Origin of the sequence: Bacillus cereus group sp. MYBK220-1, from assembly GCF_051916445.1 — a bacterium.
Lineage (GTDB): Bacteria > Bacillota > Bacilli > Bacillales > Bacillaceae_G > Bacillus_A > Bacillus_A cereus.
The window spans coordinates 1-56,225 of sequence record NZ_JBQAGQ010000013.1 but is presented as its reverse complement, the minus strand read 5'-3'; the positions used below and the strand labels follow the sequence as shown (position 1 = coordinate 56,225).

Here is a 56,225-nt window from a genome sequence, read left to right as displayed (position 1 = left end):
AGGAAAAGAAACGAAATCCGAACTAGATTACGATCAAACAAAGAAAATGATTGTTGATATTTTAAAAACAGATCAAGGTAAGAAAGCTATTCAAGATGTATTAACTGATGAAAAAATGAAACAAGCACTCATACTAGATGAAACAGTAGTAAAGAAAACGATTGAAGATGCCATGGTATCCGATAAAGGGCAACAATTCTGGGAAAAGCTCTTTAAAGATCCTGAGTTCTCATCAAAATTTGCTAAAAGTATGGGGAAAGAACAAACTCAATTAATGAAAACCTTATTAAAAGACCCTGAATACCAAGCAGGCGTTATAGAAATTATGAAAAATCCTGAAGTAGAAAAAATGATGTTACAAACAATGAAGAGTAAAGAATACCGTCAATATCTACAACAAGTACTAACAGAAACTGCTGAAAGTCCACTCTTCCAAGCCAAGATGATTGATATCATTAGTAAAGGTGTGCAAAAAGCTGAAAAAGGCGGATCTGGCAAGAAAGAAGCAGGCGGTGACGGTGGTTCTCAAGGCGAGAAGAAGGAAGAACAGTAAAAAATAATAACTATAATAACGAGTGGACAATTTATATATTGTTCACTCGTTATTACTTTATCTTGCTATTAACAGACAAAATGGACCCCTCTAATTAAGCGAAAGGTTTACTAGCAACAAAAGCCTTATTGTTGTCAGTAACAGGTGAACCCCACTGATTAAAGTTTCACTTTATTTTTGTGTAACAGCTGTTTTATCAATTACTGTTTCAGCTATTTTACTATAAATAATGCCCGTTGTATGTGTATCTTCATATACTGAAGGAGCAAAGTCTTCTTTATTCCAATCGGGTTGTTGCAGTGGAATACGACCAAGAACATTCGTTTGTAATTCGGTAGCTAACTTATCTCCCCCACCTTTTCCAAATACATATTCTTTCTCACCAGTTACCTTACTTTCAAAATATGCCATATTCTCAACAACACCAAGAATACTATGTTCAGTGCGCAATGCCATCGCTCCAGCACGCGCTGCTACAAACGCAGCTGTTGGATGAGGCGTCGTTACAATAATCTCTTTGCAAGATGGCAACATTGAGTGCACATCTAACGCAACATCACCTGTGCCTGGTGGCAAATCTAGTACTAAATAATCTAAATCGCCCCATTCTACTTCTGTGAAGAAGTGGTTTAACATTTTCCCAAGCATAGGTCCTCTCCAAATAACTGGTGCATTATCCTCTACAAAGAAGCCCATTGAGATTACCTTTACACCTAAACGTTCCACCGGAATTATCTTGTCACCTCTTACGATAGGACGTTTTTCTATCCCCATCATGTCTGGCACACTAAAACCGTAAATGTCCGCATCAATAATACCAACTTTTTTTCCTAAACGAGCTAAAGCAACTGCAAGGTTAACGGAAACAGTTGATTTTCCCACGCCACCTTTTCCACTCGCTACTGCTAAGAATGTTGTTTTTGAATTAGGTGACAATAAAGATTCACTTTGCTCTTCTTCTTGTTCCGGTGCAAACTGAGCTAATTCCTCTTCTGTAAATTCTGCAAAACGAAGTCCAACTGTTGCTGCCCCAAGTTCTTTTACTAACTTTACAATTCCAGACTGCAACTGCATTTGTTCCGCTGTACCGGTTTTTACGATTGCAATTTTGACACTCACATGTTCCTTCTCTGGCTTGACTGTTACCTCTTTAATTGCACTTGTTTCTTTTAATGTTTTATGTAAAAACGGATCTACAATCCCTTCTAACGCTTCAACCACTTGCTCTTTCGTTACCATAATTAGCCCAGCCCCCTGTATGAAAAATAACGTAATGTTAATTGAATTTATCTCTGCTTATCCTTGAAATAAATGCGTTTACATTTCCAGTATAACATATTTTCCGAAAACTTCGTTAACGAGAGAAGCTCAAAAAAATCCTCCTTATTCTGGAGGATTTCCTTTTTCCGTGAAATAACGTAATATACCACGGTATATTGCAGCTGCTACCTTTTGCTGATATTTCTCCGAATTTAACATATACCTTTCGTTCACATTCGATAAAAAGCCAGCTTCAATTAAAGCACCTGGTGTTTTAGAATACTTTAATAAATATACATGCGAAATTGTCTTAGCAGAACGATTCGTGTTCTCTAAACTTGTTCTCAATTCAGCCTGTATAAATTTTGCAGCACGTTCATTTTCAATCGAAGAGCGGTAATAGAACGTTTGCGCGCCTTTCGATCCACTACTAGTTAAAGCATTTAAATGAATACTTGCAAAAAAGTCTACATCAGGTTTATTGATGATTTCTACACGTTTTTTTAAATCCTCTGCTTTACGTCTACTATATGACTTTGTATCTTTGTTAGCTAAATCATAATCTCCCTCACGCGTTAAAATAACTAGTGCACCTTGTTCTTGTAAATAGTCTTGTACCTTTTTTGTAATTTCAAGCGTAATATCCTTTTCTATAATATCCTTTCCACCAACAGCCCCTCCATCTGGTCCACCATGCCCAGCATCTAACACAATTACTTTCCCTGATAAGGGTAAATTCCAAGCTCGCCACGATTTTGTAATTTGAAATTCTTGCTTGACTAAAAAAAACAATACAACCGCAGCGAGTGCAAAAGAGATAATTCGAATTCTCTTCATACCTTTCCTCCTCCAGCTAGTCCCTCTAATTACTTATATGGGACAAGAGGAAAGTTTATGCTTGTCTTAATGAAGCTTTAATCGATATCTTCTTTCACCTTTTTCATACCCTTCTTGCCACCACAATCCTATAAACTGCTGACAAGATTCAAAAAGTAACTCCTCATCTTTCAACTTTATTTCTCGCATAGTCATACTCGTTAAAAATTGAAATAGCGTTTCAGTTAATTGTTGTTCTTCTTCTAAAGCTCTATATTTCACATCAAAAAACGATTCACCATAATAACCAAATTTACTGTATCTCGCTCCTAATAAATAAGATTCTATCCCTAATTCAATACAGTAATCTTCATACTGACGATGAAGCTCTTGCATTTGAAAGGCATCACGAATATTTGAACGCAATGTTTTTAATGATAATTCCCGCAACATCTTCCGCTCGTATTTTAACTGCTTTTCTTTTTGTTTTTCTTGTAAGCTGACAATGACATTCATAGTACATATAAACCTCCCTAATACGTATTAGTCTAAACTTCTAAAGAAGAAGCATACGCGTGGCGGGAGCACTAAAATATTCCAAGCTATAAAAATTGCAAAAGAGGAATGAAACATAAAAAACCCCAACCAAAATGGTTGGGGTTTGTAGTTCGCAAAAATTAACGTTTTGAGAACTGAGGTGCACGACGTGCGCCTTTAAGACCGTATTTTTTACGCTCTTTCATACGTGCGTCACGAGTTAATAGACCTGCACGTTTTAATGTTAGACGGTATTCTGGATCAGCTTTTAATAAAGCGCGAGAAATACCGTGACGAATAGCACCAGCTTGACCAGTGTATCCACCACCATTTACGTTTACAAGTACATCGTAGTTACCTAAAGTTTCTGTTGCAACTAGAGGTTGTTTCACTACTTCACGTAATGCAGCAAATGGGATATAGTTTTCAAAATCACGACCGTTAATGATAACGCGTCCTTCGCCTGGAACTAGGCGTACGCGCGCTACTGAACTCTTACGACGTCCAGTGCCATAGTATTGAACCTGTGCCAAAGTAAGCCCTCCTTTAATTAATTATCCGCGAAGTTCGTAAACTTCTGGTTTTTGTGCTTGGTGTGGATGCTCTGCTCCAGCATACACGTTAAGTTTCTTAGAAACTTGACGGCCTAAGCGTCCTTTTGGAAGCATGCCTTTAATTGCAAGCTCTAACATTTGTACAGGGTAGTTTGTACGCATTTCAAGAGCTGTTCTTTGCTTAAGTCCACCTGGGTGGTTAGTGTGACGGTAGTAAATTTTATCGTTTAATTTATTACCTGTTAAATGAATTTTCTCAGCGTTAATAATAATTACATGATCACCCGTGTCAACGTGTGGTGTAAATGTAGGTTTGTTTTTACCACGTAAAATGGATGCTACTTCACTAGCAAGGCGACCTAAAGTTTGACCTTCAGCATCAACCACATACCATTTACGCTCAACTTCGTTAGCTTTTGCCATAAAAGTCGTACGCATGTGTTTCCCTCCTCGTTATCTTTTCCATAGAAAAAATCTATTGTTTATCTTAAACACGATTTCCTTCCGGGGCTAATCGTGGTTTTAGAAACAATACCATATGTTATGATATACTTTTGAGTTTCTAATGTCAAGCAAATGTTACACCAGGATTAGTTGTTATAGTTTACCTCCCATAAGTAAAGCCCATGACCTGGAGCCATCTTTCCAGCAAACTGACGATTTTGTTTCGCTAAAATCTCTGGAATGCTATCAGGATCAAGCTTTCCTTGCCCTACGCTAAGTAACGTACCAACAATAATTCTGACCATATTATATAAAAATCCATTACCTACAAAACGAAAAATTATTTCATCATTTTGTTCAATTAACTCGATTTCATAAATTGTTCGCACTTTATCTTTTTTGTCAGTTTTTGCCGAACAAAAAGAAGTGAAATCATGTGTTCCAATAAAATAAGGAATTGCTTTTCTTATAGAGTTGATTTCGAGCGGGTATGGATATTGATATACGTAATTTCTACGGAATACATCCGCAGTCTTTGATAATAATACACGATAACGATATTCTTTTTTCTCAACACCGTAACGTGCATGAAATTCTTCTGTTTTTTTCTCTACTTGCCTAATAACAATATCATCTGGCAACATTGTGTTTAAAGCATTAATCCATTGCCATTCTTCAAGAGACAAAGGAGTATCAAAGTGTATTACTTGTCCTTTTGCATGAACTGTAGAATCTGTTCTACCAGATGCCTGAACACGAACAAGTTCTCCCTTATGCAATTTCTGCAATGCTTTTTCTATCTCCTGTTGAACAGTACGATGGTTCGGCTGAATTTGATAACCACAAAAATGCATGCCATCATATGCAACCGTACATTTTATTCTATCCATTTCTCTATTCTCCATTACGATCGCACCCATGCCAAAATACAAGCTAAACAAAATAAGCTGACAATCGTTACTGTATCGCTTGTTTTCCAGCGTAGTTGCCTAAATTTAGTACGTCCTTCACCACTTTGATATCCACGAGCTTCCATCGCAATGGCTAAGTCCTCTGCACGCTTAAAAGCACTGATAAACAGAGGAACGAGCAGTGAAATAATAGCTTTCATTCTATCTTTTATCGGTCCCCCGGCAAAATCAATACCACGTGACGCTTGTGCTTTCATTATTTTACTCGTTTCATCCATTAATGTCGGGATAAAACGAAGAGAAATTGACATCATTAATGCGATTTCATGAACAGGAACCTTTATACGCTTCAACGGCTTTAATAACGTCTCCAAACCATCTGTAATTTCAATAGGTGTCGTCGTTAACGTTAATAATGTCGTCATTAAAATAATAACGAAGAATCGTACAGAAATGTATATCCCTTGCTCTAATCCTTTTTCATATATCGAAAACCAACCAAGCTGGAATAGTACATCCCCCTCTTTATTTGTAAAAATATGCAGGAAAAATGTAAAAAGAAAAATCCATAAAATTGGTTTTAAGCCCGAAAGTACATAACGAATCGGCACTTTTGCAAAAAATAAAGCAATGAGTGCATATAAAAATAAAAATCCATATGAAATCGCATTATTTGCTAAGAAAACAACAAATACATATAAAAAGACAATCAGCAGCTTCGTACGTGGATCAAGTTGATGAATAAGTGAATTCCCCGGGATATATCTCCCAATAATCAACTGCTGCATGATTCATGACCACCTTTTCGTAACACCTGCACAACTTCATGAGTAAGATCCTCTAAAGATAAGGTAGCCTTTGGAATTGAAATACCAAACTTCTCTTCAATTGCACGTTTATACTTTAATGACATAGGAAGATCCACACCAATTTTCTCTAGTTCATCAGCATGTGAAAATACTTCCTCTGCACTTCCTTGCAAAAAGACCGTTCCTTTATGCATAACTACAATCTGCTCCGCATACTGAGCAGCATCCTCCATATTATGCGTTACAAGGATGACTGTAAGACCCTTCTCCTTGTGCAGCTTATAAAACATCTCCATAAGTTCGTTCTGCCCTTTTGGATCTAGTCCTGCTGTAGGTTCATCTAATACAAGCACTTCAGGTTCCATTGCCAGTACACCCGCTATAGCAACACGTCTCATTTGTCCACCACTTAATTCGAACGGAGAACGTGCTAACAGTTCTGGTTCTAGCCCTACAAGTTCAATTGCCTTTCTAGCCTTTTGCCTTGCTTCGTCTACAGATACTCCAAAATTAGTAGGGCCGAAACAAATATCTTTCTCCACAGTCTCTTCAAACAACTGATGTTCTGGGAATTGAAAGACAACCCCTACTTTCTTACGTAGTGGCTTTAGCTTTTTTTCTTTCTTTCCTGCCGAAATCAAATGTTCACCAATTTGAACTGTACCATTTGTCGGCTGCAATAAACCATTTAAATGTTGAATCATCGTCGACTTTCCTGAACCAGTATGACCGATAATGGCATAATAGCCCCCACTTGGAAACGACACGTCTACATCATAAAGTGCGCGTCTTTCAAATGGAGTTTTATATTGATAACGATGTTCTACTTTTTGGAATGTAATCTCCAAAGTTCGTTCACCAAGCTTTCCATTGTAAGATGCGTATTTTGCAAGAGAATTTCATTTCTTTTTAATAATTCTGCTATTTTCACCGAAAACGGTACATCTAAGCCAATTTCTTGGAGCATATGAGAGGATTTGAAAATTTTTTCTGGAGTCCCTTCCTCTAATATTTCTCCCTTATTTAAAATAATGACACGATCTGACTGTGCCGCTTCTTCTAAATCGTGCGTAATTGATAACACGGTAATACCTTTTTGAGTAACAAGTTGTCTAACCGTTTCTACTACTTCACGTCTCCCTTGAGGGTCTAACATTGACGTTGCTTCATCTAATATTAAAATAGATGGTTGAAGTGCTAAAACGCCTGCTATTGCCACTCGCTGCTTTTGCCCACCAGATAAGGAATGAGGCTCATCATTAAGAAAATCTTCCATACGGACAAGTTGCAAGGCCTGTTCTAATCTTTCAATCATTTGTTCTCTTGGCATTCCGATATTCTCCAAGCCAAATACAACATCATCTTGCACTGTCGTTCCAACAAATTGATTATCTGGATTTTGAAATACCATTCCAATTTGTTTTCGAACATCCCATACCGTTTCCTCTGATAAAACCATTGTATCATTTACTGTAATAGTCCCTGCTTCTGGCAAAAACAAACCATTCAATAATTTTGCAAGTGTAGACTTTCCTGAACCGTTTTGACCAATAATAGATACCCATTCTCCCTCATATAAGGAAAATGAAACATCTTTTAATGCATAAGTGGCTGCCCCAGGATATTGAAATGATATATTTTCTATCCGAAGTTTCTCTTTTTTCAATAGAAGGCACCCTTTCCTTCGCCAAGTTAGCCTATTTTTATATTTAAAAAAAAGGGCCATGACCAGTTTCTTGAAAAGAACTGTCCTGCCCTTTTAATTATCATTATACTAACTCGATAATTACCATTGGTGCTGCGTCTCCGCGACGTGGACCAATTTTTGCAATACGAGTGTATCCGCCTTGGCGCTCAGCATAGCGTGGAGCTACATCAGCGAATAGTTTTTGAAGTGCATCTTGACCAGTCTCAGCGTTAGCTACTTCATTGCGAATGAAAGCTGCTGCTTGACGACGAGCATGAAGATCTCCGCGTTTACCTAAAGTGATCATTTTTTCCACTACAGAACGAAGTTCTTTTGCACGAGTTTCTGTCGTTTGGATGCGCTCGTTGATAATTAAATCAGTAGCTAAATCACGTAACATAGCTTTACGTTGCGCACTTGTACGGCCTAATTTTCTGTATGCCATTCGTAGTTCCCTCCTTTGTTGATGGGTTTAAATCCTCAGTCGTCTTTACGTAAACCTAAACCTAATTCCTCAAGTTTATGTTTAACTTCTTCTAAGGATTTACGTCCTAAGTTACGAACTTTCATCATATCTTCTTCTGTTTTGTTCGCAAGCTCTTGTACAGTATTAATTCCTGCACGTTTTAGGCAATTATAAGAACGAACAGAAAGGTCTAGTTCTTCGATAGTCATCTCAAGAACTTTCTCTTTTTGATCTTCTTCCTTCTCGACCATAATCTCAGCATTTTGTGCTTCATCAGTTAAACCAACAAAGATATTTAAATGCTCAGTTAAGATTTTGGCACCTAAAGAGATAGCTTCTTTTGGCCCGATGCTTCCATCCGTCCATACATCAAGCGTAAGCTTATCATAATTAGCCACTTGTCCGACACGTGTCTTTTCCACTTGGTAAGTCACACGTGATACTGGAGTATAAATAGAATCAATAGGAATTACTCCTATTGGTTGATCTTCGCTTTTATTTGCATCAGCTGGCGTATACCCACGGCCACGCTTTGCAGTTAAACGCACGCGGAAATGCGCATCTTTTGCTAACGTTGCAATGTGTAAATCTGGATTTAAGATTTCTACATCACTATCGTGAGTAATATCAGCAGCTGTGACAATACCTTCGCCCTGTACATCAATTTCCAACGTCTTCTCTTCTTCAGAGTAGATTTTAAGAGCTAACTTTTTCAAGTTTAAGATGATCGTCGTAACGTCTTCTACTACGCCCTCAACTGTTGAAAATTCATGTAATACGCCATCGATTTGGATAGCAGTAACAGCGGCACCAGGGAGTGAGGATAAAAGAATACGACGTAAGGAGTTACCCAAAGTAGTACCATATCCACGCTCAAGCGGTTCAATTACGAATTTACCATATTTAGCATCTTCGTTAAGTTCAACCGTTTCGATTTTCGGCTTTTCGATTTCAATCATTAACTAAACCCTCCTTCAAAACGTCGAAACCCCGGTTAAACAAAGGTATAACCCCTGTCTAACCGAAAGTCCCCCTTAGGCAGTTCCCGATTGTGCACAACAAGCGATGTTTCTGTACGAAATTTCTCGATAATGCATCATATCCATTATAGACAAAAGGGAAAATTCTATACAGAAAAATTACACACGACGACGTTTTGGTGGACGACATCCATTATGAGGAACTGGAGTAACATCTCTAATTGCTGTTACTTCTAGACCTGCAGCTTGAAGAGCACGAATTGCAGCTTCACGACCAGCACCAGGACCTTTAACAGTAACCTCTAAAGTTTTTAAACCGTGTTCCATTGCAGCTTTAGCAGCAGTTTCAGCAGCCATTTGCGCAGCGAATGGAGTAGATTTACGAGATCCACGGAAACCAAGTGCACCAGCACTAGACCAAGAAAGTGCGTTACCGTGAGTATCTGTAAGTGTTACGATTGTGTTGTTGAAAGTAGAACGAATATGAGCTATACCAGCTTCAATATTCTTTTTCACACGTTTTTTACGAGTGTTTGTTTTACGTGCCATTGTTAGTTCAACCTCCTTTACTTATTATTTCTTTTTATTTGCTACTGTACGACGTGGACCTTTACGTGTACGAGCATTGTTTTTAGAGTTTTGACCACGAACTGGTAAACCACGACGGTGACGAAGACCACGGTAAGAACCGATCTCCATTAGACGTTTGATGTTAAGAGATACTTCACGACGAAGGTCTCCCTCAACTTTAATACGATCGATGATATCACGGATACGTCCTAATTCGTCTTCCGTTAAATCACGAACTCGTGTTTCTTCAGAAATACCTGCTTCAGCAAGAATTTTTTCAGCAGTTGTGCGACCAATGCCGAATACGTAAGTTAAAGAAATAACAACGCGTTTGTCTCGAGGAATATCTACACCTGCGATACGTGCCATTACGAATGCACCTCCTTCTGATTAACCTTGTTTTTGTTTATGTTTAGGGTTTTCACAAATAACCATTACTTTTCCACGTCTACGAATAACTTTACATTTTTCGCAGATTGGTTTAACTGACGGTCTTACTTTCATGTCTCGAACCTCCTTAAAGATTACGGAGTGCTATATTATTTAAAACGGTACGTAATACGACCACGATTTAAATCGTACGGAGATAATTCTACCGTAACTTTGTCTCCTGGTAAAATACGAATGAAGTTCATACGGATTTTACCAGAAACGTGAGCCAATACGACATGCCCATTCTCTAATTCTACTTTGAACATAGCATTTGGCAACGTTTCAAGAACGGTACCTTCGACTTCAATTACATCATCTTTAGCCATTCAATAGTTCTCCCTTCTTCAAATCAGTAACATTTTACACTGCTCTGAAATCCCGGAGAGCCAGCTACTTATAAAGTGGTAAGGATTTCGTATCCTGCTTCTGTAAGAGCAATCGTGTGCTCAAAATGGGCACACCATTTACCATCTACCGTTACCACTGTCCAGTCATCAGATAGTGTTTTTACATATCGTCTTCCTTGATTCACCATCGGCTCAACACAGATGACCATTCCCGGCTTTAATCTAGGGCCTCTATTTGGTGGACCATAGTGCGGGATTTGAGGGTCCTCATGTAAGTCTTGCCCGATTCCGTGACCAACATACTCCCTAACGATCGAGAATCCATTCTCTTCAGCATGGGTTTGAACCGCATGTGAGATATTTGATAATCTCTCGCCTGGTTTTACTTGTTCTAGACCAAGATACAACGATTTTTCTGTGACATCAAGTAGCTTTTGAACAGATTCAGAAATGTTTCCAACTGGATACGTCCATGCAGAATCTCCATGGTACCCATTGTATTTCGCACCAATATCGATACTGATGATATCGCCCTCTTTGAGCTTGCGCTTCCCTGGAATTCCGTGTACAAGCTCTTCATTTACAGAAGCACATATGCTCCCCGGAAATCCGTTGTATCCTTTAAAAGATGGCGTAGCACCATATTTTTGAATCGTCTTTTCCGCTATTTGATCGAGCTCTTTCGTTGTAATTCCTGGAGTAATGTGCTGTTTCAACTCTTGATGAGTCAAAGCAACGATCCTGCCAGCTTCTCGCATGATTTCTATCTCGCGAGGAGTTTTGCAGATTATCATTACGCTAAGCCTCCGATGAGAACATCGATATCAGCAAATACTTTATTGATATCTTGCTCACCATTAATGCTTTGTAAGTAACCAAGCTCTTCGTAGAAATCAAGCAAAGGTTTTGTTTGCTTAATATTTACATCTAAACGATTTGCTACAGTTTCTTCATTGTCATCAGAGCGTTGATATAATTCGCCACCACATTTATCGCACACATCAGCTTTTGCTGGTGGATTGAATTCTAAGTGGTAAGTCGCACCGCACTCTTTACAAATGCGACGGCCTGTAAGGCGTTTTAATAACAACCCTGAATCCACATTAATGTTTAAAACATAGTCGATTTTTTTGCCAAGATCTTTCATAATTTCTTCAAGAGCTGATGCTTGTGCAACAGTTCGTGGGAAACCGTCTAGTAAGAAACCTCTTACGCAGTCGTCTTGACTTAAACGTTCACGAACGATTCCGATTGTAACTTCATCTGGAACAAGTGCACCTTTATCAATAAAAGATTTTGCTTGTAGACCCATTTCAGTTTCAGCCTTCATAGCTGCACGGAACATGTCTCCTGTTGAAATGTGAGGGATGTTATACTTGGCAACAATCTGTTCGGCTTGTGTACCTTTACCAGCACCAGGAAGCCCCATTAAAATTAAGTTCATCCTTGTTCCCCCTCAGAGTACATGAGCATGTAGGGAAGACAATTCTTCCCACTTACTCACTGCTTGATAAACCCTTTGTAATGGCGTTTTACCAGTTGGCTTTCTAGCTGCTTCATTGTTTCTAAAGCAACGCCGACAACGATTAACATACTCGTTCCACCGATCTGTGCAGATGGAGGAAGATTTCCCAATTTCGTAAAGATAACTGGTAAGATTGCAATCGCTGCTAGGAAAATTGATCCTACAAAGGTCAAACGATACAAGATTTTTGTTAGATATTGTTCCGTATTCTTACCCGGACGAATACCTGGAACATATCCACCTTGCTTGTTTAGATTCTCTGACATTTGCTCTGGATTAACCTGAACAAATGCATAGAAATATGTGAAGGCTACAATGAGCGCAACATATATGATCATTCCCACTGGGTGAGAATAGTTAAAGTTTGCAATAATCCACTGCGATACATCATGTTTCGGGAAGAACTGTGCAATAGTCGGAGGCGTAATTAAGAATGAAACAGCAAAAATTACTGGAATAACACCAGCACTATTTACCTTAAGCGGTAAATGTGTGTTTTGTGCTCCAGCATAACCACCATTTCCTCCTGTTACACGCTTCGCATATTGAATTGGGATCTTTCTAACAGCCTGTTGAATGAAAATAACACCCACAATAACTGCTAGCACAGCTAGTAAAATCAATGCAACTTTAACGATACTCATGAACAATTGATCTCCGATATTTTGAAACTGTTGCTGATACACTTGAGATATAACACTTGGGATCGCTGCGGCAATACCGCCAAAGATAAGGATGGAAATACCATTACCTACACCTTTAGCTGTAATCTGTTCACCTAACCACATTAAAAATGCAGTACCAGCAGTCAGTACCGTAGCAATGTATAAATAAGTGCTCCAACCTGGATTCAAAATTAATTGTCCACCTACCATACCGTTAAAACCGATTGACATACCAAACCCCTGAATAAACGCAAGAACAATTGTAAAGTAACGCGTGAATTGCGTTAATTTACGACGGCCCATTTCACCTTGCTTCGACCATTCCGAAAATTTAGGAACAACATCCATCTGCAATAATTGCACGATGATGGATGCTGTAATATACGGCATGATTCCCATCGCAAAGATGGAGAAGTTTTTCAAGGCTCCACCGCCAAATGTATTTAGAATACCTAAAGCATTTAATTGATCTTGTGCCTTCAGTACGTCTCCATTTGTAAATGGCACGGGGATAAACGTGCCAATCCTGAATACGATTAACATCGCTAAAGTGAATAATATTTTACGTCTTATCTCAGCAACGCGCATAAAGTTGGAGATTGTACGAAACATTAGATCACCTCAACTGATCCGCCAGCTGCTTCAATTGCTTCTTTAGCACTTGAAGAGAACTTGTGCGCTTTAACAGTTAGTTTTTTCTCTACTGCTCCGCTTGCAAGAACTTTAACACCGTCGTTTAACTTGCTGATAACGCCAGTTTCCAGCAATAATTCAGGTGTTACTTCTGTACCATCTTCAAAACGATTTAACGTTGATAAGTTTACAATAGCAAACTCTTTACGGTTAATGTTTGTGAAGCCGCGTTTTGGTAAACGACGGAATAATGGAGTTTGACCACCTTCGAAGCCAAGACGAACACCGCCGCCAGAACGTGCGTTTTGTCCTTTATGACCTTTACCAGCAGTTTTACCGTTACCAGAACCGATACCACGACCGACACGGTTACGTACTTTACGAGAACCTTCTGCAGGTTTTAATTCATGAAGTTTCATTCCCAGGCACCTCCTTATATTAATGAGTTATCCTTAAGCTTCTTTTACAGTTACAAGGTGAGAAACTTTGTTGATCATACCAAGAATAGCAGGAGTTTCTTCCTTAACTACAGTTGAATTCAACTTTTTAAGACCTAAAGCTTCTACCGTCGCACGTTGATCTTGTGGACGACCAATTACACTACGAGTGAGGGTAATTTCTAACTTTTTCGCCATTTGTTTTCCCTCCTTAACCTAGTAGCTCTTCTACAGATTTACCGCGTAATTTTGCAACATCTTCAGCGCGCTTAAGTTCGCTTAATCCGTTCACAGTAGCGCGAATCATGTTGATTGGTGTGTTAGAACCAAGAGATTTCGAAAGAATATCTTGTACACCAGCTAATTCAAGGACCGCACGAACAGGTCCACCAGCAATAACACCAGTACCTTCAGCAGCAGGTTTTAAGAATACTTCACCAGCGCCAAAATGACCGTTGATTGTGTGTGGAATTGTTGTACCAACTAATGGTACAGCGATTAAGTTTTTCTTAGCGTCTTCGATAGCTTTACGGATTGCGTCTGGTACCTCTTGTGCTTTACCAGTACCGAATCCAACATGACCGTTTTTATCGCCAACTACAACTAGTGCAGCAAAGCGGAAACGACGACCACCCTTAACAACTTTCGCGACACGATTTATCGTAACTACACGTTCTTCAAGTTCTAATTTACTTGGGTCAATGCGATGCATCAATTTTCCCTCCTTTGACCATTAAAATTGTAATCCAGCCTCACGAGCAGCTTCAGCTAGAGCTTTAACACGGCCATGGTATAAGTAACCACCGCGATCAAATACTACTTCTTTAACGCCTTTCTCTACAGCACGCTTAGCAACTGATTCTCCAACTTTCGTAGCAGCTTCAATATTGCTAGTACCGTTAAGAGCAAGGTCTTTATCAAGAGTAGATGCACTTACTAACGTTACACCATTCACATCATCAATAACTTGAGCGTAAATATGTTGGTTAGAACGGAACACGTTTAAACGTGGACGCTCTGCAGTACCAGTAAGTTTAGCACGTACACGTGCATGTCTTTTCTTACGAGTCGCATTTTTATCAGCTTTAGTGATCATTCTTGTCACTCCTTTCTCTCACCTAACGGGTTTACTTAGCAGTTTTACCTTCTTTACGACGAACAACTTCGCCTTCGTAACGAATACCTTTACCTTTGTAAGGCTCAGGAGCACGTACAGCACGGATGTTAGCAGCGAATTCGCCAACACGTTGCTTGTCGATACCTTTAATTACGATCTTAGTTGGTGCAGGTACTTCAACTTCAAGACCTGCTTCCGGAGTCATTTCTACTGGATGAGAATAACCTACGCTTAATACAAGTTTATCACCTTGTTTTTGAGCACGGTAACCAACACCGACTAATTCAAGTCCGCGTGCGAAACCTTCAGTTACACCTTCAACCATGTTTCCGATTAAAGCACGAGTTGTACCGTGTAATGCACGGTGTTCCTTCTGTTCAGATGGACGCTCAACTGTTAATGTATTCTCTTCAATTTTGATAAGCATATCAGCATTGAAAGTACGAGTTAATTCACCTTTAGGGCCTTTTACTGTTACAGTATTGTCTTCTGCAACTGTAATAGTAACACCTGCAGGGATTTCAAGAATCTTTTTACCAATACGAGACATGTGGTCACACCTCCGTTCGTTTTAAATATATATTACCAAACGTATGCTACTACTTCTCCACCAGTTTGTAATTGACGAGCGTCTTTGTCTGTCATTACTCCCTTAGATGTAGAAACAAGAGCGATACCTAATCCGTTAAGTACACGTGGTACTTCGTCAGCTTTAGCGTAAACGCGTAAGCCAGGTTTACTGATACGTTTTAATCCAGTGATTACACGTTCATTGTTTGCACCATATTTCAGGAAAATACGAAGGATACCTTGTTTGTTATCCTCGATGTATTCTACATCACGAATGAAACCTTCACGTTTTAAAAGTTCAGCGATCTCTTTTTTGATTTTAGAAGCAGGAACCTCTAATTTCTCATGACGTACCATGTTCGCATTACGGATGCGAGTAAGCATGTCTGCAATTGGATCTGTCATCACCATGTGTTTTACCTCCTTCCCATTTGTGGGTTTTACCAACTAGCTTTTTTAACACCAGGAATTTGACCTTTATATGCAAGTTCACGGAAACAAATACGGCAAAGTTTAAATTTGCGGTATACAGAATGCGGACGACCGCAGCGTTCGCAACGTGTATACTCTTGTACTTTAAACTTAGGAGTACGCTTTTGTTTCGCTATCATAGATTTTTTAGCCACGTTTTCGCCTCCTCTACTTAGCGTTGGCTTCCATTATTTTTGGAATGGCATACCGAATTGTGTTAACAGTTCACGAGCTTCTTCATCAGTTTTCGCTGTAGTAACGATTACGATGTCCATACCGCGGACTTTGCTTACTTTATCATAATCAATCTCAGGGAAAATAAGTTGCTCTTTAACACCTAATGTATAGTTTCCACGACCATCGAATGATTTCTTAGAAACACCACGGAAATCACGTACACGTGGTAAAGAAACTGATACTAATTTGTCGAAGAACTCATACATTTGCTCGCCGCGTAAAGTTACTTTCGCACCGATTGGCATACCTTCACGAAGACGGAAACCAGCGATTGATTTTTTAGCACGAGTTACAACAGGTTTTTGACCTGTGATTTGTGTTAATTCTTCTACTGCGTTGTCTAACGCTTTTGAGTTAGATACCGCGTCACCAACACCAGTGTTGATTACGATCTTTTCGATTTTTGGTACCTGCATTACAGATTTATAGTTAAACTTGCTCACTAGAGCAGGAGTAATTTCCTTTTGGAACTTCTCTTTAAGGCGATTCAATGAAGTGACCTCCTTTCTTAAGAAAATTATTTATCTAATAATTCACCAGATTTTTTTGCAATACGAACTTTTTTACCATCTTCTACTTTGAAGCCTACGCGAGTAGGTTCACCTGTTTTCGGATCTAAAATCATAACGTTAGAAACGTGAATAGGTGCTTCTTTAGTAATAATTCCACCTTGTGGATTTAATTGAGATGGCTTAGAGTGCTTCTTAACGATATTGACACCCTCAACGATAACACGGTTTTGCTTTGGGAAAGCCACAAGGATAACGCCTTGTTTTCCTTTGTCTTTACCAGTGATTACCTGTACTTTATCACCTTTTTTTACATGCATCTTAATTCTGCACCTCCTTAGCAAGGCAATACCTTAAATTATAGAACTTCTGGAGCTAAAGAAACGATCTTCATGAAGTTGCTATCACGTAATTCACGAGCTACTGGTCCGAAGATACGAGTACCACGTGGGCTCTTATCGTCTTTAATGATAACCGCTGCGTTTTCATCAAATTTGATGTAAGAACCGTCCGGACGACGAGCTCCGCTCTTCGTACGTACTACTACTGCTTTAACAACGTCACCTTTTTTAACAACGCCACCTGGTGTTGCTTGTTTTACCGTAGCAACGATAATGTCACCAATGTTAGCATATTTACGACCAGAGCCGCCTAATACTTTAATTGTTAAAAGTTCACGTGCACCAGAGTTGTCAGCAACTTTCAAACGAGATTCTTGTTGGATCATGTTATGAAACCTCCCTTCGGACTAAAAATTCCGATTCGTCTATTTAGATAATAACCGCTTCTTCAACGATTTCAACTAAACGGAAACGCTTAGTAGCAGAAAGCGGGCGAGTTTCCATGATTTTAACGATATCGCCAAGTTTCGCTTGGTTTTGCTCATCATGGGCTTTGTACTTCTTAGAATACTTAACACGTTTTCCGTACAAGGAATGAGTTTTGTAAGTTTCAACTAAAACTGTAATCGTTTTGTCCATTTTGTCAGACACTACACGACCAGTATAAACTTTGCGTTGGTTACGTTCGCTCACTATGCAAACCTCCCCTCAATTTATCGATTAATTCCGATCTCTCTTTCACGAACTACAGTTTTCATACGAGCAATTGCTTTACGCACTTCACGAATGCGAGTTGGATTCTCTAATTGTCCTGTAGCAAGTTGGAAGCGAAGATTAAACAACTCTTCCTTTAAAGCTTTAACTTTTGTTTCGATTTCGGCAGTGGTTAATTCACGAATATCATTAGTTTTCATTAGATTCACCACCATTTTCTTCACGTTTTACGAATTTACATTTCACAGGTAACTTGTGAGCTGCAAGACGTAATGCTTCGCGTGCTACCTCTTCAGATACACCCGCGATTTCGAACATAATTTTCCCAGGTTTTACTACTGCTACCCAGCCTTCTGGTGCCCCTTTACCGGAACCCATACGTACTTCTAGAGGTTTTGCAGTGTAAGGTTTAGAAGGGAAAATTTTAATCCATACTTTACCGCCACGTTTCATGTAACGAGTCATTGCACGACGAGCAGCTTCGATTTGACGGTTTGTAATCCATGAAGCAGCTTGTGCTTGTAAACCGAATTCACCGAAAGCAATTTCAGTTCCACCTTTAGCACGACCACGCATTTTACCACGATGCTCTCTACGATATTTTACGCGTTTTGGCATTAACATATTATTTTCCTCCTTCCTCAGAAGCTTTCTTTTTTGTAGGAAGGACTTCTCCACGGTAGATCCATACTTTTACGCCTAATTTACCGTATGTTGTATCAGCTTCAACTGCTGCATAGTCAATATCAGCGCGAAGTGTATGAAGTGGAACAGTTCCTTCACTGTAAGATTCTGCACGAGCGATATCAGCTCCGCCAAGACGACCAGAAACCTGTGTTTTAATACCTTTAGCACCTGCACGCATAGCACGTTGAATAACTTGCTTTTGTGCACGACGGAATGATACACGGTTTTCTAATTGACGAGCGATGTTTTCGCCTACTAATTTAGCGTTAAGATCAGCTCTCTTAACTTCTAAAATGTTGATGTGTACACGCTTGCCTGTTAATTGGTTAAGAGCTTTACGAAGTGCTTCAACTTCAGTACCACCTTTACCAATTACCATACCAGGTTTTGCAGTGTGAATTGTAACATTTACACGATTTGCTGCACGTTCGATTTCTACTTTAGCAACAGCAGAATCTTTTAAGCGTACATTAATGTACTCACGGATTTTGATGTCTTCATGTAATAATGTAGCGTAATCTTTCTCAGCGAACCAACGAGATTCCCAGTCACGGATAACGCCGACACGAAGACCAATTGGATTAACCTTTTGACCCATCGATTATCCCTCCTTCTTTTCTGATACCACAACTGTGATGTGGCTTGTGCGTTTGTTAATTTGGCTTGCACGACCCATTGCACGTGGACGGAAACGTTTTAACGTTGGACCTTCGTCAACGAAAACTTTTTCTACAACTAGGTTGTTAATGTCCATCTCATAATTGTGCTCTGCATTTGCGATTGCAGATTTTAAAACTTTTTCTACAACTGGAGAAGCAGTTTTTGGTGTGTGGTTAAGGATAGCAATCGCTTCACCCACTTGCTTACCTCGGATTAAGTCTACTACTAAACGAACTTTACGAGGAGCAATACGAACTGTTCTCGCTACTGCTTTAGCTTGCATTGAAGTGCCTCCTCTCATTATCTTCTAGTTTTCTTATCGTCAGCAAGGTGACCTTTGTACGTACGAGTTGGTGCGAATTCACCTAACTTATGGCCAACCATATCCTCAGTGATGTACACAGGTACGTGTTTACGACCATCATATACAGCGATTGTGTGTCCGATGAACTGAGGGAAGATTGTTGAACGGCGAGACCAAGTTTTAACAACTTGTTTTTGCTCAGATGCAACTAATTTTTCCATTTTGCTCATTAAGTGATCATCGACAAATGGTCCTTTTTTTAAGCTACGAGCCATTTTGGTGCCTCCCTTCGTGATTGGCGTACGGTTCTAGAAATGAACCGTACTACAATCCCATTATTTTTTACGACGACGAACGATAAATTTGTCAGACGCTTTGTTTTTCTTACGAGTCTTGAATCCAAGAGTTGGTTTACCCCATGGAGACATTGGAGACTTACGTCCGATTGGAGAACGTCCTTCACCACCACCGTGTGGGTGATCAACAGGGTTCATTACAGAACCACGAACTGTTGGGCGTTTACCTAACCAGCGAGAGCGACCTGCTTTACCGATTTTGATAAGTTCGTGTTGTTCGTTACCTACTTGACCGATTGAAGCGCGACAAGCAGATAATACAAGACGTACTTCACCAGAAGTTAAACGTACAAGTACGTATTTACCTTCTTTACCAAGTACTTGAGCAGATGTACCAGCAGAACGAACTAATTGTCCGCCACGACCAGGCTTAAGCTCGATGTTATGAACAACAGTACCTACTGGAATGTTGATTAATGGTAATGCGTTACCGATTTTAATGTCAGCTTCTGGGCCAGACATAACTTCCATACCTACTTCTAAAGATTTAGGAGCAAGAATGTAACGTTTTTCACCGTCAACGTAGTTAATTAATGCGATATTCGCAGAGCGGTTTGGATCGTATTCGATCGTAGCAACGCGTCCTGGAATTCCATCTTTGTTACGCTTAAAGTCGATGATACGGTATTGACGCTTATGTCCGCCACCTTGATGACGTACAGTGATTTTACCTTGGTTATTACGACCAGCCTTCTTGCTTAAAGGAGCAAGTAATGACTTTTCGGGTCTATCAGTCGTGATTTCAGCGAAATCATTCGTAGTCATATTACGACGACCGTTAGTAGTTGGATTATACTTTTTGATTCCCATCTCAATTTCCCTCCTTCTTTAGTAAGAATTAAACGCCTTGGAAGATTTCGATTTCTTTGCTGTCAGCAGTTAGCTTAACGATTGCTTTACGACGACGGCTAGTAAAACCAGCGTGACGACCAACGCGTTTTGCTTTCGGCTTGTAGTTCATGATGTTCACTTTTTCTACTTTAACACCAAAGATCGCTTCAAGAGCATCTTTAACTTCTGTTTTATTAGATTTAACGTCCACATCGAACGTGTATTTTTTTTCAGCCATCATTTCCATAGAACGTTCAGTGATAACTGGGCGCTTAATGATATCACGAGGATCTCTCATTATGCAAGCACCTCCTCTACTTTTTCCACTGCCGCTTTTGTCATGATTAGCTTATCATGATGAAGCACGTCTAAAACGTTTACGCCATCAGCAGTGATTACTGTTACTCCAGGGATATTGCGAGCAGATAACTCTACAGATTCGTTTGCATCAGCAGTTACGATAAGAGCTTTCTTCTCAACAGTTAATCCTTTAAGTACTGCTAGCATATCTTTTGTTTTTGGTGCATTTAACACTAGGTCTTCAAGAACTACAATGTTGTTCTCAACTACTTTAGTAGCTAATGCAGATTTGATTGCTAAACGACGAACTTTCTTAGGAAGTTTGTACGCATAGCTTCTTGGTGTAGGTCCGAATACCGTACCACCACCACGCCATTGAGGAGAGCGGATAGACCCTTGACGAGCACGTCCAGTTCCTTTTTGACGCCATGGTTTACGACCACCACCGCGAACTTCAGAGCGAGTTTTTACTTTGTGTGTACCTTGACGTAAAGATGCACGTTGCATCATTACAGCTTCGAAAAGTACAGCTTCATTTGGTTCGATACCGAAAATAGCTTCAGCTAATTCGATTTCACCAACCTGTGAACCAGTTTGGTTATATACAGTAACTTTTGGCATTGGAATTCCTCCTTCCTATTGTGAATTATTTGCTAACCTTCACAGCGCCTTGAACAACTACAAGAGATTTCTTAGCACCTGGAACGTTACCTTTTACTAGTAATAAGTTGCGCTCAGTGTCAACTTGAACGATTTCTAAGTTTTGGATAGTAACTTGGTCTCCACCCATACGTCCAGCAAGTTTTTTGCCTTTGAATACACGGTTCGGAGCAACTGGGCCCATTGAACCTGGACGACGGTGATAGCGAGAACCATGAGACATAGGTCCGCGAGATTGTCCGTGGCGTTTGATAACACCTTGGAAACCTTTACCTTTAGAAATTCCTGTTACATCAACGATTTCACCTGTAGCGAATACGTCAACTTTTACCTCTTGACCAACCTCTAATCCGTCCACGTCTGCATCGCGGATTTCGCGAATGAAGCGCTTAGGAGTTGTAGATGCTTTAGCAGTGTGGCCTTGTTCAGGTTTGTTAGTTAACTTTTCACGTTTATCTTCAAATCCTAACTGGATTGCATTGTAGCCATCAGTTTCAGTTGTTTTCTTTTGAAGAACAACGTTTGGATTAGCAGCGATAACTGTTACTGGGATTAACTCACCGTTCTCAGCAAATACTTGAGTCATACCGATCTTTCTTCCTAAGATTCCTTTGGTCATGAGTTACACCTCCTACATTTTTAAGTTATATAAATTATAGTTTGATTTCGATATCTACACCAGATGGTAAGTCTAAACGCATTAATGAATCTACTGTTTGTGGAGTAGGACTCACGATGTCGATTAGACGTTTGTGCGTGCGCATTTCGAATTGCTCACGAGAATCTTTGTACTTATGAACAGCACGAAGAATTGTGTAAACAGTTTTTTCAGTTGGTAATGGGATCGGACCAGAAACTGTTGCCCCAGAACGCTTAGCTGTTTCTACAATTTTCTCAGCTGACTGATCAAGAATACGGTGATCGTAAGCTTTTAAACGGATACGAATTTTTTCTTTTGCCATTATTTTCCCTCCTTCGTTCGCCTATTTCTAAAATAGACCTTCTCCATGGAAATTTCCCCACACCATGCCATGGCAAAGCGGCCGGGTGTGTCAGCAACCTTCCACTTCATCGCAGTCAAAGACCAACATTGTCTATTATACAATGTTATTCGTCTAGATGCAAGCATCTTTTTGTTTGCATCTGCTTTTCTCTACTTTTGCTATTATACATGGCACTTTAAAGAATTTCAAGTTTTCATCTAACAGAATTCATTTTACAGTTTCTGGATTATCTTTTGTCGTTTTTATATTACTATAGAAGAAACTCGTCAAAACAAAAAACACCCTCTTCTTCCTTATATAAACGCAAACAAAAAACCTAAGGGAAAATCCCTTAGGTTTTTTTATATCAGTTAAGATTACTCAACGATAGTAGCAACTACACCGTAACCTACTGTACGTCCACCTTCACGAATAGAGAATTTAGTTCCCTCTTCGATAGCGATTGGAGCGATAAGTTCGATAGTCATTTCGATGTTGTCTCCAGGCATTACCATTTCAGTACCTTCTGGTAATTGGATGATACCAGTTACGTCAGTTGTACGGAAGTAGAACTGAGGACGGTAGTTAGCGAAGAATGGAGTGTGACGTCCACCTTCTTCTTTAGATAATACGAAAACTTCAGCTTTGAATTTAGCGTGAGCTTTTACAGAACCGCTTTTTGCAAGTACTTGTCCACGTTGGATGTCTTCACGAGCAACCCCACGAAGTAAAGCACCGATGTTGTCTCCAGCTTGAGCTTGGTCAAGAAGTTTACGGAACATCTCTACACCAGTTACAGTTGTAGAAGCATTTTCTTCAGCAAGACCGATGATTTCTACTACGTCACCAACTTTAACGATACCGCGCTCAACACGACCAGTAGCAACTGTACCACGACCTGTGATAGAGAATACGTCCTCTACAGGCATTAAGAATGGTTTGTCAGTTTCACGTTCTGGAGTTGGGATGTAAGCATCAACTTCAGCCATTAATTCAATGATTTTTGCTTCCCAATCAGCTTCTCCTTGAAGAGCTTTAAGAGCAGAACCTTTGATTACAGGAATGTCGTCGCCTGGGAATCCGTATTCAGATAATAGGTCGCGAACTTCCATTTCTACTAATTCTAATAATTCTTCGTCATCTACCATGTCGCATTTGTTTAAGAATACAACGATGTAAGGAACACCTACTTGACGAGAAAGAAGGATGTGCTCACGTGTTTGAGGCATTGGGCCATCAGCAGCAGATACTACTAAGATACCGCCGTCCATTTGAGCAGCACCAGTGATCATGTTTTTTACATAGTCAGCGTGACCTGGGCAGTCAACGTGTGCATAGTGACGAGTTTCAGTTTCGTACTCAACGTGTGCAGTTGAGATTGTGATACCGCGCTCTCTTTCTTCTGGAGCAGCATCGATTTGATCGTATCCGCGTGCTTCAGCACCACCAGCTTTTGCAAGAACTGTAGTGATCGCAGCAGTTAATGTAGTTTTACCATGGTCAACGTGGCCGATTGTACCGATGTTAACATGGGGTTTAGAACGTTCGAATTTAGCTTTAGCCATTCTAAATTCCTCCTTAGTTTATATAGGTTATTTTATATTTAGACTAGAAAGTGAAACTTACGTCCCACTTTCTAAGCTTACATAAGTAGTTATACTTGAACAATCGATAAAAATCAATTATTCACCTTTATTTTTTTTGATAATTTCTTCAGAAACAGACTTTGGTACTTCTTCATAGTGGTCAAACACCATAGAGAATGTTCCGCGTCCTTGAGTGTTAGAACGTAATGACGTTGCATAACCGAACATTTCAGAAAGTGGAACCATAGCGCGAACAACTTGTGCGTTACCGCGAGCTTCCATACCTTCTACACGTCCACGACGAGATGTTACGTCACCCATAATGTCACCCATGTACTCTTCAGGAATTACAACTTCAACTTTCATCATTGGCTCAAGAATTACTGGGCTACATTTAGAAACCGCAGCTTTAAGTGCCATAGATGCAGCGATTTTGAACGCCATCTCAGATGAATCGACATCATGGTAAGATCCGTCAACTAATGCAGCTTTAATGTCAACTAGTGGATAACCAGCTAGTACACCATTTTTAAGTGCATCTTCAAGACCTGCTCCAACAGCTGGGATGTATTCACGAGGAACTACACCACCGACGATCTTGTTTTCGAATTCGAATCCTTTACCTTCTTCGTTAGGTTCAAACTCAATCCAAACGTGACCGAATTGTCCACGACCACCAGATTGACGAGCGAACTTACCTTCAACTTTCGCAGCAGCGCGGAAAGTCTCACGGTATGCTACCTGAGGAGCACCAACGTTTGCTTCCACTTTGAATTCACGACGCATACGGTCAACGATGATATCAAGGTGAAGTTCACCCATACCAGCGATGATAGTTTGGCCAGTTTCTTGGTCAGTGTGAGCACGGAATGTTGGATCTTCTTCAGAAAGCTTAGATAATGCTGTACCCATTTTATCTTGGTCAGCTTTAGATTTTGGTTCGATAGCTACAGAGATAACTGGCTCTGGGAATTCCATAGACTCAAGGATAACAAGGCTCTTCTCGTCACAAAGAGTATCACCAGTAGTAGTATCTTTTAAACCTACAGCAGCAGCGATATCACCAGCGTAAACTGTTGAAATCTCTTCACGGCTGTTAGCGTGCATTTGTAGGATACGACCTACACGCTCACGCTTACCTTTAGTTGAGTTTTTCACGTATGATCCAGAGTTTAACACACCAGAGTACACACGGAAGAACGTTAACTTACCAACATAAGGGTCAGTCATGATTTTGAATGCTAAAGCTGCGAATGGTTCTTCATCGCTAGACTTACGTTCTACTTCTTCATCTGTATCCGGTAGAGTACCTTTAATAGCAGGTACATCTAGTGGTGATGGAAGGTAGTCGATAACTGCGTCTAACAGAATTTGAACACCTTTGTTTTTGAATGCAGAACCACAGATTACTGGGAAGAATTCTACAGAAGTTGTAGCCTTACGGATACCAGCTTTAAGCTCTTCTACAGTGATTTCTTCACCTTCTAGGTACTTCATCATCATTTCTTCATCAAGCTCAGCTACCGCTTCAATAAGTTTTCCACGGTATTCTTCAGCTAATTCTTTGTGCTCTTCAGGAATTTCAACACGTTGAATGTCTGTTCCTAAATCGTTACCGTACATGTAAGCACACTCTTCAACAAGGTCAATGATACCATTGAACTCATCTTCAGCACCGATTGGTAACTGAATTGGATGTGCGTTTGCTTGTAAACGATCGTGGATTGTTCCTACAGAGTATAAGAAATCTGCACCGATCTTATCCATTTTGTTAACGAATACGATACGAGGTACGCCGTAAGTAGTAGCCTGACGCCAAACAGTTTCTGTTTGTGGTTCTACACCAGATTGCGCATCAAGTACCGCTACAGCGCCATCAAGTACGCGTAAAGAACGTTCTACTTCTACTGTGAAATCTACGTGTCCTGGAGTATCAATGATGTTTACACGATGACCTTTCCATTGTGCTGTAGTTGCAGCAGAAGTAATTGTGATACCACGCTCTTGCTCTTGCTCCATCCAGTCCATCTGAGATGCACCTTCGTGAGTTTCACCGATTTTATGAATACGTCCTGTGTAGTACAGAATACGCTCAGTTGCTGTTGTTTTACCAGCATCGATGTGAGCCATGATACCAATATTACGAGTGTTTTCTAAAGAGAACTCTCTTGCCATTTGGTGTCTTGCTCCTTCCATATATGGATTGGATTTTTTTATTTTAAGTAGCAAAAAAGCCACTTTATATTGTTACACATGTCAGTATGTCCAGTACTCTCATTATGTAAAACGAGCGCCCGATGAAAGGGAGAGGCATTCTCCCTCTCCACACTTCCATAAGCGACAAATAAAGCGGTTTATGCTTACATTTATTTTACGTTGAATCCTACCAACGGTAATGAGCAAATGCTTTGTTAGCTTCTGCCATTTTATGAGTGTCTTCACGTTTCTTAACAGATGCACCAGCGTTGTTAGCTGCATCTAAGATTTCGTTAGCAAGACGCTCTTCCATAGTTTTTTCACCACGAAGACGAGCGTAGTTTACTAACCAACGAAGACCTAAAGTTGTACGGCGTTCTGGACGAACCTCAACTGGAACTTGGTAGTTAGCACCACCAACACGACGAGCGCGTACTTCAAGAACAGGCATGATGTTCTTAAGAGCTTGCTCGAATACTTCCATTGGCTCTTTACCAGTACGTTCGTTTACGATATCGAACGCATTATAAAGAATTGTTTGAGATTTACCTTTTTTACCGTCAACCATCATTTTGTTGATAAGGCGTGTTACTAGCTTCGAATTGTACATTGGATCTGGTAACACGTCACGTTTCGCAACAGGTCCTTTACGAGGCATATTGAGTTCCTCCTTTCATTTTAAAGTTATTATTTTTTAGCAGGTTTTGGTCTCTTAGTACCATATTTAGAACGTCCTTGCATACGTTTGTCAACACCAGCTGTGTCAAGCGCACCACGAACGATGTGGTAACGTACCCCCGGTAAATCCTTTACACGACCACCGCGAATTAATACTACGCTATGCTCTTGTAGGTTATGACCGATACCTGGGATGTAAGCTGTAACCTCGATACCGTTTGTTAAACGTACACGAGCGTATTTACGTAACGCTGAGTTAGGTTTCTTTGGAGTCATTGTACCAACACGAGTACATACACCACGTTTTTGAGGTGCAGAGATATCAGTTGATTTTTTCTTTAAAGAGTTAAAACCTTTGTTTAACGCAGGTGATTTAGATTTCCATACTTTATCAGTACGACCATTTCTCACTAATTGGTTAATAGTAGGCATTTGATTATCCTCCCTTCGCATGTTTGTATGACCACATATCCAGGTGGTTCATTATTAGTTGAAAACAAAGTTTTTGCAAGGAAGAGCAAATGCTCTCTCCTCACAAAAACAGTTTTAACTTATTATTCCTATTGCTGAAGCTCCCACTTGAATCCCCGAAGCTTTACCAAGCTTACGAACTGATTCAACTTTTGTTATGGGCACGTTATATTGCATTGCAACACGAATGATAGCATGGGTTAACCGCATGTCAGCATCCTCTGCGATGACAACTTCTTTAACTGTACCATTTTTGATTGCCTCCAATGTACGTTTATGACCAACGACTACATTTTCAGCAGTTGATACTTTTTGATAAGACATATAAATATCCTCCAAAGCATCGTTCAGGAGCAACCTTGATTATAGTAACATTTTGACTCATACAATGTCAACTAAGATTAATTGTTTTTATACAAAATTTATGCCGGAAAATTTTACTGTTCCACATAAACCTCATCGTTTTCTACATTCATGTCATCTTGTGTTGTTTTTACAAGATCCACTTTGCGATAACGATTCATACCTGTTCCAGCAGGAACAAGTTTACCGATAATAACATTTTCTTTTAATCCTAGAAGTTCATCGCGTTTACCCTTAATTGCTGCATCAGTTAAGACACGAGTTGTTTCTTGGAACGATGCTGCAGATAAGAATGAATCTGTTTCAAGTGAAGCTTTTGTAATACCAAGTAGAACAGGTCTAGCTGTTGCTGGTTGCTTACCTTGCAGTAAGACCTTAGCATTCGCATCAGTGAACTGATGGATATCTAGTAATGTTCCTGGTAATACATCTGTTTCACCTGCATCACTTACACGAACTTTACGTAACATTTGACGTACCATTACTTCTACGTGTTTGTCACCAATTTCTACCCCTTGCATACGGTATACTTTTTGAACTTCACGTAATAAGTATTCTTGAACCGCCGTAATGTCCGTTACTTTTAGTAATTCTTTCGGATCAATAGAACCTTCTGTTAACTCTTTACCGTGGCTAATTGGCTGTCCTGGAGTTACTTTCAGACGAGCACCGTAAGGAATAGCATACGTACGAGCTTCAACTTCACCCTGTACAACTACTTCTTGGCGATCTTTAACGTCGTTGATCGCTGCGATAACACCGTCGATTTCACTGATAACTGCCTGACCTTTCGGATTACGAGCTTCGAAGATCTCTTGGATACGAGGTAAACCTTGAGTAATATCATCTCCGGCAACCCCACCTGTATGGAATGTACGCATCGTTAACTGTGTACCTGGCTCACCGATAGATTGAGCTGCGATAATACCTACCGCTTCTCCTACTTCTACGTCTGTTCCAGTTGCTAAGTTACGACCGTAACACTTCTTACATACACCGTGGCGAGTGTTACACGTAAACGCTGAACGAATGTTTACAGTTTCAACACCCGAATTTTCAACGATATGAGCGATATCTTCAGTAATTAATTGATTTTCAGCAACTAATACTTCACCTGTTTCAGGATGTTTTACAGTTTTTCTTGCAAAACGTCCAACAAGACGATCATATAATGACTCGATAACTTCATTACCCTCTTTAATCGCACCAATTAATAAACCGCGATCTGTTCCACAATCATCTTCACGAACGATTACATCTTGTGCAACGTCAACAAGACGACGTGTTAAGTAACCAGAATCGGCAGTTTTAAGTGCTGTATCGGCAAGACCTTTACGCGCACCATGCGTAGAGATGAAGTACTCAAGTACTGTTAAACCTTCACGGAAACTCGATTTGATTGGAAGTTCGATGATACGACCAGATGGATTGGCCATAAGACCACGCATACCAGCAAGCTGAGTAAAGTTAGATGCGTTACCACGGGCACCTGAGTCACTCATCATGAAGATTGGGTTGCGTTTATTCAAGGATTTCATCAGTTTTCCTTGGATAACATCTTTTGCATTACTCCAAATAGAGATAACGCGATCGTAACGTTCTTCTTCTGTGATTAAACCGCGACGGAATTGTTTAATTACATTATCTACTTTTGCTTGTGCTTCGTGGAGAATTTCATCTTTTTCGCCTAATACAAGAATGTCAGATACCCCAACTGTAATACCAGCTTTTGTAGAGTACTTGAATCCTAAGTTTTTCATACGGTCAAGCATGCGAGACGTTTCTGTAATTTGGAAACGTTTGAACACTTCCGCAATGATGTTACCAAGGATCTTCTTGCTAAATGGCGCCACTTCTTCGCGACTAGCAATAATTTCTTTAATGTTCGCACCTTTTTCAACGAAATATTTCGCTGGTGTTTCTTTTTCAAGGTTTGAATTTGTTGGTTCATTAATATAAGGGAACGACTCTGGTAAGATTTCGTTAAATATTAATTTACCAACTGTTGTTAATAGAAGCATACTCTTTTGCTCTTCAGTAAATGTTGCGTTGTTTACTGCACTTGCAGCTACTGCAACACGTGTATGAAGATGAACATATCCATTTTGATATGCAAGCAATGCTTCATTTGCATCTTTGAAGACCATACCTTCACCGATTGCACCTTCACGCTCAAGTGTTAAGTAATAGTTACCTAATACCATATCCTGAGATGGAGTAACAACTGGTTTACCGTCTTTCGGGTTCAAGATGTTTTGTGCCGCTAACATAAGAAGACGAGCTTCAGCTTGAGCTTCTGATGATAAAGGTACGTGAACGGCCATTTGGTCACCGTCAAAGTCCGCGTTGTATGCAGTACATACAAGTGGGTGAAGACGGATTGCGCGACCTTCTACTAATGTAGGTTCAAACGCCTGGATACCAAGACGGTGAAGTGTTGGTGCGCGGTTTAGAAGTACTGGATGTTCTTTAATCACAGACTCTAAAACGTCCCAAACTTCAGGTTGTACACGCTCGATTTTACGTTTCGCACTCTTAATGTTATGTGCTAATCCTTTTTCAACTAACTCTTTCATTACGAAAGGTTTGAACAGTTCAAGCGCCATTTCTTTTGGTAATCCACATTGATACATCTTTAAGTTCGGTCCTACAACGATTACAGAACGACCAGAGTAGTCAACACGTTTACCTAATAAGTTTTGACGGAAACGTCCTTGTTTACCTTTAAGCATGTGAGATAGTGATTTTAATGGACGGTTACCTGGCCCAGTAACTGGACGGCCACGACGACCATTATCGATTAATGCGTCTACAGCTTCTTGTAACATACGTTTTTCGTTTTGAACGATGATGCTTGGTGCACCTAAGTCCAATAGACGTTTTAAACGGTTGTTACGGTTAATTACACGACGGTATAAGTCGTTTAAGTCAGAAGTAGCAAAACGTCCACCGTCTAACTGTACCATTGGGCGTAGTTCTGGTGGGATTACTGGTAGAACATCTAAGATCATCCAAGACGGTTCATTTCCAGAGTTACGGAATGCTTCTAATACTTCTAGACGTTTAATAGCACGAGTACGGCGTTGTCCTTGTGCTGTTTTTAATTCTTCTTTTAAGAAGTCTACTTCTTTATCTAAATCGATGTCTTGTAGTAGCTTTTTAATTGCTTCTGCACCCATAGCAGCTTGGAATGTGCTACCATATCGATCACGATATGCACGGTATTCTTTTTCAGAAAGTAATTGCTTCTTATCAAGTGGTGTATCTCCACTTTCTGTTACAACATAAGAAGCGAAATAAATTACTTCTTCAAGCGCGCGAGGGGACATGTCTAAGACAAGTCCCATGCGGCTCGGGATACCTTTGAAATACCAAATATGAGATACAGGAGCAGCTAATTCGATATGACCCATACGTTCACGACGTACTTTTGCACGCGTTACTTCAACGCCACATCGATCACAAACTACACCTTTATAACGTACACGTTTGTATTTTCCGCAATGACATTCCCAGTCCTTTTGTGGTCCGAAAATACGCTCACAGAACAAGCCATCTTTTTCAGGCTTTAACGTACGATAGTTAATAGTTTCTGGTTTCTTAACTTCACCGTATGACCAAGAACGAATCTTGTCAGGTGAAGCAAGTCCAATCTTCATATATTCAAAGTTATTTACATCTATCAAGGGGCCTACCTCCCTTTTAGTCTACAGGTTATCCCAATTATTCCTTAGTTGTCTCAACTTCGACATTCAATTTATCTGCTGATTGATGATCATCGTCATCTTCTGTATCACGCATTTCAATTTCTGTATCGTCGCTAGACATCATTTTAACGTCCATACCTAAACTTTGCAGCTCTTTAATCAATACTTTGAATGATTCAGGAACGCCTGGTTCTGGAACATTTTCGCCTTTAACAATTGCTTCATAAGTCTTAACACGTCCAACAACATCATCAGACTTCACTGTTAAGATTTCTTGAAGAGTATAAGCAGCACCGTAAGCTTCAAGTGCCCAAACCTCCATCTCACCGAAACGCTGTCCACCGAACTGAGCTTTACCTCCAAGAGGTTGCTGCGTTACAAGTGAGTATGGTCCAGTAGAACGAGCATGAAGTTTATCGTCAACCATGTGCGCAAGTTTGATCATATACATGACACCAACAGATACGCGGTTATCGAATGGTTCACCAGTACGTCCGTCATACAGGATTGTTTTCGCGTCATTTGCCATACCAGCTTCTTCAATTGTGCCCCAAACATCTTCCTCACGAGCACCATCGAATACTGGTGTTGCAATGTGAATGCCAAGGTATCTTGCTGCCATACCAAGATGAAGCTCTAATACCTGACCGATATTCATACGAGATGGTACCCCTAATGGGTTTAACATGATATCGATTGGCGTACCGTCTGGTAGGTAAGGCATATCTTCTTCTGGTAAAATACGAGAAATAACACCTTTGTTACCGTGACGTCCGGCCATCTTGTCACCTTCAGAAATTTTACGTTTTTGAACGATATATGCACGTACAAGTTGATTCACGCCTGGTGGCAATTCATCGCCATCTTCACGGTTGAATACTTTTACGTCTAAGATAATACCGCCACCACCGTGTGGTACACGTAGTGATGTATCACGTACTTCACGCGCTTTTTCTCCAAAGATAGCATGTAATAGACGTTCTTCAGCTGTTAATTCTGTTACACCTTTAGGTGTTACTTTACCAACAAGTAAATCTCCATCTTTTACTTCAGCACCAACGCGAATGATACCGCGCTCGTCAAGGTTACGTAATGCGTCTTCCCCAACGTTTGGAATGTCACGTGTAATTTCTTCTGGTCCAAGCTTCGTATCACGAGCTTCTGATTCATATTCTTCAATATGAATAGAAGTGTACACATCATCTTTTACAAGGCGCTCACTCATGATGATCGCATCCTCGTAGTTATAACCGTCCCAAGTCATGAAGCCAACAAGCACGTTACGTCCAAGTGCTAGTTCACCTAATTCCATAGAAGGACCATCCGCAAGGATTTCACCTTTTACAACTTCATTTCCAACACTTACGATTGGACGTTGGTTGTAACAAGTTCCTTGGTTAGAACGAATGAATTTTTGCATTTTGTAGCGATCTAAGTCGCCTTTTACTGTTTGACCGTCAACTTCTACATAGCGACGTACCCAAACTTCACGTGCTTCTACGCGCTCAACAACACCAGGATGTTTACAGATTACTGCAGCACCTGAGTCTTTTGCTGATACGTACTCCATACCTGTACCTACAATCGGAGATTCCGGATTCATTAACGGAACCGCCTGACGTTGCATGTTCGCTCCCATAAGTGCGCGGTTAGAGTCATCGTTTTCTAAGAACGGAATACAAGCTGTCGCTGCCGACACTACTTGTTTTGGAGATACATCCATGTAGTCGATGCGTTCTCTATTTGTGACAATGTTTTCACCACGGAAACGAGCTACGATATCTTCACTTAGGAATTCACCTTCGTCAGATAATTTCATATTCGCTTGGGCTACAACATAGTTATCTTCTTCATCTGCTGTTAAGTAATCAACATGCCCTGTTACAAGACCAGTTTCTGGGTCAACACGACGGTATGGTGTTTCAATGAAACCAAACTCATTTACTTTCGCGAACGAAGATAATGAGTTAATCAAACCGATGTTTGGTCCCTCTGGTGTTTCAATCGGACACATACGACCGTAGTGAGAGTAATGAACGTCACGCACTTCAAAGCCTGCGCGCTCACGCGTTAAACCACCAGGTCCTAATGCAGATAGTCTTCGTTTGTGAGTTAACTCTGCTAATGGGTTTGTTTGGTCCATAAACTGAGATAACTGAGAACTTCCGAAGAACTCTTTAATAGATGCAATAACAGGACGAATATTAATTAGTGCCTGTGGTGTAATTGCATTTGTATCTTGGATCGACATTCTCTCACGAACAACACGTTCCATACGAGAAAGACCGATACGGAATTGATTTTGTAACAGTTCTCCAACAGAACGCAGACGACGGTTTCCTAAATGGTCAATATCATCTGTATCCCCTACCTTGTATAGTAGGTTGAAGAAGTAACTGATAGAAGCAAGGATATCACCTGGTGTGATGTGTTTCACATCACGAGTAATGTTTGCATTACCAATTACATTAATTACGCGTTCGCCTTCCGACTCAGGAGCATAAATCTTAATAGATTGCAGCTCAACATCGCCTTCTACCACTCCACCCATTGGTTTCGCTGTTTTGAATCCAATGTTTTTCTCTAAGTAAGGTAAAATGCGATCAAGTGTACGACGATCTAAGATTGTTCCTTCTGCCGCTAAAATTTCACCAGTTTCTGGATCCACTAATGTTTCAGCTAAACGTTGATTAAACAATCTGTTTTTAATGTGTAACTTCTTGTTGATCTTATAGCGACCTACATTTGCTAAATCGTAGCGCTTTGGATCAAAGAAACGAGACACAAGTAAGCTCTTAGCATTTTCTACTGTTGGTGGTTCACCAGGACGTAGACGCTCATAAATTTCAAGCAATGCTTTTTCTGTGCTATCTGTGTTGTCTTTTTCTAATGTGTTGCTTAAGTATTCGTTATCACCTAAAAGCTCGGTGATTTCTTGATCAGAGCCAAACCCTAATGCGCGTAACAAAACAGTTACAGGAAGTTTACGCGTACGGTCAATACGCACATATACAACATCCTTAGCATCTGTCTCATACTCTAACCAAGCTCCGCGGTTTGGAATTACAGTAGCAGTAAAACCACGTTTTCCGTTTTTATCCACTTTGCCACTATAGTATACGCTTGGAGAGCGAACTAACTGGGAAACGATAACACGTTCTGCACCGTTAATTACGAATGTTCCAGTCTCTGTCATGAGTGGGAAATCTCCCATGAACACATCTTGTTCTTTTACTTCACCAGTTTCCTTGTTGATTAGACGCACTTTTACACGAAGTGGTGCTGCATACGTCACATCACGCTCTTTGCATTCGTCTACAGAGTATTTAGGTTCACCTAAGCTGTAGTCGATAAATTCAAGCGATAGATTTCCCGTAAAGTCTTCAATCGGAGAAATGTCTTGGAACATTTCTCGCAAACCCTCATCAAGAAACCACTGATAAGAAGAGGTTTGAATTTCGATAAGATTTGGTAACTCTAATACTTCACTAATACGGGCATAACTTCTTCGTTGGCGGTGGCGTCCGTATTGAACTAGTTGACCTGTCAACTGCTTCACCCCTCAAATCATGAGTATTATAAATGCACAAAAAAATTTGTGCAAAATCACAAATAAATACAACTACTGCTATTAGCGTAGTCTCTTTCTCTTAAAGATAAATACGTTGAGTCTTTCTACCTGCTCAAAAAAGAAAAATGGCTTCTATAAGAAAACCATCATTCTGTTTCATAATCTGCTGATTTTACTATCTTTTCCAAGAGAAACAAAAATATACATCTTTCTCAACGCAGAAAATCATATATTGGCATTGTATAATGTTAACATAGCCAAAAATAACCGTCAACGTTTTTTTGATTTTATGATATAATATCCTTTTTTCTTTTCTACAACCTCAACTTCAGAAAATACTTCTTCTAGTTTTTTTAGCGCAGACGGTGCACCTTGTTTCTTTTGAATAACAATCCAAAGCTCTCCATCTGGAACTAAATACTCCACAGCTTTTTCTAAAATCTCATGTACGATATCTTTACCCGCACGAATCGGAGGGTTAGATAGAATAGCAGCATACTTACCATCTACATTTTCATAGACGCTACTTTGAAAAATACGTATATTCTCGATTTTGTTATTAGCGGCGTTTTCTTTCGCAAGCCCAAGTGCCCTCTCGTTCACATCCACCATGTGAACTTCACGACCTTGAAACTCTTTCGCTAACGACAAACCAATAGGACCGTATCCGCAACCTACGTCTAATATATTACCTTTAATATCTGGCATTTGAAACGCTTCAATTAAAAGACGGGAACCAAAGTCCACTTCGTTTTTCGAGAACACCCCATGATCAGATAAGAAAGTAAATCGAGATCCACGAAGGGCAAACTCCCATCGCTTACGATCACTTTTACTAGAAGGGTCGTTAGAAAAATAATGGTCTGCCATATGGCCACCTCTTTTCTTTACAGTTAAAAAAAAAGCTCGCATGAGAGCGAGCTTTTTTTAAAGCATCAAAAGTTAATTACTTAACTTCTACAGCAGCGCCAACTTCTTCAAGTTTAGCTTTGATTTCTTCAGCTTCTTCTTTAGCAGCAGCTTCTTTGATTACTTTTGGAGTGTTGTCAACTAATTCTTTAGCTTCTTTTAAGCCAAGACCAGTGATTTCACGAACAACTTTGATAACTTTGATTTTTTGTGCACCAGCGCTAGTTAGTTCCACATCAAATTCAGTTTTCTCAGCAGCAGCTTCTCCAGCGCCACCAGCAACAGCTACAGGAGCAGCAGCAGTTACGCCGAATTCTTCCTCGATAGCTTTTACTAAGTCGTTAAGTTCTAATACAGTCATAGATTTAACTGCTTCAATGATTTGTTCTTTAGTCATTGTAAATATCCTCCCTTAAATAGGTTTGTATTGTTTTATCGATAATACGTAATTATCTTTTAAAAAATTAAGCGCCTTGCTCTTCCTTTTGGTCTGCAACTGCTTTAGTAGCAAGTGCAAGGTTACGGATTGGAGCTTGAAGAACGCTAAGAAGCATAGAAAGTAAGCCTTCACGTGATGGAAGAGTAGCAATTGCTTTAACCTCATCAAGTGTTACAAGTTTACCTTCGATTACGCCCGCTTTAATTTCTAAAGCTTCATGATCTTTAGCGAAGTCGTTTAATACTTTCGCAGGAGCAACTACATCCTCGTTACTGAACGCGATTGCGTTTGGTCCTGTTAAGAATTCATTTAACTCAGCCATTTCAGCAGATTCTGCAGCACGACGAGTTAGAGAGTTTTTGTAAACTTTGAACTCAACGCCAGCTTCACGTAATTGCTTACGTAATTCTGTTGCTTCAGAAACTGTTAAACCACGGTAGTCAACAACGATTGTAGATTTACTAGCGCGAAGTTTGTCCGCGATTTCAGTTACAACTTGTTGTTTAGTTTCGATTACTTTGCTCATGTTATTACACCTCCTGTAGATTATATAGAAGATGTACCGAAAGTGCACTAAAAACCTCCATGCCCAACTTGTAGACATGGAGGCATATAGTCACAGAAAAAAGATTCCGCTTCGTATATTAACACCTAGGTAGGAAATTAAGTCTATTGACACCTACTGTCTACGGTACACTAATTAAATTCACAACATAAATGATTATATTAAAACTTCTTTATGAAGTCAACTTCCAAAATTTACGCTAATGTAGAAACGTCTACACGTACGCCAGGTCCCATTGTAGAAGCAACTGTTACGTTCTTCATGTAAGTACCTTTTGCAGCAGCTGGCTTAACTTTTTGTAAAGTGTCAGCAATTGTTTTGAAGTTTTCTACTAATTTAGCATCTTCGAAAGATACTTTACCGATTGGAACGTGGATGTTACCAGCTTTATCAACGCGGTATTCAACTTTACCAGCTTTGATTTCGTTAACAGCTTTAGTTACATCGAAAGTAACTGTTCCAGTTTTAGGGTTTGGCATTAAACCTTTAGGTCCTAATACGCGACCAAGTTTACCAACTTCACCCATCATGTCAGGAGTTGCTACTACTACATCGAAATCGAACCAACCTTGTTGGATTTTACCGATGTAATCAGTATCGCCTACGAAGTCAGCTCCAGCAGCTTCAGCTTCTTTAGCTTTTTCACCTTTAGCAAATACTAATACACGTTGTACTTTACCAGTACCGTGTGGAAGAACAACTGCACCACGGATTTGTTGGTCAGCTTTCTTAGGGTCAACACCTAAACGGAATGCAGCTTCTACAGTTGCATCAAATTTAGCTGTGTTTGTTTTCTTTACTAATTCTACTGCTTCTGTTGCAGAGTAAGCAGCTGCACGATCAACAAGCTTTGCAGCTTCTACGTACTTTTTACCTCTTTTAGCCATTTTTATTTCCTCCTCGAATGTGGTTTTAGCGGAATAACCTCCCACGTTTACGCCTGTTTTCAGGTATAACCTGAGGATGAGCGCCATCCATTTATTTAAAAACGATAATCATTTACGATAATAAAGGTTGCGAATTGGAATTCCAGACCCGCAACCTTTTTTAAAAACAAATCGAATTAGTCTTCGATAACGATGCCCATACTGCGTGCAGTACCTTCAACCATACGCATTGCAGCTTCTACGCTAGCAGCGTTTAGGTCAGGCATTTTAGTTTCAGCGATTTCGCGTACTTTATCACGCTTAACAGTTGCCACTTTATTACGGTTTGGTTCACCAGAACCAGACTCAATACCAGCTACTTTCTTAAGAAGAACAGCAGCAGGAGGAGTTTTAGTAATGAAAGTGAATGAACGGTCCTCAAATACCGTAATTTCAACAGGGATGATAAGACCAGCTTGATCTGCTGTACGAGCGTTAAACTCTTTACAGAAGCCCATGATGTTAACACCTGCTTGTCCTAATGCTGGACCAACTGGTGGAGCTGGGTTAGCTTTACCTGCAGGAATTTGAAGCTTTACCATTTTAATTACCTTTTTAGCCACGAGACACACCTCCTTAAGTCCGTGATGTGGTCAATTGGACAGTGATTTGCCCTCCCACGTCATATTTTATCTGTAAGGATAAAATCTTTCAAAAAACGTCTCCGATAACGAAGACGTACTGACTTAAAAGATATTATCACTTTTTACAATTCATTTCAAGTTTCATTTTATAATTTTTCAATTTGATGGAAGTCAAGTTCAACTGGAGTCTCGCGACCAAACATGTCCACAAGCACGCTAACCTTTTTCTTCTCCACATCAATTTCTTCAATAGCACCTGTATAATCTGCGAATGGCCCCTCATTTACACGTACTGTCTCATGAAGTTCAAAGTCGAAATCAACCACTTCGTTGTCCATTCCCATATGTTTCATAATGGTAACAACTTCCTCTTCTAATAGAGGTGATGGTTTAGATCCAGAACCAGAAGAACCAACGAACCCAGTTACACCCGGCGTGTTACGTACAACATACCAAGAGTCATCAGTCATGATTAATTCTACTAATACATAACCTGGGAACACTTTTCTTTTCATTAATTTTTCTTTTCCGTTTTTCATTTCTACTTCTACTTCTTCCGGGACAACAACACGGAAAATTTTATCTTGCATACCCATTGATTCTACACGTTTCTCTAGGTTTGCTTTTACTTTATTTTCATATCCAGAATAAGTATGGACAACATACCAACTTTTTTCCATTCATTTAGGACGAGCGTCCTTCCCTCCCTGACGTACATTTTTTTGCGCAAATGAAAAAACCCGTTCACCGGGCTTTTACACAGTTCTTATAAATAACATTATATCATGGATAAGTGCTTCTTATTCAAGAATTAACCAAGAATTAACCGAATTAAAGAAGAAATGCCCATATCAACTACTGCGAAGAAAATCGCAAAGAACACAACTGTAGCAACAACAGTCGCTGTTGAGCGGAGTAATTCATCTTTTTTAGGCCAACTTACTTTTTTCATTTCGCGACCTACATCGCCGAAAAAGTTCGTTAAACGCATCTGCGGGACCTCCAGTGTATTATTTCAATTATTTATTTTGTTTCCTTGTGAACTGTATGCTGATTGCATGTTTTACAAAACTTTTTTATTTCAAGTCGCTCTATTGAGCTCGTATCTTTCATAGTAGAGTAGTTTCGATTTTTACACTCTTCACATGAGAGTACAACTTTTTTCCTCATTAGTTACACCAACCTTGTAACATTATGTCCCTAAAAATGTATCATACAATAAAAGACAATGTCAATGACATGCATTTTGTACTCTCTACAAAAGAAAACAGGTGATTTATTTTACACCTGTAGCACTTGTTACTTCTTATGAATTTAAAGTTGTACTTTCTCTCATTTCCATATATCGTTCCAATTTCCTCTTTACTCTTTGTAAAGCGTTATCAATAGATTTCACATGCCTGTTTAACTGTTCTGAAATCTCTTGATAAGAACGACCATCTAAATATAAAGAAAGCACTTTTCTTTCTAAATCGCTTAATAATTCAGATATTTTTGATTCTATGTCTGTATATTCTTCCTGGCTAATGATCATCTCTTCAGGATCAGTCACCTTCGCTTCAGAAATAACATCCAATAACGTTCGATCAGATTCCTCATCGTAAATCGGCTTATCTAAAGACACATACGAATTTAAAGGAATATGTTTTTGTCTTGTTGCCGTTTTAATAGCGGTAATAATTTGTCGAGTGATACATAGTTCAGCAAATGCTTTGAATGAAGACAGCTTGTCCTCTTTATAATCACGAATTGCTTTAAACAACCCTATCATACCTTCTTGAACAATGTCTTCTCGATCGGCACCCACTAAAAAGTAAGATCTTGATTTCGCACGAACAAAGTTCTTATACTTGTGAATTAAATATTCTAGAGCGTCAGTATTACCTTTTCGAACTAACTCAACGATTGCCTCATCCTCTAAATCACGAAATGTAACGTCGCCTATACTTACGAAGCCTGCTTCCACCTTGATCCCTCCGACCGCTATTTATTTAGCAATATTATACAGTAAAAAGATAAAGAGCGTCAATGCTTCAACGCTCTCCTCTTCTTAATTTTTCTAATTTTTCTGTAATATCTTTACTGAATATCTTTCGCATGGCGGGCTGCTGTTCTTTCGTGTCTTTTGTACGCCTTCTTACTTGTTGTTCCATCGCTTGTACTTCCAACTCTAATTCACGCGCAGATTTTCGAAGGGCACCTTGCCCAAATATAACCCATTGTTCTGTATAATCAGAAGTCGCAACATATATTTGTGTATTTATATTTCTAAGCTCTATCGCAAGTTGCTCTATCTTTTCGTCTGCAGTTTGATTCTTTCGTGTGAATATTACTTCTACACGAGATTGTTTCATCTTTTTTTCAATACCATGGACTGTATAGGCATCAAAGACTATCATCACTTTTGTGCCTGTATAACCTTGATAATCCGCCATCTTATCAATAAGCGCATCTCTTGATGATTGTAAATCTACATCCCGCAGTTTCTTCAAATCTCCCCAAGCTCCGATAATGTTGTAGCCGTCAACGATTAAAATATCGTTCATTTTTTATTTACCAATTTCGTGACGTTTACGATATACCTCATACATTAACAAACTTGCGGCTACTGAAGCATTTAAGGATGTAACTTTACCAACCATCGGTAGAGTGATTAAGAAATCACACTTTTCACCAATAATACGACTCATACCTTTTCCTTCACTACCAATTACTAATCCAATCGGCATTGTACCATCTAAATTACGGTAATCCGTTTTCCCTTTGGCATCTGTACCAGCAATCCAAAGTCCACGCTCTTTTAATTCATCAATTGTACGAGATAAGTTTGTTACGCGCGCAACAGGAATGTATTCAATCGCTCCTGTTGATGCTTTCGCAACTGATGCGGTAAGTCCCACAGCTCTTCTCTTCGGAATAATAATTCCATGAGCTCCTGTTGCATCAGCAGTACGCATAATAGAACCTAGGTTATGCGGATCTTCAATCTCATCTAAAATCAAGAAGAATGGATCTTCATTACGTTTTTCTGCCACTTTGAATAAATCTTCTAACTCTGCATACTGATATGCAGCTACTTGAGCAATTACACCTTGATGATTACCCTCAACTAATTGATCTAACTTTTTCTTTGGTGCATGTTGTAAAATAATCTTATTTTCTTTCGCTAATGCTAGTACAATTTGTACTTGTCCTTTGGCAGCACCTTCTGCGATCCAAATTTTATTAATATCTCTCCCTGATCTTAACGCTTCAATTACAGGGTTACGTCCGATAATATATTCACTAGTCATGATGATGTGCCCCCTTCCTTTTCTTCTAAAACTGCTATTGCCTTATATACAATTTCGTCTAATCTTTCACGATTATTTAATAAATGATGGTAACCAATTAGCGCTTCAAAGGCTGTACTATGTCGATATGTTTGTACATCCGTATTTTTCGGAACTGTACCTGAATTTGCATTACGCCCTCTTCTTAATACCGCCTCTTCTTCCTCTGTCAAAAATGCCGTCTCTAATAAATGATAAACAACTTTCGCCTGTGCTTTTGCTGAAACAAAGCTCGTCCCTAAGCGGTGTAATTGATTAGGTCGAACTTTTCCTTTTTGAAGGAGGTGATAGCGGATATATTGTTCATATACCGCATCACCCATATACGCTAACGCCAAGCTGTTTAATTGCTTTGCATCGATCATCCTTATCCTCTTTTCCATCTTGTACCTTGAGCGGTATCTTCTAAAATAATATTACGTTCTTTTAAATCGTCACGAATTTGATCAGACAATGCAAAATCACGATTTTTACGAGCTTCAATGCGCTTTTGGATAAGCTCTTCAATTTCTTCATCCAGTAATTCTTCTTTTGATAATTCTAATCCTAAAATATCAAATAACGTTTCCAGTTGTTTTACGTATGCTTCAATCACAACTTTAGATGTATGCTCTTCAAGTAAATATTGATTTGCATGATTTGCTACGTTGTATAATTCGGTAATTGCATTTGCAGTGTTAAAGTCATCATTCATTGCCTCTTCAAATGCAGTCTGGAATTTCTCTATTTCAGCTAACCATTTCTCATTATGGTCCGTTAAATCCGTACTACTCTCCATACGATGCTTTAAGTTTCCATAAGCTGTTTTAATTCTTTCCAGTCCATTATTCGTACTTTGTAATAACTCTTCACTAAAGTTAATCGGGTGACGATAGTGTACTGATAACATAAAGAATCTAATTAACTGCGGGTCGTATTGCTTAATAATATCGTGAACTAAAATAAAGTTACCCAGCGATTTAGACATCTTCTCATTGTTAATATTAATATATCCATTATGCATCCAGTAACGTGCAAACGTTTTTCCAGTCAATGCTTCTGACTGCGCAATTTCATTTTCATGATGTGGGAATGCCAAGTCTTGACCACCAGCATGAATGTCAATTGTATCCCCTAAGTACTTACGCGCCATTGCTGAGCATTCAATATGCCATCCTGGACGTCCTTGCCCCCAAGGGCTTTCCCAGAAGATTTCTCCTTCTTTCGCAGCTTTCCATAAAGCAAAATCAAGAGGGTCTTGTTTCTTTTCCCCTACCTCAATACGAGCACCGTGACGTAAATCTGCGATTGGTTGATGTGATAATTTACCGTAACCTTCGAATTCCTTCGTCTTAAAGTACACATCACCCTCTGATTCATATGCATACCCTTTATTCACAAGTTCTTGAATAAATTCAATAATGATATCCATATTTTCTGTTACACGAGGATGAACTGTTGCGTGTTTGCAACCTAGTGCTGTTACATCTTCAAAGTACGCTTCAACAAAGCGATCAGCAATTGTCGGTACATCTTCACCTAATTCATTTGCCGCTTTAATTAATTTATCATCTACATCCGTAAAGTTAGATACATATTGCACATCGTATCCTTTGTATTCTAAATAACGACGCACTGTATCGAATACCATAGGAGGCCTTGCATTCCCAATATGAATGTAGTTATAAACTGTAGGTCCGCATACATACATCTTTACCTTATTTTCTTCTAATGGAACAAACTCTTCTTTTTGACGTGTTAACGTATTATAAATGTGAATAGTCATTTTTATCCTTCCTTTCTACCTTTAATTCCAATTGTTTCTTCAATTTATCAAGTTCTACTTCCATAGCCTTTAATTTATCAAAAATCGGATCCGGAAGGTCAGAGTGATTTAATTCTTGACCAATCTTTACTCCATTTTGAATAACGACACGGCCAGGTATACCTACAACTGTAGAATGTGCAGGAACTTCTTTTAATACGACAGACCCTGCTCCGATTTTAGAATTCTCTCCCACAGTAATAGAACCAAGAACTTTAGCACCCGTCGCAATTAATACATTATCCTGAATTGTTGGATGCCTCTTTCCTTTTTCTTTTCCTGTACCACCTAATGTAACCCCTTGATAAATCGTTACATTATCACCAATTTCACAAGTTTCTCCGATTACAACTCCCATTCCATGATCTATAAAAAAACGTCGACCAATAGTTGCTCCTGGATGGATCTCAATGCCAGTAAAAAAGCGGCTCACTTGTGAAACAAAACGTGCAAGAAAGAAAAAATTTCTTTTATAAAAAGCATGTGCAATTCGATGGGCCCAAACTGCATGTAATCCAGAGTAAGTTAAAATGACTTCGAAATAACCTCTTGCCGCTGGATCCTGTTCAAAAACGACTTCAATATCTTCCCGAAGCCTCTTAAACATCGGTGTTCCCTCCCCTTTATGGGCTACTTTTTTGTCGAGCGAACTAACTCCCCTAACTCATCACTTCTCCCCTAATTCTTTATATAAGGAGATAAATTCTATATTCATACCTATTTACACGGTATAAAAAAAAGGCGTCTCTGTCATATTGACAGAGACGCCTTTTAAGCGCGGTTCCACTCTGTTTAGGCTTAAAAAAGCCTCAAACTCATCCATGATAACGGTGTACACCGCTTCTGCTTACTTTGCGGCCTAAGACATCCCACGAAGCAATTCGCTGTTCAGCAGAAGACTCGAAGGGGCATTTCAAAAATCCGCTTATAAACCACTCCCAGCCTAAAGGTGGTTCTCTCTGTAAAAAGCCTGATTTTCTACTTCTCCTTCTCGTCGCTTTTCCTTATTAGGTTTTAGGTATACTTATTATATTTCTAAACCTAGAAAATGTTAACCAATTACTTTTTGAAGACGATTTAAAACTTTTTCTTTTCCAAGAAGTGCAATAGCATTCGGAAGCTCTGGACCATGCGTTTGTCCTGTAGTTGCAACACGGATTGGCATAAATAAATTTTTACCTTTATGTCCTGTTTCCTTTTGAACTGCTTTAATCGCTGCCTTAATTGCTGCTGGCTCCATTGCTTCTAGAGCTTCTATTTGACCAGCAAATGCACGAAGTACTTCAGGTACTTGTTCACCATTTAATACTTCTTGTCCTTCTTCTTCATAATCAACATGATCTTTAAAGAACATTTCAGAAAGCTCTACAATTTCAGCTCCAAAACTCATTTGTTCATGGTATAAAGCAATTACATCACGAATCCAAGCTTGGTCTTGTTCGCTTAAAGTTTCTCCCACACGTCCAGCTTTCACTAAATGCGGTAAGCTTAACTCTACAACCGTATCTAAATCTTGCTTTTTCATATACTGGTTGTTCATCCATTTTAGTTTTTGAGAATCAAATAATGCAGGTGATTTTGATAAACGAGCTGCATCGAACATTTTGATAAACTCATCTTTAGAGAAGATTTCTTCTTCTCCTACCGGAGACCAACCTAGTAGTGCAATAAAGTTAAAGATTGCTTCTGGAAGATACCCAAGCTCTTTATATTGCTCAATAAATTGAATAATAGATTCATCACGCTTACTTAACTTTTTACGACTTTCATTAACAATTAGAGTCATATGACCGAATTGTGGAATATCCCAGCCGAAAGCTTCATAAATCATCATTTGTTTCGGTGTATTTGAAATATGATCATCACCACGAAGTACATGTGTAATTTCCATTAGATGATCATCTACTGCTACTGCAAAGTTATAAGTTGGAATTCCATCCTTTTTCACAATAACAAAATCACCGAAATCATTTGAATGGAACGCAACTTCATCTTTTACAATATCTTTGAATGTGTAGTCACGATCAGCTGGTACACGGAAACGAATACTTGGAATACGTCCCTCAGCTTCAAATTCTTTCACTTGTTCTTCAGTTAATTCACGGTGGTTACCTGCGTAACGAGGTGTTTCACCGCGAGCGATTTGTCCTTCACGCTCTGCTTCTAGCTCTTCTTCTGTCATATAACATTTATAAGCTAGACCACGCTCTAATAAATCTTCATATAATTTTTTATAAATATCTAAACGCTCTGTTTGGCGATATGGTCCAAATTCACCACCAACATCAACACCTTCATCCCAGTCCATACCGAGCCATTTCAAGTATTTTAATTGGCTTTCTTCTCCACCAGCCACGTTACGTTTTACATCAGTATCTTCAATACGAATAATAAATTTGCCATCTAAATGACGAGCAAATAAATAATTAAATAATGCCGTACGCGCATTTCCGATATGTAAGTGTCCTGTTGGACTTGGCGCGTAGCGCACTCTCACTTGCTTTTCCATAATTGGTACACCTTCCATTCTTAATGTCAACACATTCTATAATTGTACACCAAAAAAATGTGATTATCCATCTTACGAATTAAAAACCATTATTTTTTCTGTAATAAAACAACCGCTTGAGAAGCAATCCCTTCTTCTCTACCTGTAAATCCTAATTTTTCTGTTGTTGTTGCCTTTACATTAATGTTATCGATAGACGTTTCTAACAGTTCACTAATGCGCTTACGCATACTCTCAATATGTGGTGCCATTTTTGGTTTTTGAGCAATAATTGTACAATCTAAATTTCCTAACTCGTAACCTTGTTCACGCACAAATCCCCAAACTTTTTGTAACAATACAGCTGAATCTGCATCTTTAAAAGCTGGGTCTGTATCAGGAAAATGCTTTCCGATATCTCCTGCTGCAATCGCACCTAAACATGCATCAGCAATCGTATGTAACAATACATCTGCATCTGAATGACCGATTAATCCTTTCTCGTGTGGAATTGTAATTCCACCGATAATCAACGGGCGCCCTTCCGCAAATTCATGTACATCAAAACCTTGTCCAATTCGAAACATCCTTACTTCCTCCTTAAGCTAAACTACTGAGCTTTATGACTCTATATTATATCGCTATCCTTATAAAGAAAAGCCCGGCTGTTGCCGAGCTTTTCTTTATTAACACGTCATCAATGTTATTTCTTCTGAACACGTAGGAAACTTTCAGCAATTAATAGATCTTCCGGAGTCGTCACTTTAATATTATAGTAACTCCCCTCTACTACACCTACTTGCTTCCCCACACGTTCTACGAGACTTGCATCATCTGTGCCAAGAAAACAACTTTGCTTTGCGCTTCTATGAGCTTCTAGCAAAAGAGAAACAGAGAATCCTTGTGGTGTTTGTACAGCGTTAAGTTGAGATCGCTCTACCGTTTCTACAACAACACCCTTCTCTACTTTCTTAACAGTATCTTTTACTGGCACTGCACAAATGGAAGCTCCATATTTTTCTGCTGCAGTTAATACATCGCGAATCACTTTATTCGTTACGAACGGGCGCGCCCCGTCATGCACAAGAACATATTCGACACCACTCGCATACTGAAGTGCGTTATAGACGCTATCTTGTCTTTCGGCTCCACCCTGAATGAATTGTACGTGCTTTTCAATCTGGTACTTCTGCATTAACTCTTCAAAATACGGGCGTTCTTCTTCGTTAATTGCCATAATAATACTTTTGCACGCTTTATCTTTTTCAAAAGCACGCAATGTGTGCACAATAATTGGTACTTCATCTATAAGTAAAAATAACTTATTTTTACCAGCACCCATTCGTTTTCCTTGGCCCGCTGCCGGAATAATTAATGTATACATATTAATAATCCTCTACTTATAATGCTTTTTCTAGCAATTTACGTTTTGCGAAAATCATACGACCAGCCGATGTTTGTAATACGCTAGTAACAAGTACGTCAAGTTGTGAACCCACATACTCTCTACCATCTTCTACTACAATCATCGTACCATCATCTAAGTATGCAACACCTTGATTTTGTTCTTTACCATCTTTCACAACATAAACACTTAATTCTTCACCAGGGAGTACGACTGGTTTAATCGCATTAGCTAAATCATTAATGTTTAACACCGTAACCCCTTGTAATTCAGAAACTTTGTTTAAATTGAAATCGTTTGTTACTACAGTTCCACCAGTGATTTTTGCCAACTTTACAAGCTTGCTATCTACTTCTTGGATATCATCGAAATCGCCTTCATAAATTTCTACCGGAATTGGCATCTCCTTTTGAATACGATTTAAAATGTCTAGCCCTCTGCGGCCACGATTACGCTTTAAAGCATCTGAAGAATCGGCAATATGCTGAAGCTCTTCTAATACGAATTGCGGAATGACAATTGTTCCTTCTAAAAACTTTGTTTGGCAAATATCTGCAATACGTCCGTCAATAATTACACTCGTATCGAGAATTTTCCAATGAGTCGTAGATTTTTCTGCTTCGACCTCTACCTCTTCATTCTCACTATTGTTTTTCTTCTTACCTCCGCGTTGGGGTAATGTAAATAATCCTAGCAATTCATTCCTCTTTTTAAATCCTACTTGGAATCCTAAATATCCAAGTAAAAGGGTGAAGAACACTTGCAACACCGTACTAATAACTGGAATTGTAAATTCACGAATTGGTATCAAAATTAAATATGCAACAATAAGACCAGAGATTAATCCTAATGTACCAAATAAAACATCTGCTACAGGCGCCTTTACAAGAGCCTCTTCAATATGCTTAATAAGTTGAACAATATAATCTACAAGCCAAAATGTTGTTAAAAATAAAATAATTGCACCAATAATTGCACGAACATACGATCCTTCCAACAAAGGAACCGCACCGATATCTAATACATTAATAATTTTTGGGATTAAGTAAATCCCTAACGCTCCCCCGATCACTAAAAAGAAGAGCTGTACAATCCGTTTTAACATCCAACCACCTCCTACTCATTATTAACCATTGTTTCGCTAATCAAAACGCCGAATGCAAAAGCGGACGTGTTTTTTTTGTAAATAGTTTTATTTACCAATATATCATATCATATACCAAAAATGTTCTAGTGTCGTTATATTATAGAATCAATGTAATATTCTTAATTGTGTCTACTCATATAGAGATGCTCTTGAATTCTTTTTAGACCTTCTCGTATTTTCTTCGCTCTCACTTCTCCAATTCCTTCCACATCATCCAATTCATTAATAGTTGCTCGGCAAACACCTTGCAATGTTTTAAATCGATTAATTAAATTCTCGATAATAAGTGGCGGAACACGAGAAATCTTGCTTGTGATTCGGTACCCTCTAGGTGTCACACTTTCTTCTAAACTTGTTTGTCCTGGATAGCCAAGCAATTTAACTAAATCACTATCCTCTAAAAGTTGTGTATTTGCAAGATCTTGTAACTTTTTCAATATTTGATGATGGTCTTGTGTTTTCTCCTGGTGATAATCTTTAATTAACAATGCTGCCTCTGCCTCTAAATCAGCTAGTAATTCTGTAAGCTGTAAACGAATTAACCTACCTTCTGTTCCTAACTCATGAATATAGCTCAATATTTCATTTTTAATACGCAGCACCATTTCAACACTATGTAAAACGTGAACCACCTCGGACATTGTAACGACCTCTTCAAATTCTAGAATACCCAAATTCGTAATGCCGTCATTCCATACAGCCTTATATTTTTCTAGCGTTTGAATTGCTTGATTTGCCTTCGTTAAAATGACACCTATATCTTTTAATGTATAACGTAAGTTCCCTTGATATAGCGTAATTACATTACGTCTTTGTGAAATGGCCACAACAAGGCTGCCCGTCTGCTTTGCTACACGCTCTGCTGTTCGGTGACGCATACCTGTTTCAATAGAATCAATAGATGAATCCGGAACTAACTGTGCGTTTGCAATTAAAATTTTACTTCCAGTTTCATTTAAAATAAGTGCTCCATCCATTTTTGCTAATTCATATAAACTAGCAGGAGAGAATGCGCAATTAATATGAAAACCACCATCAACAATGCTTTTAATCTGCTCATTATACCCAAGAACAATTAGTCCCCCTGTTTGTGCGCGAAGTACATTATCTATCCCTTCGCGCAGTGGTGTTCCCGGGGCCACGAGCTGTAAAATATTAATTATACTTTTGACACGTTGCTTATTTTCTTCCATAGCCTAGCCTCCTAATGTCAAACGAAGCGCTTCTCCTAAATTAGAAACACCTACAACCTCAATCCCCTCTGGAATTGTCCACCCCCCTAAATTTTTTCTAGGAATGATAGCACGTTGAAATCCTAATTTAGCTGCTTCTTGTACACGTTGTTCGATTCTTGATACTCTTCTTATTTCTCCAGTTAATCCAACTTCTCCTATTACCGCATCAGTTGGTGCCGTAGATTTATCTCTAAAACTTGAAGCTATACTTAAGGCAACAGCTAAATCAATTGCCGGTTCATCTAATTTCAAACCACCAGCTACTTTTAAATACGCATCTTGATTTTGTAATAGTAAACCTGTTCTTTTCTCTAGTACCGCCATAATAAGCGAGACACGATTATGATCAATTCCTGTCGCCATTCTTCGAGGATTTCCAAAACTAGTAGGGGAAATTAATGCCTGTATTTCTACTAAAACTGGTCTTGTTCCTTCCATTGAGGCAACTACTGTTGAACCTGCAACTCCAACTGGTCTTTCCTCAAGAAAAATTTCAGAAGGATTTAAGACTTCTGCAAGGCCAAGTTCTTTCATTTCAAAAATACCCATTTCATTCGTAGAACCAAAACGATTCTTTACAGCTCGTAAAATACGATATGTATGGTGTCGATCTCCTTCAAAGTAAAGAACTGCATCGACCATATGTTCTAGCATACGCGGTCCCGCAATTGCACCTTCTTTTGTCACATGCCCTACGATAAAAATTGGGATTCCCTTTGTTTTTGCAAGTTTCATTAATTCTGCTGTACATTCACGTACTTGCGCCACACTACCAGGAGCTGATGTCACTTCAGGTAAATGTATCGTTTGAATAGAATCAATAACAACAAAAGCAGGATTCATCTCTTCAATATGTGCTGCAATACGCTGTAAATCTGTCTCTGATACAACAAATAGATTACTACCATTTACATGTAAACGATCTGCACGAAGTTTAATCTGCTTTGCTGACTCCTCACCTGATATATACAATACATCATATGAAGCATCTGCTAATTGCGAGGAAATCTGTAATAATAACGTTGATTTTCCAATCCCAGGGTCCCCACCAATAAGTACTAAAGATCCATCTACAATTCCGCCACCTAGTACACGGTTAAACTCCTGAAATTTTGTTTCAATACGTGCCTCAGACTTTGTTTCTACTTCTGTAAGACGTCTTGGTTTTGTTACTTCTGTTTGAATTGCATTTGCATAATTTAGGCGTCTGGATGATACAACGGGTTCCATCTCTTCAACAAGCGAATTCCATTGACCACACCCTGGACATTTACCCATATATTTTGGTGATTGATAACCACACTCTTGACATGTGAATTTTGTTTTCTTTTTAGCCATATCTTTTTATATTTCACTTCGCTTTCATCTATAAACATTTGACCTTCTCGTACAAGAAAGAGGGCTATCTCGTAGCCCTCTTAGTTTGTCTATACTTATTTTACCTTTTCAGCACTATGAATGACAAATGTTTCCCCTTCTACATCAAAGATAACTTTTTGCCCTTTCTCAATAGCACCTTTTAAAAGTTCTTCCGATAGTCTATCTTCTACATGCTTCTGAATTGCTCTACGTAGTGGACGAGCACCATATTCACGATCAAACCCTTTATCAGCAATAGCTGCAATCGCCCCTTCTGTTAATTGCAATTCAATTTCTTGTTCTTTTAAGCGATTCACTAACTGATTTACCATAAGAGTCACAATTTCTTGAATATGTTTTTTCTCAAGCATATGGAATACGATAATTTCATCAATACGGTTTAAGAATTCTGGACGAAATGCCTTTTTCAGCTCATCCATTACTTTACCTTTCATATCCGAATAATCACGGCTTTCATCTTGTACGTTAAATCCAAGATGTTTGTTACGTTTTAACGCCTCAGCACCAACGTTAGACGTCATAATAACAATCGTATTACGGAAGTCAACTGTACGTCCTTTAGAATCAGTTAAACGACCATCTTCCAATACCTGTAGTAAAATATTAAATACATCGGGATGCGCCTTCTCTACTTCATCTAATAGGACAACTGAATACGGCTTACGACGAACCTTCTCTGTTAATTGTCCGCCTTCTTCATACCCAACATATCCTGGAGGAGAACCAACTAAGCGAGAAGTTGAATGTTTCTCCATATACTCAGACATATCAATGCGAATCATTGCATCCTCATCACCGAACATAGATTCTGCCAATGCTCTTGCTAATTCTGTTTTACCTACACCTGTTGGCCCTAAGAAAATAAATGAACCAATTGGACGTTTCGGATCTTTCAATCCTGCTCTTGCACGACGAACAGCTTTCGCTACAGCCACTACCGCTTCATCCTGGCCGATGACACGATCATGAAGAATGGATTCTAAGTTTAATAATTTATCAGTCTCTGTTTGTGCAAGTTTAGAAACAGGGATACGTGTCCATGTAGAAACGACATTTGCAATATCTTCTACCGTAACCTCTGAATTTTCTTTTCCTTGTTGCTCTTTCCACTGACGCTTTGTATCTTCCAATTTCTCACGTAAGCGTTGTTCCATATCACGTAAGGAAGCAGCCTTTTCAAACTCTTGACTTTGTACAGCTGCATCTTTTTCTTTTCGAATTTCCTCAAGCTTCACTTCAAGCTCTTTTAAGTTTGGTGGTGTTGTATAAGAGCGTAAGCGAACCTTTGAAGCAGCTTCATCAATTAAATCAATTGCTTTATCCGGTAAGAAACGATCCGTAATATAACGATCAGAAAGTTTTACAGCTGCATCAATTGCATCATCTGTAATAGACACACGGTGATGCGCCTCATAACGATCGCGTAAACCTTTCAAGATTTGAGTTGATTCTTCTAGACTCGGCTCATCAACATGAATTGGCTGGAAACGTCTCTCTAAAGCTGCATCCTTTTCAATATATTTACGATACTCATCTAAAGTTGTCGCACCAATACATTGTAATTCTCCGCGTGCTAAAGATGGTTTTAAAATATTTGATGCATCGATTGCACCTTCTGCTCCACCTGCACCGATTAATGTATGAAGTTCATCAATAAATAGAATAATATTCCCTGCTTGACGTATTTCATCCATTACTTTCTTTAAACGATCTTCAAACTCACCACGATATTTCGTCCCAGCTACCACTGTTCCCATATCTAGTGTCATAACACGCTTATCTCTTAACGTTTCAGGAACTTCATTATTTACGATTTGCTGTGCTAACCCTTCAGCAATTGCTGTTTTACCTACACCAGGCTCTCCAATTAACACTGGATTGTTTTTTGTTCTACGGCTTAACACTTCAATTACACGTTGAATTTCTTTACTACGTCCAATAACAGGATCCAAACGATTCTCACGTGCAACAACTGTTAAGTCGCGTGCTAAACTGTCTAGTGTCGGTGTATTGGCATTTGTCGATGAACCACCTTGGTGACCTGAACTTGCTTCGTTACTTCCAAGAAGTTGTAATACTTGTTGTCTTGCTTTGTTGAGGCTTACGCCTAAATTATTTAAAACACGTGCCGCTACACCTTCACCTTCACGGATTAAGCCAAGTAAAATATGTTCTGTTCCAACGTAAGAATGTCCTAGCTTACGCGCTTCATCCATAGACAATTCAATAACTTTTTTAGCACGAGGTGTATAATGTACAGTTTGAGAAGCTTCTGTTCCACGTCCAATTAACGCTTCTACCTCTTTTTGCACTTTTTCCGGGCTCAATCCAAGAGCAATTAACGCTTTTGCTGCAATTCCTTCACCTTCGCGTACAAGCCCAAGTAAAATATGTTCTGTTCCAATATTATTATGCCCAATGCGAATTGCTTCCTCTTGAGATAAAGCTAATACTTTCTGTGCTCTTTCTGTAAATCTTCCAAACATCATAGAAATCGCCTCCTACTTGCGCTTAGTTTTTTTCAATACGTAATCGCTCACGGATTAAGGTTGCTCTTCGATAATCTCTTTCTTCCGGTCCTAAAGGTCCTCCTGCATATTGTTGTAAAATACCTGGTTGCGTAAGAACCATTAGCTCAGTCAAAATATTTCTCGATATACCTTTTATATATCCTAGATCAATACCAAGTCGTACATCCGATAAGCAAGTTGCCGCTTCTGCAGATTGAATTAAACGACTGTTTGCTAGTATACCGTAAGAACGATAAACCTTATCTTCAAGCTCAATGCTCGAATTTTGTACAATTAATTCTCTGGCCAATTTTTCTTGTTGTATAATTTGCTGCATGACACTCTTTAAATCTGCAATAATATCTACTTCGGATTTCCCTAGCGTCATTTGATTTGATACTTGAAATATATTACCTAACGCTTCGCTACCTTCACCGTATATTCCTCTTACTACTAACCCTAATTTTTGAATTACTTGTATAATACGGCTAATTCTTTTTGTTAAAACCAGCCCTGGTAAATGAATCATTACAGAAGCTCTTAATCCTGTACCAACGTTAGTAGGACAACTCGTAATATATCCAAGTGATTCATCAAAAGCATATTCAACCTCTTTCTCAATCCAATTATCTATTTGATTAGCGCTTTGAAGCGCCTTTGATAACTGTAGCCCTGGAAATAGGCACTGAATCCTAATGTGGTCTTCCTCATTAAGCATCACACTAATGTGTTCGCTTTCTGATAACAGACATGCTCCATATTCGGTCCCTGCGAGATTTGGACTAATTAAATGCTTTTCGACTAAAACTCTCCTTTGAAGAGGCGTTAATTCATTCATTTTTAATAATCCAAACTTCCCAAAGGGCTCTACCGATTTATTTATAAATTTCTTTTTAAATAATTCTTGAACCTGTTGAGCTTCCTCTTCGTTTTGCATAGTAGAAAATTGATATTGCTTAAAATTACGAGCCAAACGAATTCGACTACTTAAAACAATATCAGAATCAGGGCCATCCCCCTTCATCCATGGACTAATCGCTTCATTCATAATTTTGTCCAGTGACATAGAACTACTCCCCCTCTCTATGCTCACTAAGCTGAGTTTCAAGCCCTCGAATTTCATCTCTTACCTCAGCAGCTTTCTCAAACTCCTCATTCTGTACATATTGTTTCAGAATAAGTTTTAGTTCATCTAATTCTTTCTTTAAGTGGATATTTCCTTCCATTCGTTCCGGAATTTTTCCACAATGTTCTGTATGTCCACCATGAAGTCGCTTTAACAATGGGTTTAAGTGTCCTTTAAATGTATCGTAACAAGAAGCACAACCAAAGCGTCCCACTTTTGTAAAATGTTCATATGTCATCTTACAATCTGGACATCTTACTGTATTTGTATTTGAAAACCCGTTTTTTCCTTCTCCAAACATTGTTGATTCACCGTGTAATAAACCAGCAAATACATCATGAAATGAAAAGTTAGACTGTGATGATTGAAAGAAAGACGTATAGCCACTTTGCTCCGCACATTGCTCACAAAGATGAACTTCCGCCTTCTTCTCGTTGATTACTTTTGTATAATGTAAAGTTGCTGGTCTTATATTACAGTTTTGACAAGTCATCAATATCCCCACCTTTACAATAGGAACGATCTACCTCATGATACTTTTCATACATTACTAGATTGTCCTCTTTCCTTAATCCATTTAGATAAAAGTACATGCTCTTTTTCAAAACTTCTACAATATTTAACTGCCCTATCTTAATTATCATTCTTTTACAAAAGCTGTATTTATTTATATTTCAGTGTTCTTAACATTGCGCATAATATTCGAGCCCTAAGTTCATCTCGAGAAGGAATATCCATTGATAATACAGAACGATCTAGTACACTTAACATTAGTTTTGCTTCACGGCCTGTTATAATTCCCTCTTCTAATAAACGTATAATCATACTCTCTGCATTCCCTTGTGCAACGCTATGATCAATCATATGAAGCATTTGATCAATAATGTCTATATCATCATGCAGTTTGACTTTTATAATGCGAATGTAACCTCCACCACCACGTTTACTTTCTACTATAAATCCTCTTTCTAATGTAAAACGGGTATTGATTACATAATTGATTTGAGATGGTACGCACTCGAATCGATCCGCAATCTCATTTCTTTTGATTTCAATCACATTATTATTACTTAAGTCAATAACTTGCTTTAGATATTGCTCAATGATATCAGATATATTTCTCATTTATCCGCCACCTTTATTGACTTTGACTATCTTTGACTTTAATTATATACGTATTAATAAAATTTGCAACTCTTTTGCTTATTCACTATCCTAGCCACATTCCCCTGCATTTAATCAAAATAGTAATTATTTAAGCACATTTTTTTAATTACTATGGATTATAAAAGAAAACACGAAAAAACACGAGTCATTTGACTCGTGTTTAGTTGCTTGGCGACGTCCTACTCTCACAGGGACAAGGTCCCAACTACCATCGGCGCTAGAGAGCTTAACTTCCGTGTTCGGTATGGGAACGGGTGTGACCTCTCTGCC

71 protein-coding genes, 1 rRNA gene and 2 other annotated features (1 of these 74 running past the window's edge) are annotated in these 56,225 nt (G+C 39.1%); of the genes, 1 reads left to right on the top strand and 71 read right to left on the bottom strand.

Annotated features, from left to right (window positions below):
• Positions 1-553: the 3' portion of a spore germination lipoprotein GerD gene (gene gerD / locus ACTFRU_RS28665; protein WP_000827295.1), read on the top strand. It extends 65 nt beyond the left edge of the window; the window shows 553 of its 618 coding nt (coding positions 66-618); its start codon lies beyond the left edge, outside the window; its stop codon occupies positions 551-553.
• A gap of 171 nt (positions 554-724) precedes the next feature.
• On the opposite strand, the gene ACTFRU_RS28660 is transcribed toward gerD, so the two are convergent.
• The 71 genes from ACTFRU_RS28660 to rrf all read right to left on the bottom strand — a co-directional run.
• Positions 725-1,792: an Mrp/NBP35 family ATP-binding protein gene (locus ACTFRU_RS28660; protein ID WP_000256628.1), complete on the bottom strand. Its 1,068-nt coding sequence runs from the start codon at positions 1,790-1,792 to the stop codon at positions 725-727.
• Positions 1,793-1,936: 144 nt separating this feature from the next.
• Positions 1,937-2,650, bottom strand: a complete 714-nt coding sequence (gene cwlD / locus ACTFRU_RS28655; protein ID WP_000822439.1) for an N-acetylmuramoyl-L-alanine amidase CwlD — start codon at positions 2,648-2,650, stop codon at positions 1,937-1,939.
• Positions 2,651-2,716: 66 nt separating this feature from the next.
• Complete coding sequence (locus tag ACTFRU_RS28650; protein ID WP_001101005.1) at positions 2,717-3,145, bottom strand: DUF2521 family protein; 429 nt, start codon at positions 3,143-3,145, stop codon at positions 2,717-2,719.
• Between the two features lie 161 nt (positions 3,146-3,306).
• On the bottom strand, positions 3,307-3,699 hold the full coding sequence (gene rpsI / locus ACTFRU_RS28645; RefSeq protein WP_000079986.1) for a 30S ribosomal protein S9: 393 nt from the start codon (positions 3,697-3,699) through the stop codon (positions 3,307-3,309).
• 21 nt (positions 3,700-3,720) lie between these two features.
• Positions 3,721-4,158, bottom strand: a complete 438-nt coding sequence (gene rplM, locus ACTFRU_RS28640; RefSeq protein WP_001260793.1) for a 50S ribosomal protein L13 — start codon at positions 4,156-4,158, stop codon at positions 3,721-3,723.
• A gap of 152 nt (positions 4,159-4,310) precedes the next feature.
• Positions 4,311-5,054, bottom strand: a complete 744-nt coding sequence (gene truA / locus ACTFRU_RS28635) for a tRNA pseudouridine(38-40) synthase TruA (protein WP_002098927.1) — start codon at positions 5,052-5,054, stop codon at positions 4,311-4,313.
• Positions 5,055-5,068: 14 nt separating this feature from the next.
• The gene (locus ACTFRU_RS28630; protein ID WP_001186526.1) at positions 5,069-5,863 is read right to left on the bottom strand and encodes an energy-coupling factor transporter transmembrane component T family protein; all 795 of its coding nucleotides are present in this window, start codon (positions 5,861-5,863) and stop codon (positions 5,069-5,071) included.
• A complete protein-coding gene (locus ACTFRU_RS28625; RefSeq protein WP_000406533.1) occupies positions 5,851-6,732 on the bottom strand; it encodes an energy-coupling factor ABC transporter ATP-binding protein in 882 nt (293 codons plus the stop codon). Before ACTFRU_RS28625 ends, ACTFRU_RS28630 begins: the two co-directional genes overlap by 13 nt.
• On the bottom strand, positions 6,708-7,550 hold the full coding sequence (locus ACTFRU_RS28620) for an energy-coupling factor ABC transporter ATP-binding protein (RefSeq protein WP_000711757.1): 843 nt from the start codon (positions 7,548-7,550) through the stop codon (positions 6,708-6,710). The genes ACTFRU_RS28625 and ACTFRU_RS28620 overlap by 25 nt, the downstream gene beginning before the upstream one ends.
• Before the next feature lie 103 nt (positions 7,551-7,653).
• A complete protein-coding gene (gene rplQ, locus ACTFRU_RS28615) occupies positions 7,654-8,016 on the bottom strand; it encodes a 50S ribosomal protein L17 (RefSeq protein WP_000331490.1) in 363 nt (120 codons plus the stop codon).
• A gap of 35 nt (positions 8,017-8,051) precedes the next feature.
• On the bottom strand, positions 8,052-8,996 hold the full coding sequence (locus ACTFRU_RS28610; protein ID WP_000569643.1) for a DNA-directed RNA polymerase subunit alpha: 945 nt from the start codon (positions 8,994-8,996) through the stop codon (positions 8,052-8,054).
• Between the two features lie 180 nt (positions 8,997-9,176).
• Entirely contained in the window at positions 9,177-9,566 is a 390-nt protein-coding gene (gene rpsK, locus ACTFRU_RS28605; protein WP_000101798.1) for a 30S ribosomal protein S11, read from the bottom strand.
• A 24-nt stretch (positions 9,567-9,590) separates the two neighbouring features.
• Positions 9,591-9,956 carry a 30S ribosomal protein S13 gene (gene rpsM / locus ACTFRU_RS28600; protein ID WP_000090788.1) on the bottom strand — a complete coding sequence of 122 codons (366 nt, stop codon included), beginning with the start codon at positions 9,954-9,956 and terminating at the stop codon, positions 9,591-9,593.
• 21 nt (positions 9,957-9,977) lie between these two features.
• Entirely contained in the window at positions 9,978-10,091 is a 114-nt protein-coding gene (rpmJ, locus tag ACTFRU_RS28595) for a 50S ribosomal protein L36 (RefSeq protein WP_000868344.1), read from the bottom strand.
• A 35-nt stretch (positions 10,092-10,126) separates the two neighbouring features.
• Positions 10,127-10,345 (bottom strand): translation initiation factor IF-1, encoded by a 219-nt coding sequence (infA, locus tag ACTFRU_RS28590; RefSeq protein WP_001029884.1) that lies wholly within the window; start codon positions 10,343-10,345, stop codon positions 10,127-10,129.
• 68 nt (positions 10,346-10,413) lie between these two features.
• Positions 10,414-11,160: a type I methionyl aminopeptidase gene (map, locus tag ACTFRU_RS28585; RefSeq protein WP_000582539.1), complete on the bottom strand. Its 747-nt coding sequence runs from the start codon at positions 11,158-11,160 to the stop codon at positions 10,414-10,416.
• Entirely contained in the window at positions 11,160-11,810 is a 651-nt protein-coding gene (locus ACTFRU_RS28580) for an adenylate kinase (protein WP_001048989.1), read from the bottom strand. Before ACTFRU_RS28580 ends, map begins: the two co-directional genes overlap by 1 nt.
• Before the next feature lie 56 nt (positions 11,811-11,866).
• Complete coding sequence (gene secY / locus ACTFRU_RS28575) at positions 11,867-13,168, bottom strand: preprotein translocase subunit SecY (RefSeq protein ID WP_000490117.1); 1,302 nt, start codon at positions 13,166-13,168, stop codon at positions 11,867-11,869.
• Positions 13,168-13,608: a 50S ribosomal protein L15 gene (rplO, locus tag ACTFRU_RS28570; RefSeq protein ID WP_000766081.1), complete on the bottom strand. Its 441-nt coding sequence runs from the start codon at positions 13,606-13,608 to the stop codon at positions 13,168-13,170. The genes secY and rplO overlap by 1 nt, the downstream gene beginning before the upstream one ends.
• Positions 13,609-13,641: 33 nt before the next feature.
• Positions 13,642-13,824 (bottom strand): 50S ribosomal protein L30, encoded by a 183-nt coding sequence (gene rpmD, locus ACTFRU_RS28565; protein WP_001085234.1) that lies wholly within the window; start codon positions 13,822-13,824, stop codon positions 13,642-13,644.
• Between the two features lie 13 nt (positions 13,825-13,837).
• Positions 13,838-14,338, bottom strand: a complete 501-nt coding sequence (rpsE, locus tag ACTFRU_RS28560) for a 30S ribosomal protein S5 (protein ID WP_000554646.1) — start codon at positions 14,336-14,338, stop codon at positions 13,838-13,840.
• Between the two features lie 21 nt (positions 14,339-14,359).
• Positions 14,360-14,722 (bottom strand): 50S ribosomal protein L18, encoded by a 363-nt coding sequence (gene rplR, locus ACTFRU_RS28555; RefSeq protein WP_000628816.1) that lies wholly within the window; start codon positions 14,720-14,722, stop codon positions 14,360-14,362.
• A 31-nt stretch (positions 14,723-14,753) separates the two neighbouring features.
• The gene (gene rplF, locus ACTFRU_RS28550) at positions 14,754-15,293 is read right to left on the bottom strand and encodes a 50S ribosomal protein L6 (RefSeq protein WP_000086558.1); all 540 of its coding nucleotides are present in this window, start codon (positions 15,291-15,293) and stop codon (positions 14,754-14,756) included.
• Positions 15,294-15,325: 32 nt separating this feature from the next.
• The gene (gene rpsH, locus ACTFRU_RS28545) at positions 15,326-15,724 is read right to left on the bottom strand and encodes a 30S ribosomal protein S8 (RefSeq protein WP_000245511.1); all 399 of its coding nucleotides are present in this window, start codon (positions 15,722-15,724) and stop codon (positions 15,326-15,328) included.
• A gap of 29 nt (positions 15,725-15,753) precedes the next feature.
• The gene (gene rpsN, locus ACTFRU_RS28540) at positions 15,754-15,939 is read right to left on the bottom strand and encodes a 30S ribosomal protein S14 (protein WP_001085700.1); all 186 of its coding nucleotides are present in this window, start codon (positions 15,937-15,939) and stop codon (positions 15,754-15,756) included.
• Between the two features lie 33 nt (positions 15,940-15,972).
• The gene (gene rplE / locus ACTFRU_RS28535; RefSeq protein ID WP_001080831.1) at positions 15,973-16,512 is read right to left on the bottom strand and encodes a 50S ribosomal protein L5; all 540 of its coding nucleotides are present in this window, start codon (positions 16,510-16,512) and stop codon (positions 15,973-15,975) included.
• 26 nt (positions 16,513-16,538) lie between these two features.
• Complete coding sequence (gene rplX / locus ACTFRU_RS28530; protein ID WP_000558200.1) at positions 16,539-16,850, bottom strand: 50S ribosomal protein L24; 312 nt, start codon at positions 16,848-16,850, stop codon at positions 16,539-16,541.
• Between the two features lie 38 nt (positions 16,851-16,888).
• Positions 16,889-17,257: a 50S ribosomal protein L14 gene (gene rplN, locus ACTFRU_RS28525; RefSeq protein ID WP_000615912.1), complete on the bottom strand. Its 369-nt coding sequence runs from the start codon at positions 17,255-17,257 to the stop codon at positions 16,889-16,891.
• 43 nt (positions 17,258-17,300) lie between these two features.
• Entirely contained in the window at positions 17,301-17,564 is a 264-nt protein-coding gene (gene rpsQ / locus ACTFRU_RS28520) for a 30S ribosomal protein S17 (protein WP_000004106.1), read from the bottom strand.
• Positions 17,565-17,584: 20 nt separating this feature from the next.
• On the bottom strand, positions 17,585-17,785 hold the full coding sequence (rpmC, locus tag ACTFRU_RS28515; protein ID WP_000855718.1) for a 50S ribosomal protein L29: 201 nt from the start codon (positions 17,783-17,785) through the stop codon (positions 17,585-17,587).
• A complete protein-coding gene (gene rplP, locus ACTFRU_RS28510) occupies positions 17,775-18,209 on the bottom strand; it encodes a 50S ribosomal protein L16 (protein ID WP_000928969.1) in 435 nt (144 codons plus the stop codon). Before rplP ends, rpmC begins: the two co-directional genes overlap by 11 nt.
• A 1-nt stretch (position 18,210) precedes the next feature.
• Positions 18,211-18,870, bottom strand: a complete 660-nt coding sequence (gene rpsC / locus ACTFRU_RS28505) for a 30S ribosomal protein S3 (protein WP_000529956.1) — start codon at positions 18,868-18,870, stop codon at positions 18,211-18,213.
• Between the two features lie 3 nt (positions 18,871-18,873).
• On the bottom strand, positions 18,874-19,215 hold the full coding sequence (gene rplV, locus ACTFRU_RS28500) for a 50S ribosomal protein L22 (protein ID WP_001148024.1): 342 nt from the start codon (positions 19,213-19,215) through the stop codon (positions 18,874-18,876).
• A gap of 17 nt (positions 19,216-19,232) precedes the next feature.
• Positions 19,233-19,511 carry a 30S ribosomal protein S19 gene (gene rpsS / locus ACTFRU_RS28495; protein ID WP_000124454.1) on the bottom strand — a complete coding sequence of 93 codons (279 nt, stop codon included), beginning with the start codon at positions 19,509-19,511 and terminating at the stop codon, positions 19,233-19,235.
• 60 nt (positions 19,512-19,571) lie between these two features.
• Entirely contained in the window at positions 19,572-20,402 is an 831-nt protein-coding gene (gene rplB, locus ACTFRU_RS28490) for a 50S ribosomal protein L2 (RefSeq protein ID WP_000511583.1), read from the bottom strand.
• 28 nt (positions 20,403-20,430) lie between these two features.
• Positions 20,431-20,721, bottom strand: coding sequence for a 50S ribosomal protein L23 (gene rplW, locus ACTFRU_RS28485; RefSeq protein WP_001205558.1), 291 nt, complete (start codon positions 20,719-20,721; stop codon positions 20,431-20,433).
• A complete protein-coding gene (gene rplD / locus ACTFRU_RS28480; protein ID WP_001127258.1) occupies positions 20,721-21,344 on the bottom strand; it encodes a 50S ribosomal protein L4 in 624 nt (207 codons plus the stop codon). Before rplD ends, rplW begins: the two co-directional genes overlap by 1 nt.
• 25 nt (positions 21,345-21,369) lie before the next feature.
• Positions 21,370-22,002, bottom strand: coding sequence for a 50S ribosomal protein L3 (gene rplC / locus ACTFRU_RS28475; protein WP_000160207.1), 633 nt, complete (start codon positions 22,000-22,002; stop codon positions 21,370-21,372).
• Between the two features lie 34 nt (positions 22,003-22,036).
• Positions 22,037-22,345: a 30S ribosomal protein S10 gene (gene rpsJ, locus ACTFRU_RS28470; RefSeq protein WP_001040596.1), complete on the bottom strand. Its 309-nt coding sequence runs from the start codon at positions 22,343-22,345 to the stop codon at positions 22,037-22,039.
• Positions 22,346-22,743: 398 nt separating this feature from the next.
• Positions 22,744-23,931, bottom strand: coding sequence for an elongation factor Tu (gene tuf, locus ACTFRU_RS28465; protein WP_001029614.1), 1,188 nt, complete (start codon positions 23,929-23,931; stop codon positions 22,744-22,746).
• A gap of 117 nt (positions 23,932-24,048) precedes the next feature.
• A complete protein-coding gene (fusA, locus tag ACTFRU_RS28460; RefSeq protein ID WP_000090370.1) occupies positions 24,049-26,127 on the bottom strand; it encodes an elongation factor G in 2,079 nt (692 codons plus the stop codon).
• 208 nt (positions 26,128-26,335) lie between these two features.
• Positions 26,336-26,806, bottom strand: coding sequence for a 30S ribosomal protein S7 (gene rpsG, locus ACTFRU_RS28455; RefSeq protein WP_001137491.1), 471 nt, complete (start codon positions 26,804-26,806; stop codon positions 26,336-26,338).
• Between the two features lie 29 nt (positions 26,807-26,835).
• Complete coding sequence (gene rpsL / locus ACTFRU_RS28450; protein ID WP_001142341.1) at positions 26,836-27,258, bottom strand: 30S ribosomal protein S12; 423 nt, start codon at positions 27,256-27,258, stop codon at positions 26,836-26,838.
• Positions 27,259-27,372: 114 nt separating this feature from the next.
• On the bottom strand, positions 27,373-27,621 hold the full coding sequence (locus ACTFRU_RS28445; RefSeq protein ID WP_000121837.1) for a 50S ribosomal protein L7ae-like protein: 249 nt from the start codon (positions 27,619-27,621) through the stop codon (positions 27,373-27,375).
• Between the two features lie 113 nt (positions 27,622-27,734).
• Positions 27,735-31,346, bottom strand: a complete 3,612-nt coding sequence (rpoC, locus tag ACTFRU_RS28440) for a DNA-directed RNA polymerase subunit beta' (protein ID WP_000567939.1) — start codon at positions 31,344-31,346, stop codon at positions 27,735-27,737.
• Between the two features lie 37 nt (positions 31,347-31,383).
• A complete protein-coding gene (gene rpoB / locus ACTFRU_RS28435; RefSeq protein WP_000147553.1) occupies positions 31,384-34,917 on the bottom strand; it encodes a DNA-directed RNA polymerase subunit beta in 3,534 nt (1,177 codons plus the stop codon).
• Positions 34,918-35,208: 291 nt separating this feature from the next.
• Entirely contained in the window at positions 35,209-35,808 is a 600-nt protein-coding gene (locus ACTFRU_RS28430; protein ID WP_000763265.1) for a class I SAM-dependent methyltransferase, read from the bottom strand.
• Between the two features lie 76 nt (positions 35,809-35,884).
• Positions 35,885-36,244 (bottom strand): 50S ribosomal protein L7/L12, encoded by a 360-nt coding sequence (gene rplL, locus ACTFRU_RS28425; RefSeq protein ID WP_000159736.1) that lies wholly within the window; start codon positions 36,242-36,244, stop codon positions 35,885-35,887.
• 67 nt (positions 36,245-36,311) lie between these two features.
• Positions 36,312-36,812 (bottom strand): 50S ribosomal protein L10, encoded by a 501-nt coding sequence (rplJ, locus tag ACTFRU_RS28420; RefSeq protein WP_000048716.1) that lies wholly within the window; start codon positions 36,810-36,812, stop codon positions 36,312-36,314.
• A 39-nt stretch (positions 36,813-36,851) separates the two neighbouring features.
• Positions 36,852-36,996 (bottom strand) — a sequence feature (ribosomal protein L10 leader region).
• Between the two features lie 49 nt (positions 36,997-37,045).
• Positions 37,046-37,738, bottom strand: a complete 693-nt coding sequence (gene rplA / locus ACTFRU_RS28415; protein ID WP_001987630.1) for a 50S ribosomal protein L1 — start codon at positions 37,736-37,738, stop codon at positions 37,046-37,048.
• A 176-nt stretch (positions 37,739-37,914) separates the two neighbouring features.
• Positions 37,915-38,340, bottom strand: a complete 426-nt coding sequence (gene rplK, locus ACTFRU_RS28410) for a 50S ribosomal protein L11 (RefSeq protein ID WP_001085872.1) — start codon at positions 38,338-38,340, stop codon at positions 37,915-37,917.
• A 167-nt stretch (positions 38,341-38,507) separates the two neighbouring features.
• Positions 38,508-39,041 carry a transcription termination/antitermination protein NusG gene (gene nusG / locus ACTFRU_RS28405; RefSeq protein ID WP_000415794.1) on the bottom strand — a complete coding sequence of 178 codons (534 nt, stop codon included), beginning with the start codon at positions 39,039-39,041 and terminating at the stop codon, positions 38,508-38,510.
• Positions 39,042-39,172: 131 nt separating this feature from the next.
• Positions 39,173-39,352: a preprotein translocase subunit SecE gene (gene secE, locus ACTFRU_RS28400; protein ID WP_001241323.1), complete on the bottom strand. Its 180-nt coding sequence runs from the start codon at positions 39,350-39,352 to the stop codon at positions 39,173-39,175.
• Positions 39,353-39,384: 32 nt separating this feature from the next.
• Positions 39,385-39,531 carry a 50S ribosomal protein L33 gene (rpmG, locus tag ACTFRU_RS28395; protein ID WP_014481927.1) on the bottom strand — a complete coding sequence of 49 codons (147 nt, stop codon included), beginning with the start codon at positions 39,529-39,531 and terminating at the stop codon, positions 39,385-39,387.
• A gap of 136 nt (positions 39,532-39,667) precedes the next feature.
• Entirely contained in the window at positions 39,668-40,327 is a 660-nt protein-coding gene (locus ACTFRU_RS28390) for an RNA polymerase sporulation sigma factor SigH (protein WP_000387193.1), read from the bottom strand.
• Between the two features lie 67 nt (positions 40,328-40,394).
• Positions 40,395-40,907, bottom strand: coding sequence for an NYN domain-containing protein (locus ACTFRU_RS28385; protein ID WP_000997886.1), 513 nt, complete (start codon positions 40,905-40,907; stop codon positions 40,395-40,397).
• A 3-nt stretch (positions 40,908-40,910) separates the two neighbouring features.
• On the bottom strand, positions 40,911-41,654 hold the full coding sequence (rlmB, locus tag ACTFRU_RS28380; protein ID WP_000200237.1) for a 23S rRNA (guanosine(2251)-2'-O)-methyltransferase RlmB: 744 nt from the start codon (positions 41,652-41,654) through the stop codon (positions 40,911-40,913).
• On the bottom strand, positions 41,651-42,058 hold the full coding sequence (locus ACTFRU_RS28375) for a Mini-ribonuclease 3 (protein WP_000564261.1): 408 nt from the start codon (positions 42,056-42,058) through the stop codon (positions 41,651-41,653). Before ACTFRU_RS28375 ends, rlmB begins: the two co-directional genes overlap by 4 nt.
• Positions 42,059-42,060: 2 nt before the next feature.
• The gene (gene cysS, locus ACTFRU_RS28370; protein WP_000152276.1) at positions 42,061-43,458 is read right to left on the bottom strand and encodes a cysteine--tRNA ligase; all 1,398 of its coding nucleotides are present in this window, start codon (positions 43,456-43,458) and stop codon (positions 42,061-42,063) included.
• Positions 43,439-44,104 carry a serine O-acetyltransferase gene (gene cysE / locus ACTFRU_RS28365; RefSeq protein WP_000476497.1) on the bottom strand — a complete coding sequence of 222 codons (666 nt, stop codon included), beginning with the start codon at positions 44,102-44,104 and terminating at the stop codon, positions 43,439-43,441. Before cysE ends, cysS begins: the two co-directional genes overlap by 20 nt.
• A gap of 150 nt (positions 44,105-44,254) precedes the next feature.
• Positions 44,255-44,501 (bottom strand) — a binding site (T-box leader).
• A 47-nt stretch (positions 44,502-44,548) separates the two neighbouring features.
• Positions 44,549-46,006 (bottom strand): glutamate--tRNA ligase, encoded by a 1,458-nt coding sequence (gene gltX / locus ACTFRU_RS28360; RefSeq protein ID WP_000415143.1) that lies wholly within the window; start codon positions 46,004-46,006, stop codon positions 44,549-44,551.
• Positions 46,007-46,095: 89 nt separating this feature from the next.
• The gene (ispF, locus tag ACTFRU_RS28355; protein WP_000488392.1) at positions 46,096-46,572 is read right to left on the bottom strand and encodes a 2-C-methyl-D-erythritol 2,4-cyclodiphosphate synthase; all 477 of its coding nucleotides are present in this window, start codon (positions 46,570-46,572) and stop codon (positions 46,096-46,098) included.
• A 116-nt stretch (positions 46,573-46,688) separates the two neighbouring features.
• On the bottom strand, positions 46,689-47,369 hold the full coding sequence (gene ispD / locus ACTFRU_RS28350; protein ID WP_000288283.1) for a 2-C-methyl-D-erythritol 4-phosphate cytidylyltransferase: 681 nt from the start codon (positions 47,367-47,369) through the stop codon (positions 46,689-46,691).
• A 16-nt stretch (positions 47,370-47,385) separates the two neighbouring features.
• Positions 47,386-48,495: a PIN/TRAM domain-containing protein gene (locus tag ACTFRU_RS28345; RefSeq protein ID WP_000919677.1), complete on the bottom strand. Its 1,110-nt coding sequence runs from the start codon at positions 48,493-48,495 to the stop codon at positions 47,386-47,388.
• A 161-nt stretch (positions 48,496-48,656) separates the two neighbouring features.
• Complete coding sequence (disA, locus tag ACTFRU_RS28340) at positions 48,657-49,730, bottom strand: DNA integrity scanning diadenylate cyclase DisA (RefSeq protein ID WP_000392158.1); 1,074 nt, start codon at positions 49,728-49,730, stop codon at positions 48,657-48,659.
• A gap of 3 nt (positions 49,731-49,733) precedes the next feature.
• Positions 49,734-51,110 (bottom strand): DNA repair protein RadA, encoded by a 1,377-nt coding sequence (radA, locus tag ACTFRU_RS28335; RefSeq protein WP_001085202.1) that lies wholly within the window; start codon positions 51,108-51,110, stop codon positions 49,734-49,736.
• 95 nt (positions 51,111-51,205) lie between these two features.
• Positions 51,206-53,641, bottom strand: a complete 2,436-nt coding sequence (gene clpC, locus ACTFRU_RS28330; protein ID WP_000971184.1) for an ATP-dependent protease ATP-binding subunit ClpC — start codon at positions 53,639-53,641, stop codon at positions 51,206-51,208.
• Between the two features lie 22 nt (positions 53,642-53,663).
• A complete protein-coding gene (locus ACTFRU_RS28325; protein WP_000050843.1) occupies positions 53,664-54,728 on the bottom strand; it encodes a protein arginine kinase in 1,065 nt (354 codons plus the stop codon).
• Between the two features lie 4 nt (positions 54,729-54,732).
• Positions 54,733-55,281, bottom strand: a complete 549-nt coding sequence (locus ACTFRU_RS28320) for a UvrB/UvrC motif-containing protein (protein WP_000128399.1) — start codon at positions 55,279-55,281, stop codon at positions 54,733-54,735.
• A gap of 170 nt (positions 55,282-55,451) precedes the next feature.
• Positions 55,452-55,913, bottom strand: coding sequence for a transcriptional regulator CtsR (gene ctsR / locus ACTFRU_RS28315; protein WP_001244558.1), 462 nt, complete (start codon positions 55,911-55,913; stop codon positions 55,452-55,454).
• Between the two features lie 208 nt (positions 55,914-56,121).
• Positions 56,122-56,225, bottom strand: a 5S ribosomal RNA gene (rrf, locus tag ACTFRU_RS28310); the annotation flags it as partial.

What these genes read in the sequence shown, in the direction of transcription:
- ACTFRU_RS28660 (WP_000256628.1), bottom strand. Translation starts at nt 1,792, where the DNA reads ATGGTAACGAAAGAGCAAGTGGTTGAAGCGTTAGAAGGGATTGTAGAT.
- cwlD (WP_000822439.1), bottom strand. Translation starts at nt 2,650, where the DNA reads ATGAAGAGAATTCGAATTATCTCTTTTGCACTCGCTGCGGTTGTATTG.
- ACTFRU_RS28650 (WP_001101005.1), bottom strand. Translation starts at nt 3,145, where the DNA reads ATGAATGTCATTGTCAGCTTACAAGAAAAACAAAAAGAAAAGCAGTTA.
- rplM (WP_001260793.1), bottom strand. Translation starts at nt 4,158, where the DNA reads ATGCGTACGACTTTTATGGCAAAAGCTAACGAAGTTGAGCGTAAATGG.
- truA (WP_002098927.1), bottom strand. Translation starts at nt 5,054, where the DNA reads ATGGATAGAATAAAATGTACGGTTGCATATGATGGCATGCATTTTTGT.
- ACTFRU_RS28630 (WP_001186526.1), bottom strand. Translation starts at nt 5,863, where the DNA reads ATGCAGCAGTTGATTATTGGGAGATATATCCCGGGGAATTCACTTATT.
- rplQ (WP_000331490.1), bottom strand. Translation starts at nt 8,016, where the DNA reads ATGGCATACAGAAAATTAGGCCGTACAAGTGCGCAACGTAAAGCTATG.
- ACTFRU_RS28610 (WP_000569643.1), bottom strand. Translation starts at nt 8,996, where the DNA reads ATGATTGAAATCGAAAAGCCGAAAATCGAAACGGTTGAACTTAACGAA.
- rpsK (WP_000101798.1), bottom strand. Translation starts at nt 9,566, where the DNA reads ATGGCACGTAAAACAAACACTCGTAAAAAACGTGTGAAAAAGAATATT.
- rpsM (WP_000090788.1), bottom strand. Translation starts at nt 9,956, where the DNA reads ATGGCACGTATCGCAGGTGTAGATATTCCTCGAGACAAACGCGTTGTT.
- rpmJ (WP_000868344.1), bottom strand. Translation starts at nt 10,091, where the DNA reads ATGAAAGTAAGACCGTCAGTTAAACCAATCTGCGAAAAATGTAAAGTT.
- infA (WP_001029884.1), bottom strand. Translation starts at nt 10,345, where the DNA reads ATGGCTAAAGATGATGTAATTGAAGTCGAAGGTACCGTTCTTGAAACG.
- map (WP_000582539.1), bottom strand. Translation starts at nt 11,160, where the DNA reads ATGATAATCTGCAAAACTCCTCGCGAGATAGAAATCATGCGAGAAGCT.
- ACTFRU_RS28580 (WP_001048989.1), bottom strand. Translation starts at nt 11,810, where the DNA reads ATGAACTTAATTTTAATGGGGCTTCCTGGTGCTGGTAAAGGTACACAA.
- secY (WP_000490117.1), bottom strand. Translation starts at nt 13,168, where the DNA reads ATGTTTCGTACAATCTCCAACTTTATGCGCGTTGCTGAGATAAGACGT.
- rplO (WP_000766081.1), bottom strand. Translation starts at nt 13,608, where the DNA reads ATGAAACTTCATGAATTAAAACCTGCAGAAGGTTCTCGTAAAGTACGT.
- rpmD (WP_001085234.1), bottom strand. Translation starts at nt 13,824, where the DNA reads ATGGCGAAAAAGTTAGAAATTACCCTCACTCGTAGTGTAATTGGTCGT.
- rpsE (WP_000554646.1), bottom strand. Translation starts at nt 14,338, where the DNA reads ATGCATCGCATTGACCCAAGTAAATTAGAACTTGAAGAACGTGTAGTT.
- rplR (WP_000628816.1), bottom strand. Translation starts at nt 14,722, where the DNA reads ATGATCACTAAAGCTGATAAAAATGCGACTCGTAAGAAAAGACATGCA.
- rplF (WP_000086558.1), bottom strand. Translation starts at nt 15,293, where the DNA reads ATGTCTCGTATTGGTAAAAAGATTCTTGAAATCCCTGCAGGTGTTACT.
- rpsH (WP_000245511.1), bottom strand. Translation starts at nt 15,724, where the DNA reads ATGGTGATGACAGATCCAATTGCAGACATGCTTACTCGCATCCGTAAT.
- rplX (WP_000558200.1), bottom strand. Translation starts at nt 16,850, where the DNA reads ATGCATGTAAAAAAAGGTGATAAAGTACAGGTAATCACTGGTAAAGAC.
- rplN (WP_000615912.1), bottom strand. Translation starts at nt 17,257, where the DNA reads ATGATCCAACAAGAATCTCGTTTGAAAGTTGCTGACAACTCTGGTGCA.
- rpmC (WP_000855718.1), bottom strand. Translation starts at nt 17,785, where the DNA reads ATGAAAACTAATGATATTCGTGAATTAACCACTGCCGAAATCGAAACA.
- rplP (WP_000928969.1), bottom strand. Translation starts at nt 18,209, where the DNA reads ATGTTAATGCCAAAACGCGTAAAATATCGTAGAGAGCATCGTGGTAAA.
- rpsC (WP_000529956.1), bottom strand. Translation starts at nt 18,870, where the DNA reads ATGGGTCAAAAGGTTAATCCAATTGGTCTTCGTGTCGGCGTTATCCGT.
- rplV (WP_001148024.1), bottom strand. Translation starts at nt 19,215, where the DNA reads ATGCAAGCTAAAGCAGTAGCGAGAACAGTTCGTATTGCTCCTCGTAAA.
- rpsS (WP_000124454.1), bottom strand. Translation starts at nt 19,511, where the DNA reads ATGGCTCGTAGCTTAAAAAAAGGACCATTTGTCGATGATCACTTAATG.
- rplB (WP_000511583.1), bottom strand. Translation starts at nt 20,402, where the DNA reads ATGGGAATCAAAAAGTATAATCCAACTACTAACGGTCGTCGTAATATG.
- rplW (WP_001205558.1), bottom strand. Translation starts at nt 20,721, where the DNA reads ATGAGAGATCCTCGTGATATCATTAAGCGCCCAGTTATCACTGAACGT.
- rplD (WP_001127258.1), bottom strand. Translation starts at nt 21,344, where the DNA reads ATGCCAAAAGTTACTGTATATAACCAAACTGGTTCACAGGTTGGTGAA.
- rplC (WP_000160207.1), bottom strand. Translation starts at nt 22,002, where the DNA reads ATGACCAAAGGAATCTTAGGAAGAAAGATCGGTATGACTCAAGTATTT.
- rpsJ (WP_001040596.1), bottom strand. Translation starts at nt 22,345, where the DNA reads ATGGCAAAAGAAAAAATTCGTATCCGTTTAAAAGCTTACGATCACCGT.
- tuf (WP_001029614.1), bottom strand. Translation starts at nt 23,931, where the DNA reads ATGGCTAAAGCTAAATTCGAACGTTCTAAACCCCATGTTAACATCGGT.
- fusA (WP_000090370.1), bottom strand. Translation starts at nt 26,127, where the DNA reads ATGGCAAGAGAGTTCTCTTTAGAAAACACTCGTAATATTGGTATCATG.
- rpsG (WP_001137491.1), bottom strand. Translation starts at nt 26,806, where the DNA reads ATGCCTCGTAAAGGACCTGTTGCGAAACGTGACGTGTTACCAGATCCA.
- rpsL (WP_001142341.1), bottom strand. Translation starts at nt 27,258, where the DNA reads ATGCCTACTATTAACCAATTAGTGAGAAATGGTCGTACTGATAAAGTA.
- ACTFRU_RS28445 (WP_000121837.1), bottom strand. Translation starts at nt 27,621, where the DNA reads ATGTCTTATCAAAAAGTATCAACTGCTGAAAATGTAGTCGTTGGTCAT.
- ACTFRU_RS28430 (WP_000763265.1), bottom strand. Translation starts at nt 35,808, where the DNA reads ATGGCAGACCATTATTTTTCTAACGACCCTTCTAGTAAAAGTGATCGT.
- rplL (WP_000159736.1), bottom strand. Translation starts at nt 36,244, where the DNA reads ATGACTAAAGAACAAATCATTGAAGCAGTTAAATCTATGACTGTATTA.
- rplJ (WP_000048716.1), bottom strand. Translation starts at nt 36,812, where the DNA reads ATGAGCAAAGTAATCGAAACTAAACAACAAGTTGTAACTGAAATCGCG.
- rplA (WP_001987630.1), bottom strand. Translation starts at nt 37,738, where the DNA reads ATGGCTAAAAGAGGTAAAAAGTACGTAGAAGCTGCAAAGCTTGTTGAT.
- nusG (WP_000415794.1), bottom strand. Translation starts at nt 39,041, where the DNA reads ATGGAAAAAAGTTGGTATGTTGTCCATACTTATTCTGGATATGAAAAT.
- secE (WP_001241323.1), bottom strand. Translation starts at nt 39,352, where the DNA reads ATGCGTTTAACGAACTTTTTCGGCGATGTAGGTCGCGAAATGAAAAAA.
- rpmG (WP_014481927.1), bottom strand. Translation starts at nt 39,531, where the DNA reads ATGAGGAAAAAAGTTGTACTCTCATGTGAAGAGTGTAAAAATCGAAAC.
- ACTFRU_RS28385 (WP_000997886.1), bottom strand. Translation starts at nt 40,907, where the DNA reads ATGAACGATATTTTAATCGTTGACGGCTACAACATTATCGGAGCTTGG.
- rlmB (WP_000200237.1), bottom strand. Translation starts at nt 41,654, where the DNA reads ATGACTAGTGAATATATTATCGGACGTAACCCTGTAATTGAAGCGTTA.
- ACTFRU_RS28375 (WP_000564261.1), bottom strand. Translation starts at nt 42,058, where the DNA reads ATGATCGATGCAAAGCAATTAAACAGCTTGGCGTTAGCGTATATGGGT.
- cysS (WP_000152276.1), bottom strand. Translation starts at nt 43,458, where the DNA reads ATGACTATTCACATTTATAATACGTTAACACGTCAAAAAGAAGAGTTT.
- cysE (WP_000476497.1), bottom strand. Translation starts at nt 44,104, where the DNA reads ATGTTTAAGAGGCTTCGGGAAGATATTGAAGTCGTTTTTGAACAGGAT.
- gltX (WP_000415143.1), bottom strand. Translation starts at nt 46,006, where the DNA reads ATGGAAAAGCAAGTGAGAGTGCGCTACGCGCCAAGTCCAACAGGACAC.
- ispF (WP_000488392.1), bottom strand. Translation starts at nt 46,572, where the DNA reads ATGTTTCGAATTGGACAAGGTTTTGATGTACATGAATTTGCGGAAGGG.
- ispD (WP_000288283.1), bottom strand. Translation starts at nt 47,369, where the DNA reads ATGTATACATTAATTATTCCGGCAGCGGGCCAAGGAAAACGAATGGGT.
- ACTFRU_RS28345 (WP_000919677.1), bottom strand. Translation starts at nt 48,495, where the DNA reads ATGTTAAAACGGATTGTACAGCTCTTCTTTTTAGTGATCGGGGGAGCG.
- disA (WP_000392158.1), bottom strand. Translation starts at nt 49,730, where the DNA reads ATGGAAGAAAATAAGCAACGTGTCAAAAGTATAATTAATATTTTACAG.
- radA (WP_001085202.1), bottom strand. Translation starts at nt 51,110, where the DNA reads ATGGCTAAAAAGAAAACAAAATTCACATGTCAAGAGTGTGGTTATCAA.
- clpC (WP_000971184.1), bottom strand. Translation starts at nt 53,641, where the DNA reads ATGATGTTTGGAAGATTTACAGAAAGAGCACAGAAAGTATTAGCTTTA.
- ACTFRU_RS28325 (WP_000050843.1), bottom strand. Translation starts at nt 54,728, where the DNA reads ATGTCACTGGACAAAATTATGAATGAAGCGATTAGTCCATGGATGAAG.
- ACTFRU_RS28320 (WP_000128399.1), bottom strand. Translation starts at nt 55,281, where the DNA reads ATGACTTGTCAAAACTGTAATATAAGACCAGCAACTTTACATTATACA.
- ctsR (WP_001244558.1), bottom strand. Translation starts at nt 55,913, where the DNA reads ATGAGAAATATATCTGATATCATTGAGCAATATCTAAAGCAAGTTATT.